Below are 56,236 nucleotides of genomic sequence, written 5' to 3' on the forward strand. Positions count from 1 at the left end.
CAGGGAGGTTGGTCAACCTGGTGATGGGCGGTTTGCCGCCGGTGGCGGTGTGGGGTCGGTGGTGATTGTAGTGATGGAGCCAGGCGGGTAGGGCTACGCGGCGGGCGTGCTCCGAGCTGTAGAAGCGTCGTAGTGCCCAGCCGTTGGTCATGGTGCGGTGAAACCGTTCCACCTTGCCGTTGGTCTGGGGCCGGTAGGGGCGGGTCTTCTTCGGCTTGATGCCAAGTTGGTGGCACGCGTCGCGCCAGGCGTGTGACTTGTAGGCCGAGCCGTTGTCGCTTAGGACGCGTTCGATGGTGACGCCGCGCTCGGTGAACCAGGCCACGGCGTTGCGTAGCACGTCGATCGCCGTGGCGGCGGTCTCGTTGTCGCGAATCTCGGCGTAGGCGACGCGGGAGTGATCGTCGACGACGGTGTGCACGAACGCCGTGCCGATGTTCGGTGCGTGGCGGGTGTTACGGACGCCGGTGCGCCGGGCGGTGGCTTGGCGGTGGCGCTCGCCCTGGGCGCGGCCGACGTATCGCCAGCCACCACCGTCGGGGACGTTGCCGTACTTCTTGACGTCGACGTGCAGCATCGCGCCGGGCCGGTCGTGTTCGTAGCGGCGGATCGGCTCGCCGGTGGCGCGGTCGATGTGTGACAGGCGGTTGATCCGGCAGCGGGTCAGCACGGCGTGCACGGTCGAGGCCGGCATCGCCAACTGGCCGGCGATCTGCACTGGTCCAAGCCGCTGTTTCCATCGCAGGTGCACGATCTTGCGCACCACCGGCTGGGCCGTCTTGGTCGGGCTGCGCTGAGGGCGTGAGGACCGATCCGTCATTGCGGCCGCACCATGCTCGGCATACCGCACGGCCCAGCGTTTCGCAGTCGGCCAGGACACGTCATAGCGTTCCGCGGCACGGGCGACCGACCAGCCCTCGTCCACGATCAGACGCGCCAGGCGAAGACGTGCGCGGGGAGTCAGAGCGGCGTTAGCGTGGGACACGAAGGCCTCCTGTTGGCGGAGCGGTTCCTAGACAGCTCCACTCCACAACCGGAGGCCTTCGTCATCACGTCTATCTACGTCGTGTCGTCACACAACCTCGACCAACGTGCCTGGTCAGTACAGCTAGCTAGCGCGCAGGCCGGCGACGTCGCGCGGCAGCGCGGGTCAGGCCCGCTCGGCGCCGAAACCGAGTGCCCGGTTGGTCGGGGTGCTCACCAGCAGGGCGCAGACCAGCAGACCGAGCGCCATCAGCGGCGCGCCCAGCCAGCCGAGCCCGCCCTGGATCATGTAGTAACCGACCGGCAGCAGCATGAGCTGCAACACCATCGCCGGGGCCCGGGCGGCGGCCCGACGGCGGTCGAGCGCCACCGCGAGCGCCCCGAGCGCGGCGGCTCCGGCCAGCGCGAACCCCGTGACGAAGACCCCGCCGAGCAGCCCGTCGTCGGCCGTCACGGTCTCGTAGACCAGGAAGACCGTCAACAGAGCCAGCGCCACGGCCTCGGCACGCAGCAACCACACCGCCCAGCGGAGCGGGCCGGGCCGGGGTTCCGGGTGGTTCGTCACGGCCGCCACGATACCTCGGCAGCTCGCGGTACAGTGCCGCCCATGCGGGCCATCCTGGTGGTCAACCCGAAGGCCACCACCACCACCGGTCGGAGCCGGGACGTGCTCGTCCGCGCGCTGCGCAGTGAGGTCGACCTCACCGTCGAGTACACCCGACGCCGCGGTCACGCCGTCGCGCTGGCCCGTACGGCCGCCCGCGAGGGGGTCGACGTGGTCGTCACGCTCGGCGGCGACGGCACGGTCAACGAGGTGGTCAACGGGTTGATGACCGCCGACCCGGCGGGCCCGGGCGCCGCCCGCACCCCGGCGGACCGGCTGCCGGCGCTCGCCACCGTGCCGGGTGGGTCGACCAACGTCTTCGCCCGTGCCGTGGGCCTGCCGAGCCAGTGGCCGGAGGCGGCCGGGGTGATCCTCGAAGGACTGCGCCTGCGGCGGTTCCGGACCATCGGGCTCGGGCTGGCCGACGACCGCTACTTCACCTTCTGCGCCGGCTTCGGCCTGGACGCGGCGGTCATCAACCGGGTCGAGCGGGCCCGGCGCAAGGGCCGGGTCTCCACCCCCGGTCTCTACCTGCGGTCGCTGATGAACGAGTACTTCCTCGCCACCGACCGCCGGCACCCGGCGATCAGCCTGGAACGGCCGGGCGAGACGGCCATACCCGAGCTGGGGACGGTGGTCATCCAGAACACGGCGCCCTGGACCTACCTCGGCGACCGGGAGATCAATCCCAACCCGAACGCCTCCTTCGACCTGGGCCTGGACGTCATGGCCCTGCGTCGGATGCGCGTGCCCGGGACGGTACGCGCCGTGACGCAGATCCTGTCCCGCCGGTCGTACCCGCACGGCAAGCAGGTGCTCCGGCTGCACGACATGCCCGAGTTCACGCTCGTCTCCCAGCACCCGGAGGCGTTCCAGTTGGACGGGGACTATCTCGGCGAGCGAAACAAGGTGCGATTCACATCCGTAACGGCCGCACTGAGAGTAATCTGCTGAGGCTGGGGTACAGCGCCGGTAGAGACCCCCGGACGACGGATGAGGGGCGGTGCCGGAAATGCCTGCAATGTCGGGCGGACTGTACTATATTGATTCACGGCTGTGGCGCACCGGGTGCCGACGAGGGCGGAAACCGGACAAACAGGTCGTGAGCCGGCTCACCCGCTCAGAGTTTTTCCGGGCGTTACCCTTGACATCGTGATGGTTCGTGAAAGTATTCACAAGCGAACTTGAGTTACCGGGACATTGCGTGGACACGCTCGCCGGAAGCGGCCGGTCCACCGCGCGTCCCACGAGCACAAAGCCTGCTCTCGCGCTGCCGGACCGACGGGGCGACAACCGTCGCGACCGGCACTGCGGACGCATATAGGAAAGATCGACGAAAGCACTGCCGCCCACCCAGAATGAGGAGTGTTGCCGCCATGGACTGGCGCCACCATGCTGCCTGCCGCGACGAAGACCCGGAGCTGTTCTTTCCGATCGGGACATCCGGTCCGGCAGTTCTGCAGGTCGAGCAGGCCAAGGCCGTCTGCCGGCGTTGCTCCGTGACCGACGAGTGCCTGCAGTGGGCTCTCGAGTCAGGTCAGGACGCCGGCGTCTGGGGCGGGATGAGCGAAGAAGAGCGGCGCGCCGTCAAGCGCCGTGGCGGCCTGCGGGTCCTCCGCGCTCACTCTGCCTGACCGACCGCAACATCACGGTAACGCCCCGGGGAACGGGTTCCCCGGGGCGTTCCGCTTTTTCGTGAAGCCGATCACCTGCTGCCTCGCCGGGACGGCCCCTCGGGGTTTCCGAGGGCGCCGCCCGCTGCCGTGCGCCGCCGCCCCACCCCATTACCGCGTCCCCGATTCGCCACTTCGCGGAGCCGGTTCACCTTTTCCGTCCCCCTCTTCCGACACCCTCGGCGAAACAGTCGGAACGCTGCGCTAAACAACGGATCGCGACCCGATCAACACAGTCGGTGTCGAGAGGCATCAATTCTCTACTCGGGATGACGATGCGTCTGCGGACGGTTGACACCACTGCGGCACCTAATGGCGCAGCGGGAACGATTCGGCGCCATCCGGCGCCGGCCTCCGGCCCGCACCGGGGGCCCGGCCGGTCCGCAGGGGGCCGGTCAGGGTGTTGGAACGCCGGTCAGGGCATCGTCCAGCCGGGCGAGGACCAGGCCGGCCAACTCCGCAGAGTCACCGAGCGGAGCGGCCAGCGCCACCGCACCGGCCTCCCGGGCGGACCTCATCGCGGTCTCGCAGAGCCGCCCCGGGGCCAGGAAGTAGGTCGCCACCGCGACCCGGCGAGCACCAGCCACCCGCAGCCGGGTGACCGCCTCCCCGGCGGTCGGCGGCGCCGCCGAGGCGTACCCGACCAGGGCCGGCACGTCCAGGGCGGCACCGAGCGCCTCGGCGGCCTCCTCGACGGTACGGCGCGCCGCGGCGTCCCGGGTCCCGGCCGCGGCCAGTACGACCGCGTCGACCTCGCCGTCACCGGCACCGCGCGAAGCCGCCTCGGCGAGCCGTCGACGGAGCCCGGCGAGAAGCAGCGGATGCACCTCGCCCCGGGCCGGCCCGAGCACCTCGGCCACCCGTACCGGCATGCGGAGCCCGGCCGCCTGAGCCGCGGCGATCGCCCCGGGGATGTCCACCCGGCCGTGATAGGCGGCGGTGAGCAGCAACGGCACCACGACCGCGTACGGGTGGCCCGCCGCAGCCAGCTCCGTCAGCACCTCGCCCGGCCGGGGCCCCCGGTGGTCGAGGTAGCTGGCCCGTACCGGCAGGCCGGGGCGGGCCGCCGCGACCGCCCGGCTCAGCGCCTCGGTCTCGACGGCGGCCCGGGGGTCCCGGCTGCCGTGGGCCACCAGGACCACCGGCGCCGGTCCAGCGGTCACACGTGCAGGCCGCACTCGGTCTTCTCGAACATCGCCCACCGGCCGGCCCTCGAATCCTCGCCCGCCTTCGTACGCCGGGTGCAGGGCCAGCAGCCGATCGAGGTGTAGCCCTGCCGGAACAGCTCGTTGACCGGGATGTTCCAGCGGGCGATGTACGCGTCCACGTCGGCCTGGCTCCAGGCCGCGATCGGGTTGACCTTGACCTTGCCCCGGCGCGGGTCGAAGCTCACGACCGGGGTGTTCGCCCGGGTCGGCGACTCGTCCCGGCGCAGCCCGGCCGCCCAGGCGTCGTAGTCGGCGAGCGCCCGCTCCAACGGCTCCACCTTGCGCAGCGCGCAGCACTCGTCCGGCGCGCGGGAGAAGAGCCGTGGCCCGTACTCGCCGTCCTGCTGGCCCACCGTCTGGCGCGGCCGGATGGACCGCACGTTCACCGGCATGGTGCGGGCCACCGTGTCGCGGACCCGGAGCGTCTCCGGGAAGTGCAGCCCGGTGTCGAGGAAGACGACGTCGACGCCGGGCGCCACCCGGGACACCACGTGCGCGAGTACGGCGTCCGCCATGGAGCTGGTGACGCAGAAGCGCCCGCCGAACTCCTGTGCCGCCCAGCGGGCGATCTCCTGGGCCGGCGCGCCCTCCAACTCCCGGCCGGCCGCCTCGGCCAGCGCCCGCAGCTCCGCCGGGTCCCGCCGGCCCGGCTCCGGCGACAGCTGCGGACCGAGCTTGACCAACCCCAGGCCGGCCCCGGCCACCGGACTCACCGGTGCCCCCCTTCGTTCGCGACTGCGGGGCTCGCAAGCTCACTCCTCGCGCTCACCGGGACACCGCCGAGGTGAGCAGTCCGGTGAACTTCACCGTGAAGACGCGGGCGCAGCTGTGGCACTCCCAGGCCCCGTGTGACTCGGCGTGCGGACGCAGGTCCTCGTCGCCGCAGTAGGGGCAGTACATGGGCGCGGCTCGGGTGTCCCCACTCATCGCAGTTCCTCCTCGTCGACTCGCACGACCCAGTTGGCGAAGCTCTCCTGCGCGGCCCGGCCGGCGAGGTAGCGGCGGGCCAGCCGCTCGACGTACTCCGGAAGCTCCTCCGCCGTCGTCTTGAGGCCCCGCAGCTTGCGGCCGAAACCGGCGCTCTGCCCCTCCGCCATGCCGAGGCCGCCGCCGAGGTGCACCTGGAAGCCCTCGACCTGGCGACCGTCGGGCCCGACCACGAGCTGGCCCTTCAGCCCGATGTCCGCGGTCTGGGTCCGGGCACAGGCGTTGGGGCAGCCGTTGATGTGGATGCTCAACCCCGCCTCGCCGAAGTCGGCGCCGCCGAGCCGCTGCTCCAGCCGGGCCACCAGCTCCTCGCCGCGCGCCTTGGTCTCGACGATGGCGAGCTTGCAGTATTCGAGGCCGGTGCAGGCCATCGTGCCGCGCCGCCACGCCGACGGGTGCGGCTCCAGGCCGATCCCACGCAGGGCCGTGACCAGCGATTCGGTCCGCTCCGGCGGGACGTCCAGGACCAGCAACTTCTGGTACGGCGTGAGCCGGACCCGGTCGCTGCCGTGCTCGGCCACCACATCGGCCAGTGCGCTGAGCTGGCTGCCGGAGACCCGGCCCACCACCGGCGCGGCCCCGACGAAGTTGCGCCCGTCCCGCTGCCGGTGCACCCCGATGTGGTCCACCGGCTTCTCCGGCAGCACCGGGGGCGGTCCGTCCAGCAGGCTCCGGCCGAGGTATTCCTTCTCCAGCACCTCGCGGAACTTCTCCAGGCCCCAGTCGGCGACCAGGAACTTGAGCCGGGCCCGGTGCCGCAGCCGGCGGTAGCCGTAGTCGCGGAAGATCCCCACCACTCCGGCCCAGACGTCGGGCACCTCGTCCAGCGGCACCCAGACGCCGAGCCGCTGGGCGAGCATCGGGTTGGTGCTCAGCCCGCCGCCGACCCATAGGTCGAAGCCGGGGCCGTAGTCCGGGTGTTCGACGCCGAGGAAGGAGATGTCGTTGACCTCGTACGGCGTGTCGACCAGCCAGGAGATCGAGGTCTTGAACTTGCGGGGCAGGTTGGAGTAGGCCGGGTCGCCGACGTAGCGGCGGACGATCTCGTCGATCGCCGGGCTGGGGTCGAGCTGCTCCGCCTCGGCCACCCCGGCGACCGGGCTGCCCAGCACCACCCGGGGGCAGTCGCCGCACGCCTCGGTGGTCTCCAGGCCGACCGCCTCCAGCCGGCGCCAGATCTCCGGCATGTCCTCGACCCGGATCCAGTGCAGCTGGATGTTCTGCCGGTCGGTGATGTCGGCGGTGTCCCGGGCGAACTCTCGGGAGATGTCGGCGACGACGCGCAGCTGCGCCAGGCTGAGCTGGCCGCCGTCGATCCGCACCCGCAGCATGAAGTATTCGTCTTCGAGCTCGTGCGGCTCCAGCACCGCGGTGCGACCGCCGTCGATCCCGGCCTTGCGCTGTGTGTAGAGCCCCCACCAGCGGAACCGGCCGCGCAGGTCGGCGGGGTCGATCGAGGCGAAGCCGCCGTGCGCGTAGATGTTCTCGATCCGGGCGCGTACGTTGAGCGGGTTGTCGTCCTTCTTGGTCCGCTCGTTGGCGTTGAGCGGCTCGCGGTGACCGAGCGCCCACTGCCCTTCGCCCCGGGGCCTGCGGGCCGACCGGACCGGCCGTACGGTGCCGCCCGCCGGGTCGCTCGTGGCGCCGGGTCGGGGGGTACTGCTGACGGCCATCGCGGCGTCCTCCGTTGTCTGGTGGCGGGGTGGACGCGCGGACGACGGCGCCCCGTCAGTGGGGCCGCAGACGACTGGGTCGGCTGAGCCGGCGCGGTGCGCGCCCGGGACGGACTGGTCCAGGCGGCGTCAGTGGGCCGGACAGATCGCGCTGCGCACGCGGCCGTAGTCGACGTGGCGACGGGAGGTGAGTCCCGGCCTCGCGAACTGGCGCACGGCGGCGGTCATACCCGTCATGCTGCCACATCGGGTTGACCGGGACCACCGCCGCGAGTGCGGGATCCCGCCTGGCGGACCCGCTGTGGCCGGCTTCACGTTACGATTCCGCCCATCGGGGCGAATGCGACAGATCGCAATTCAGCCGCTGTACCGGAGCGGCTGCGCCGGGCGGCGGGTCCGCTCCGGCGGGCGGTCTGGCTCTGGCCCGCCCTGTCGACGCTGCTGGTCACCGCCGTCCAGCTCGGCCGCGCCCCGCTCTGGCGCGACGAGCTGGCGACCTGGAGCGCCGCCACCCGCCCGGTCGGGGAGCTGCTGCGGCTGGTCGGCACCATCGACGCGGTCAGCGGCCCCTACTACCTGCTCATGCACGGCTGGATCGCGGTGTTCGGCGACTCCGCCCGCGCCCTGCGGCTGCCCTCCGCGCTCTGCATGGCCGGGGCCGCCGGGCTCACCGCCGTGCTCGGTGCGCGGCTGTTCGGGTGCCGGGCCGGCCTGCTCGCCGGCCTGCTCCTCGCCGTACTGCCCAGCACCTCCCGGTACGGCCAGGAGGCCCGGCCGTACGCCGGGGTCACCCTGCTCGCGGTGCTGGCCACCCTGCTGCTGGTCCGGGCGCTGGACCGGCCCGGGGTCGCCCGCTGGGCCGGGTACGCGGCGGCGCTCGTCGGGCTGGGCCTGGCCAACCTCTTCGCGGTCACCCTGGTCGCCGGGCACGCGGCGGCGGTCCTGCTGGCCCGCAACGGCCGGCGGGGGCGCCCGCCGGCCGGCTGGTTGGTGGCGGTCGGTACGGCGGCGCTCCTCCTCGCCCCGCTGGCCGTGCTCGGCCGCGGCCAGCAGGGCCGGCAGCTCGACTGGGTGGGCCGGCCCGGCCTGGGCCAGCTGGTCGGCCTGCCGGGCAGCCTGGCGCAGGCCAGCATGGTGGGCGGGTTGCTGTTCGGCCTGGCCGCGGTGGGTCTCGCCCGGTCCGGTCGGTGGGGTACGGCGTTCGGGCTGACCGGGCTGCTGCCGGTACTGCTGCTCTTCGTCGGTGGCCAGTTCACGCCGCTCTGGGTGCCCCGCTACGTGCTCTTCGTACTGCCGTTCGGCTGCCTGCTGGCCGCCACCGTGCTCGCTCCGCTCCGGCTGCCCGCCGGGCTGGCGATCGTACTGGCCACCGGGGTGCTCGGCGCGCCGGAGCAGGCCGGCATCCGGCGTACCCACGAGACGCCGCGCAGCGCGGAGGTCGACTATCCGGCGGCGGTCCGGATCATCGCGGCCCGGCAGCGGCCGGGGGACGCCATCGTCTACTCGCCGCGCTCCGGCTGGGCCTTCCTGGACCTGGCGGTCGCCTACCACCTGCGCGGGGCCCGGCCCCGGGACGTGCTGCTGCGGCAGGACCCGGCGGCCCGGGCCAACCTCTGGGCCAGCGAGTGTGCCGAACCGGCCCGCTGCCTGGCTCCGGTGGACCGGGTCTGGCTGCTGGTCTGGGGCGAGCGGCCGGACCCGCTGCACGGCGCGGCGGCGGCGAAGGCCGCCCCGCTGCGCACCGAGTTCCGCCTCGACGGGCACTGGACCGTCCCCGGGCTCACCGTCGCGCTCCTCGTCCGCGACCGCCCGGCCGGCTGACGCCGCCGCCGGAGCCGCCCCGGCCGGTACGGCCGGCGGGCGGTCACCTCAGCGGACCAGCGGCACCACGAGCAGCGCCTCGGTGCCGTTGCTGGCCCGGTTCCGCAGCTCGATCGTGCCGCGCAGCTCACCGGTGGCGAGCGCCCGGACGATCTGCAGGCCGAGTGTGCCGCCCTGGTCGGCGTCGAAGTCCGGCGGCAGCCCGCGACCGTTGTCCGCCACCGTGACGTGCAACTGCTTGCGGAACCGGTGGGCCGAGACGATCACCTCGGCCGGCTCCGCGGACGGCGGCCGGCCCGCGTCCCCGCCCGCGCGCGCCCCACCCTCCCCGGCCCGCGCCTCGAAGACGTCGGCCGGCGGCGGGTTGGCGGCACCGCCCTCGGCCGGCGGCGGGTTGACGGCACCGTCTCCGGCCGGCGACGGGCCGGCGGCACCCTCGGGCAGCGCCCGGCCGGCCGTGCCCTCGGCCGGCGGCGGGAACGCGTGTTCGACCGCGTTGAGCAGCAGCTCGTTCAGCACGATCACCAGCGAGGTGGCGATCTCCGCCGGCAGAACGCCGAAGCTGCCCTGCCGGCGCATCCGTACGCTCACCTCGGTCGTGGCGACCTCGGCCGCGGCGGCGGCCACCCGGTCCACGATGCCGTCGAACTCGACCGCCTCGTCGCTGGACATCGAGAGGGTCTCGTGCACGAGCGCGATCGAGGCGACCCGGCGTACCGACTCCTCCAGCGCGGCCCGCGCGGCCGGGATGCCGACCCGCCGGGCCTGGAGGCGCAGCAGCGCGGCCACGGTCTGGAGGTTGTTCTTCACCCGGTGGTGGATCTCCCGGATGGTCGCGTCCTTGGTGATCAGCGCGCGGTCCCGGCGGCGTACCTCGGTCATGTCCCGGACCAGCACCAGGGCGCCGATCGGCACCCCGGCCGGCATCAGCGGCAGCGCCCGGGTCAGCACCGTGGCGCCGCGCGCCTCGATCTCCCGCCGGGGCGGCGCCTCGCCCCGCAGCGCGGCGAGCACCCGGTTGGCCGCCTCGGTACCCTCCAGCGGATCGGCGGCCAGCCGGCCGTTCAGCGCGGCCAGGTCCTCCCCCACCAGGTGTGAGGGGAACCCGAGCCGGCGGTACGCCGACTGCGCGTTCGGGCTGGCATAGGTGACCTTGCCGTTGGCGTCGAGCCGGATCAGCCCGTCACCGACCCGGGGTGCCGTGGTCGTCTCCCCGGGGTGCCGGACCGGCGGGAAGGTGCCGTCGGCCAGCATCTGCGCCAGGTCGTCGGCGGTGGTGAGGTAGTTCAGCTCCAGCTGGCTCGGCGTCCGGGCGGTGGAGAGATTGGTGTCCCGGCCCACCACGGCGATCACCTCGTCGGACTCGCCGTCCCCGGCCCGCAGCCGGACCGGGATCGCCTCGTGCCGGGCGGGGGTGTCGCCGTACCAGACCGGGTCGCCCTCGCGCCAGATCCGGCCCTGGCCGTACGCGACCGCCAGGTGGGCCACCTCGGGACCGCCGACGATCCGGCCCACCTGGTCGTCCTGGTACGCGGTGGGCGCGGTCGTCGGGCGTACCTGGGCCACGCAGACGAACCCGTCGGTGCCGTTGACCGGCACCCAGAGCAGCAGGTCGGCGAAGGAGAGGTCGGAGAGCAGCTGCCAGTCACCGGCCACCCGGTGCAGGTGGTCGATGTCGATGGGGCGCAGGCCGGTGTGCTCCTCGGCGAGGTCGCGCAGCGTGGACACGGGGCAAGCCTGCCACGTCCCCGGGGCCGGGGCGTAACCCTGCCATGTCCCCCGGGGCCGGGGCGTAGCTGGGAAGACGGGTCAGAGCGTCGCGGTGACCTTGTTCAGTCCGCGCGGCGCGTCCGGGTTCTCGCCCCGGGCCAGCGCCAGGGCGAGCGCGAGGCGCTGCACCGGCAGGATGTCGAGCATCGGGGCGTACCGCTCGTCCACCTCCGGCACCGGCAGCCGGGCCGTCGCGCCGTCGACCTCGGACGGGCCGATCGCGACCAGGTCGGCGCCGCGGGCGCCGATCTTCGCGACGACCTCGCGCATCGCGGTGCCGCCGGGCCCGGCACCGACCACGGCCAGCACCGGCACGTCCGGGTCGGTCATCGCCAGCGGGCCGTGCAGCAGGTCGGCGCCGGAGAAGGCGAGGGCCGGCAGGTACGAGGTCTCCATCAGCTTGAGGGCCGCCTCCCGGGCGGTCGGATAGGCGTAGCCCCGGCCGGTGGTGAGGATCTGGGCGGCGAACCGGTAGCGGGACGCCAACTGCGGCGGCGCGGGGTCGGCGAGAGTCCGGGCGGCCAGCTCGGGCAGCGCGTCCAGCGCGGCCCGTTCGTCGGCCGGCAGCACGCCGTCGCCCGCGCGGATCCCCTCGACCAGCAGGAGCAGGGCGAGCAGTTCGGCGGTGTAGGTCTTGGTGGCGGCGACGGCCCGCTCGTGCCCGGCCGTGACGTCGACGGAGAGCTCGGCCACCTCGGTCAGCGGTGAGGACGGTGCGTTGGTCACCGCCAGGGTCAACGCGCCGGTGGCGCGGGCCTGCCGCAGTACCTCGGCCAGGTCCGGCGAGCCGCCGCTCTGGCTGACCCCGATCACCAGGGCCTCGGAGAGGTCGGGCCGGGCGCCGAAGACGGTGACCGCGCTCGGCGAGGCCAGCCCGGCCGGCAGGCCCAGCCGGATCTCGGTCAGGTAGGCGGCGTAGAGCGCCGCGTGGTCGGAGGTCCCGCGCGCGGTGAAGACCACATGCCTCGGTCGACGCTCGGCGATCACGGCCGCCACCTGCGCTATCGCGGCCAGGGACGCCGGCTCCAGCAGTCGCGCCCAGCTCTCCGGCTGCTCCGCGACGTCCGCCGCCATGCCTGCTCCCGGTTGCGCCACGATGACCTCCTCCTGCGCGATAGCCGCGCGTTCCATGCTCAGTGTTGCACGATTGGGAGCTGAGGAGCAATCAAGCAATCAGCTTTGCGCAGTAGATCACCCACCTCCGGTGCCATGCCCTAGGCTCCCCAACCCAGGGAAGAAACCACCTCCGGCGAAGGGTCGAGTCGGGTGCCCGAGGGAACGGACGACCCCCGGCTGTCGGCCGAGGGCGAACTGGCGCTGGCCCGGCTGGCGCTGGACGAGGGCGACCTGGAGCACGCCGCCGGTCACCTCGCCGGAGCCATCGCGTACGCCCCGACCATGCCCGAGGTGCACGAGGTGCTCGCCCAGCTCGCCGCCCGTACCGGCGGCGGGGTCGACCTCTTCCCCCTCGACCAGCACCCCTTCATCGGCACCGTGGTCGCCCGCGCCCACCTGCTGGCCGCCGCCGGACGGCCCGGCGACGGCCTGGAACTGCTCGCCGCGGCCACCGGACACGCCCCGCTGGCCGACTGGGCCGGCGTGCCCTGGGTCAGCGCCCCGGAACTGCCCGGCCAGCTCGATCCGGACCAGATCGCGCGGATCCTGATGCAGGTCTGCGCCGGTATCCCCGATCCGGTGCCCGAACCGGCCCGCGAACCACTCTGGCCGTACCTGCGGTTGGCCCGGCACGCCGTCGCGGCGCACCCCCGGCACGGCCTGCTGCTCGGCGCCTCCTCGGCGCTGGCCCGCCGGGTCGGCGCGCTCACCCTGGCCATGGAGTGGGCCGGTCAGGGCGCCCGGGAACTGCCCTCGAAGCTCTCCGAGGTGTGGCTGGGCTACGCGTACCGCAGCGCCGGCCGGACCGAGGACGCCCTCGCGGCGCTGCGCCGGGCCGTCACCCACGACCCCGACGACCTGTCGGTGTACGCGGACATCGCCGGCACCCTCGCCGACCATGGGGAACTCGACGAGGCGCTGGAGTGGATCGACCGGGCGCTGACCCGGGACCCGGGCTTCGACTGCGCGGTGCACACCGGGCACCGGCTGCGCTACCGCCGGGACGGCTCGCTCGACCATCTCGTCGCGCTCGCCGATTTCCAGCGCGACCACCCGGACGACTCGCACGAGCACAGCGACCTCGCCGAGTGCTGCCACGGCCAGCCCTGGCTGGGCCGGGTGCCGGCCGCGACCGAGGCGGTGGTGGCGGCCATCCGGCAGGTGCTCGCCGACGGCGACCAGGTCACCGGCGGCGAGCTCCGGCTGGGCGGGCTGGAGCCGCCGAGCGCGATGCGGTCGTTGCTCGGCGAGGTACCCGGGCTCGCGGTCACCGTCGCCGCCGTACCGGAACCGGATCTGCGCGAGCCGCGCCGTCCGGTGACCCACCACCTGTGGCGGTACGACGGCACGACCGCGCAGCCGGCCCTGTCCCCGCCGTCCGCCTCGGCGGTGGACCGGATCCGGCACCTCGCCCATCCGGCCTGGCCGCATCCGCCGGCGGCGTACGACGCCGCGGTCGGGCTCGCCACCGTCGAGCTCGACGACCTGCTCGGACTCCTGGTCCACCCGCCGGCTCCGCCCGCCACCGACCTCGGCCGCACGCTGGCCGAACACGACCCGACGCTGTGGACGCGCTGCGTACAGGTCTGGGTCTGCCTCGGGCTGCTGCACCACCGTACGGACGAGCCCTGGCCGGACTCGACCCGGCGCCGGGTCCTGCTCGACCTGGTCTGGGGCGTCGAGGACTGGGCCACCGAGGCGGCCCTGTTCGCCCTGGTGACGGCGGCCTGGATGGACCCGTCGGTGCGGGCCGAGGTGGCCCGGCTGACCGCCGAGCGGCTGGCCGACGCGATCGTGGTGGGGCGGCGGCGTCCGGTCTCCATCCAGCGGTCGCTGGCGCACCTGGTGCTGGCCACCCCGCAGGCGGAGTCGTCCGCCGCCGAGGTCGCGCGGCACCTGCTGGCCCAGCCGGCGGGCGGGCGGCAGACCCCCCGGCCCCGCCGGTTCGGTCAGTTCTGGCACCGGATGTGGAGCCGGCTCCACCGCTGACCCGCCCCCGGTTCCGCCGTCGATCCCACCCGGTTCCGCCGCTGGTCCCGCCCCGGGCGCCCGGACGACCGCGCCCGGAGGTCCCCGCGGGGACCTCCGGGCGCGATCCGGGTCGACGCCCGCCGGTCAGCGCAGCGGCGGGCTGGCCAGCGCCGTCTCGGCCTGCTCCTCCGGGGTCCCGACCGCGGCCGGCGGCTCGCCCAGACCGCGCAGCGGGATCTCCTTGATGAACCAGGCCAGCACCGCCACGGCGACCGCGAAGGGCACCGCCCAGATGAAGACCCCGCCGATCGCGTCGGCCAGCGCGGCGAGCATCGGCAGCCGCTGCGCCGGCGGCAGCCCCTGGAGCGCGGCCGGGTCCACCCCGGACCCGCCGCCCTCACCCAGCTGCGCGCCGATCGCCGAGTCGGCCAGCCGGTTGGCGAAAATCGCCCCGAACAGCGAGATGCCGAACGAGCCGCCGATCGACCGGAAGAAGGTGGCGGCGCCGCTGGCGGCACCGAGGTCCTTCTGCTCCACGCTGTTCTGCGCGATCAGCATCGAGGTCTGCATCAGGAAGCCCATGCCGACGCCGAGCACCACCATGTAGAGCGACGACTCCACCTTGCTCGTCTCGACGTCGAGCAGGGTCAGCAGCGCCATCCCGGCGGTCATCACGATCCCGCCGATGATCGGGAAGGCCCGGTACCGTCCGGTCTTGGTGATGGTCCGGCCGACCACGATCGACACCACCAGCATGCCGAACATCAGCGGCAGGAGCAGCAGCCCGCTGTTGGTCGCCGAGGCGCCCTGGACGCTCTGCTGGAACAGCGGCAGGAAGTTCATCGCGCCGAACATGGCGAAGCCGAGCAGGAAGCCGATCACCGAGATCACCGCGAAGTTGCGGTTGGCGAAGAGGCTGAGCGGCAGGATCGGCTCCGCCACCCGACGCTCGACGAGCGCGAAGGCGACCAGCGAGACCACGGCGAGCGCGGCGAGGCCGAGGATCGGCGTGGAAGCCCACGCGTACTCGTTGCCGCCCCACGTGGTGACCAGGACGATCGCGGTGATGCCGATCGAGAGCAGCGCGGCACCGACCCAGTCGATGCGGTGCTCGGTGCGGTACTTCGGCAGGTGCATCCGGGTGGCGAGCAGCAGCAGCGCGACACCGCCCAGCGGCAGGTTGACGTAGAACGCCCAGCGCCACGAGAGGTGGTCGGTGATGAAGCCGCCGGCCAGCGGGCCGGCCACCATGGCGATCGCCATGATGCCCGCGATCATGCCCTGGTAGCGGCCCCGCTCGCGGGGCGGCACCAGGTCGCCGATGATCGCCATCACACCGACCATCAGGCCCCCGGCACCCAGGCCCTGGACCGCCCGGAAGGCGATCAGCTCCATCATGCCGTCGCTCGGCCCGCCGAGCATGTCCGAGCCGGACATGCCGCAGAGCGCGGAGCCGACCAGGAAGATCGCGATCGAGATCAGGAACACCGTCTTGCGGCCGTACAGGTCGCCGAGCTTCCCCCAGATCGGCGTGGAGACCGTGGAGCCGAGCACGTACGCCGTGACCACCCAGGTGAAGTGGTTCAGCCCGCCGAACTCACCCACGATCCGCGGCAGCGCCGTACTCACGATCATGTTGTCGAGCATCGCGAGCATCATCGCGATCATCAGTCCACCGAGCACCACCCTGATGTTCGGTTTCACGGCCGCCGCGTCTGCGGTAACGGTCATCGGTAAGCTCCCCCCTGGGTTGTGACCTACTTACTTGCCGACCGGCTAGTTAAGCTTACTTGCCGTACGGTAAGTTGGCGCCGGGCGCTCGTCAAGCGGATTGGACAGGTGGTTGAGGTGACCGGCAGCACAGGTGACACCCGATCGCGGATCCAGGCCGTGGCACTGGAGCTCTTCACCGAGCACGGCTACGAGAAGACGTCGCTGCGGGAGATCGCCGAGCGGCTCGGCGTGACCAAGGCCGCCCTCTACTACCACTTCAAGAGCAAGGACGACATCGTCAACAGCTTCGTGTCCGACCGGATCGACCGGTTGGACCAGCTGATCGCCTGGGCCCGCGAGCAGCCGGCCGACGCCACCGGCCGGCGGGCGATGATTCGCCGCTACGCCGCCGAGTTCTTCGGCGACGACGGGCAGTCCGTGCTGCGGTTCTTCGAGCAGAACCAGACCGTGCTACGCAACCTGCCGTCCGGGAAGTTGATGCGGGAGCGGCTGCTGCGGATGGCCGAGGCACTGGCCGGACCCGGCACGTCCCCCGCCGACCAGCTCCGGGCGACACTCGGTCTCTTCGCCATCCACAGCAGCTGGTTCGCGATCCGCGGCCCGGGGATCGACGACGAGCAGCGCCAGCGGCTCGCGCTGGAGATCGCCTACGAACTGCTCGACCGGATCGACGGCACCGCTGCGGCCGGGGACGCCCCGGTGGCGGGCGCCGGAAGCGGCCCGGCCGACGAGGGCTCCGCCGCAGACTGACCGCGGCGGGCCGCCGGCACCGCGCCGGGCGCGGCGGCCAGGTCGAGCCGCAGGGCGTGCAACTCCACCCCGGGCCCGGGCGACCAGTCCCGCTCCGGGGTACGCGCGAAGCCGAACCGCGCGTAGAGCCGGTGTGCCGCGGTGGCGAAGCTCCTGGTGCAGATCACCACCCGGTGGCAGCCCAGCTCGGTCGCGCGGGCCAGGCAGGCCCGGACGAGGGCGTCCCCGACACCCCGGCCCTGCGCCCCCGGGTCCACCGCCAGCATCCGGAACTCGGCCTCGCCCGCACCGGCCAACTGCGCGTACGCGCTGCCGGGCAGCACGAAAAGGACCGCACCGAGCGGCTCCCCGGTCGCCTCGTCGACGGCCACCAGCAGCTCGCCGGAGCCGGCCCGGGCCGCCACGTCAACGAGGGTAGGCACGTAGTCGTCGTCGTCCCGCAGCTGCCCGTCCGCCCGGTACGCGGCCACGGTCAGCCGGGCGATCGCCTCATGGTCCGCCGGCTCGGCGCGCCGTACGACGGGGCCGCCGGACCGAGAACCGGGGTTCACTCGATGACGGCGATCAGGTCGCCGTCCTGTACGACGTCACCCTCGTTCACGGCGAGCTCGCGCACCACCCCGTCCGACTCGGCCACAACCGGGATCTCCATCTTCATGGACTCGAGGATCACCAGCGTGTCGCCCTCGGACACGGAGTCGCCCGTCGCGGCGACGACCTTCCACACGTTCGCCACCATCTCGGCGCGGATCTCCTCGGCCATGGGCCCTCCCTCGTCGGCGGTCTGCCTGCGAACGGTATCCAATCATGCGGCGGCGCACGGCGGGTCCACGGCGCTGATGAGCGCGCCCCGGTACCGGGGCCGAACCGCCCGGCAGACCGGCCCGGCGGGGCCGGCGGAGCGCCATGGGAGGATTGCCCGGCGCGCGGCGCGGGCGGGCACCGACCGCGACCGCCGCGGTTCGCGTGGAGAGACAGGAGGTCAGCATGGCGAAGAAGTCACGCAAGAAGAAGGCACGGAAGAAGAGCGCCGCCAACCACGGCAAGCGCCCCAACTCCTGAGTTCGGCTCGGCCGACACCGGGACCGCCCGGGCGGGGCAGGGGGATCATCCGCGGATCGCGATGACCCCGGCCCCGGCCCGGCGGGCCGTCACCGGCCGGTCCCGCGCCACCGGCGTACGGGGGGCGAGGAGCGGGGGCCCGGACGGGTCAGTCCGGCAGGTACTGCGAGTCGTTCTCGAAGACCAGCCCGGCGAGGCGGGTACGGAGCCGCTCGCGCAGCTCCATCGGCGCGGTCTCGTTACCGCAGCAGCGGGCGACCAGAGCCTTGACCTCCTGCTCGATGCCGTACTCCCGCAGGCAGGGCGAGCATTCGTCGAGGTGGTGGCGGATCAGGTTACGTCGGTCGTCGGCGCACTCGAGGTCGAGGTAGAGGTAGACCTCGGCGAGCACCTCACGGCAGTCGGTCTCGTGGGGTTCACCGCAGCTCATGCTGGCTCACACCTCCCGGCCGGCGGCGGCGGACCTGGTCGACGGGGCGGCTGAGAAGCCCCGCTCGGCAGCGTAGCGCTCAAGCAGCTTGCGCAGGTTGCGCCGGCCCCGGTGCAACCGGGACATCACGGTGCCGATCGGCGTTCCCATGATGTCGGCGACCTCCTTGTAGGAAAACCCCTCGACATCGGTCAGGTAGACCGCCAGCCGGAACTCCTCCGGAAGCTGCTGCAACGCCTCTTTGACGTCGCTGTCCGGGAGCCGGTCCAGCGCCTCCGTCTCGGCGGACCGCAGCCCGCTCGACGTGTGCGACTCGGCCTCGGCGAGCTGCCAGTCCGTGATCTCCTCCGTGGGCGCCTGTACGGGCTGCCGCTGCCGGCGACGGTAGGAGTTGATGTAGGTGTTGGTCAGGATCCGGTAGAGCCAGGCCTTGAGGTTGGTGCCCTCTTCGAACTGGTGGAACGCGGCGAACGCCTTCAGGTAGGTCTCCTGGACCAGGTCCTCCGCGTCGGCGGGGTTCCGCGTCATCCGCAGCCCGGCGGCGTACAACTGGTCGACGAAGGGCAGCGCGTCACGTTCGAACCGGGCCCTGCGCTCGTCCGTCTTCTCCGCTGTCAACCGCACGTCTCCCTCGCCTCGATGCCGGACCGGCGCCGTGGGCCTCACCGCCGTCGCGGCGCGAGTCGGCTGTCCCGCCGAGGATACGCGGTAAGAGCGCCCGCGCGATTCGGTTCCGGCCGTGCCGGTGCTCACCGGAGGTCGTTCGCCGGGCGGTCCGGACGCCAGGCGTCCTGGTCCGCGCCGGTCGAGCCGCCGCGTGTCGCGGTCGTGCTCCAGACTCCGTTTCTCGGTCGGCACCGGTCAACCCCCTCGCGCTGGACAGCTTCCGGGAGTTGTAACGCCGTACGGACGGCGGGGCATTCCGGGTGACCACCCGTCCCTGGCCCCGGCGGTGGTGATCCGCCCGGATCTCGCCACCGCTGGGACCAGGAAGGGCCTGGGAGGATGAAACCGGGCGCCGGGGCGGATCGGTGACCCGCCGGTCGGCGGCCGGCATCATCCGGAACAACGATCACCCCGGTACGCCGGAAACGGCTCCGTGCGGCGCTTCACCCCGCCCAGCCGTGCTCCCGCAGCCAGCGCAGCACCACCGCGGCGGTACCCGTCGGGTCACCGCGCAGGTCGTGCCGTTCCCCCGGCCGCACCTCGACCCGGAGCCCCGGTCCCGCCGGCGGGACCCCGAACGGATCCCGGTCGCCGTTCACCACCAGCGTCGGCAGCCCGGTCTCCAACTCCGCCGCCCGGGACCGTTCGGGCCTGCCGGGCGGGTGCAGCGGGAAGGCGAGTCCCACCACGCCGACCGCACCGAGCCCACGGGCGGTACGGCAGGCCACCCGGGCACCGCTGGAACGCCCGCCGACCACCAGGTGCCGGGTCGGCGCGTACCGGTCCAGCAGGGCCCGGACGACCGCGGTCCACGCCTCGTCCAGGTGTCCGGCGGGCGCCGGCGCCCGGCGTCCGGCCACCCGGTAGGGCTGGGTGACCCGCGCCACCGCGATCCCGGCGCCGAGCGCCGCGTCGCGGAGCGCGACCAGGTCCGGCGCGTCCACGTCGCCGCCCGCGCCGTGCCCCAGCACCAGCAGGGTCGCCGGCCTGGGCCCCCCGGCCCCGGGCGACTCGACGTCGACCCTGGCCGGGCCGCGTGGTGTGGCGATCTCTTCGCTGCGGCGACGCACCGCGTCACTGTATGCGGGTGCCCCGCCGCGAGAGCCGGGTCAGCGGATCCCGTGGCCCGGTGCGGCGGCTCAGCGTCGGCTGGTGCTCAGCGGCAACAGGGTGAGCAGGCGGTCCCGGACCGGCGGACCGTCGCCGGCCGCCTCCGGATCACCCTCCACCTGGTCCCGCCAGGCGACCAGCATCGCCCGACGTTCCCGTGGGGTGGTGGCACCCCATACGCCGTGACAGTCGCCCACCTCCAGTGCCCAGGCCAGGCATGGTCCCTGTACGTCGCAGGTCCGGCAGAGCGCCACCGCGGAGTCCGCCGGTTCGCTCGGGGCCGGAAAGAACGTCTCCGGGTCCACGCTCTGACAGACCCCCCGGGTCCGCCAGGCTTCGTCCAGTTTCCGCTCGCTGAGTGCCCGGAGCAATCTCGGGTCCCGTCGTGCCGCGGCAACCTCGTGCGGGCGTGGCATCCGCGCCCGTGTCATCCACCCACCTCCCCCGTGGGGCCGGCCAAGATCGATAAGCGTTGTTCGCCCGGTGCGAACCAACACCCACTGCCGGCGCTGTGTTCTATCGCACGAACACGATGGGTGACAAGGGGCTGCGGCAAAGGTCGGAAAAAGTCCACGCGACGATCCACCGCGAAAACGAACAAATTGGTGCAGGCGAATGCGCCGATCCGACACCCGGCGTACGACCGGACCGGCTCCGGGCAGAGCAGCGGTCCCGGCCGGAGGACGGGCCGCCGCGCCGGCTCAGAACAGCGTCTGCGTGACCGGCTCCGCGGAGCCCGACCCGAGCGGTTGCGCCGGCACCCGGGACACCAGCTCCGGCCCGTCGTTGCGGACGTCGCCGACGCTCCCGCCGACGGGACGCAGCTCGATGCCGGCCAACGACTCCGCCGTCGGCGGGGCGAGCAGTTCGCCCGGGTCGCCACCGCCGCCGAGCCATCCGGCCCAGCGCTGCCGGGGCAGCAGCAGCGGCATCCGGTCGTGCACGAGCGCCAGGTCACCGACGGCCGCGGTGGTGACGACGCTGCAGGTCAGCACCGGCGTGCCGGCATCGCGCCAGACCGACCAGATACCGGCGAAGGCCAGCACCCCGCCGTCGGACCGGGTCATGAAGTACGGCTGCTTGACGCCGTCGGACCGCAGCCACTCGTACCAGCCGTCGGCCGGGACCAGGCAGCGCCGCCGGGCGAACGGCTGGGCGTACGCCCGGGTGGTGGCGACCGTCTCGGCACGCGCGTTGATCATGCGGGCGCCGCCCCGCGCGTCCTTCGCCCACGGCGGGAGCAGCCCCCAGCGGGCCACCGAGAGCACCCGACCGCCCAGCCGCTCCGAGATCCGCACGATCGGCACCGGATCGGTCGGCGCCACGTTGTAGTCGGGGCCGAGCCCGTCGCCCGTGTCGTCGTACGACTCGAACAGGGCGCTCAGGTCGGCCGCGGACCGGGTCGTCGCGTACCTGCCGCACATGGCGCACACGCTAGCGCGTCCCGGGCCGCCCGGCCGTCCCGCCAGACGGGAGTGGCCGGGACGGCGATCACCCGCCGCCGCGCGGGCACGGCAGACTGTAGGGGTGTCGAACCTGACCGCGACCCGCCCGTTGCAGCCCTGGACCGCGCCGACCGCCACCGAGCCGGTGGCCGAGACGCTGCGCCTGCCCGGCTCCAAGTCGCTGACCGCCCGCGCCCTGGTGCTCAGCGCCGTCGCCGACGGGCCCTCCACGCTGCGCCGTCCGCTGCGCGCCCGGGACACCGAGCTGATGGCCGGCGGGCTGCGCGCGATGGGCGCGCACGTCTCGACCGTCGACGACGAACGCTGGCTGCTGCGTCCCCGCCCGCTACAGGGCCCCGCCCGGATCGACGTCGGGCTCTCCGGCACGGTGATGCGGTTCGTCCCGCCCGTGGCCGGGCTGGCCGACGGGGCGATCCGGTTCGACGGCGACCCCTACGCCCGGGTCCGCCCGCTCGGCCCCCTGGTCGAGGCGCTCCGCTCGATCGGGATGCGGATCGACGCCGCCGACGGCGGCCGGCTCCCGCTGACCGTGCACGGCGCCGGCCGGGTGGCCGGCGGCGAGGTGGTGATCGACGCCTCCGGCTCCAGCCAGTTCGTCTCCGGCCTGCTGCTCGGCGCCGCGCGGTTCGACCGCGGCATCGTGGTCCGGCACGTGGGACCGCCGGTGCCGTCCGCGCCGCACCTGCGGATGACGGTGCAGATGCTGCGGGCCGCCGGGGCAGCGGTCGACGACAGCACCCCGGACGTCTGGGTGGTGGAGCCGGGGCGGCTCTCCGGGCGCGGCTGGGACATCGAGCCGGACCTCTCCGGCGCGGTCCCGTTCTTCGCCGCCGCGCTGGTCACCGGAGGTGCGGTGACCCTGCACGGCTGGCCGCACAGCAGCCTGCAACCGGTCGACACGCTGCGTACGCTGCTCCAGCGGATGGGTGCCGAGGTGAGCGTCGGCACCGACGGGCTGACCGTACGCGGCACCGGCTCGATCCACGGGCTGGAGGCGGACGTCTCCGAGGTCGCCGAGCTGACCCCGGTGCTGGCCGCGCTCGCCACCCTGGCCGACTCGCCGTCCCGGCTGTCCGGCGTGGCGCACATCCGCCACCACGAGACCGACCGGCTGGCCGCGCTCGCCCGCGAGCTGGGCGGGCTCGGCGCCGACGTCACCGAGGCCGCCGACGGCCTGACCATCCGCCCCCGCCCGTTGCGGGGCGGGGTCTTCGAGACCTACGCCGACCACCGGATGGCGCACGCCGCCGCGGTGATCGGGCTGACGGTGCCGGGCGTCGAACTCAGCGACGTGGCGTGTACCTCCAAGACCATGCCCGAGTTCCCGGCACTATGGTCGACGATGGTGGCCGGCGGCGCCATCGGCCGGTAACCGGGACCCGACGGCGTCCCGCGCCGGTTGTCGGGGCGGACGAGGCTGGGGGACGAGCTGGCGGGCAAGCGCGAGTACGACGAGGACGACGTCCGGGTCCGGCCCGGTCGCCCGTCGCGCCCGCGTACCCGGACCCGACCGCGCCACTCCGACGCCGTCGACGGGTTCGTCATCGCCGTCGACCGGGGCCGCTACACCTGCGTGACCGGGGACGATCCGGGGGCGGGCGGCACCGGGGAGCCGGACGCCGGCATGGTGACCGCGATGCGGGCCCGGGAGCTGGGCCGCCGGTCGGTCGTGGTCGGTGACCGGGTCTCGCTGGTCGGCGACACGTCGGGGGCGGCCGGCGCGCTGGCCCGGATCGTCCGGATCGCGGAGCGGACCTCGGTGCTGCGCCGCACCGCCGACGACGACGACACCACCCCGGAGGGGCGGCTGGAGCGGGTGGTGGTGGCCAACGCCGACCAGCTCGTGATCGTCAGCTCGCTGGCCGATCCGCCGCCCCGGACCGGCTTCATCGACCGCTGCCTGGTCGCCGCGTACGACGCGGGCATCGAACCGCTGCTCTGCCTGACCAAGGCGGACCTGGCCCCGCCGGACGGGGTCGTCGGCTACTACACCGAGCTGGACCTGCGGTACGTGCTCGTCGGGCCGGGCTCCGACCTCGACGAGGTGCGCCGGCTGCTCAGCGGGCGGATCTCGGTGCTGGTCGGCCACTCCGGAGTGGGAAAGTCGACCCTGGTCAACCGGCTGGTACCGGCGGCGGACCGGGCGGTCGGGGTGGTCAGCACGATCGGCCGGGGCCGGCACACCTCGACCAGCGCCGTGGCCCTGCGCCTGCCGCCGGTGCTCGACGACCGGGACCACCCCGGCTGGATCATCGACACGCCCGGGATCCGCAGCTTCGGGCTGGCCCACGTCTCGGCGGACAGCCTGCTGCACGGCTTCCCCGACCTGGTGGAGGCGACCGCCGAGTGCCCGCCCAACTGCGAGCACACCCCGGACGAGACGGACTGCGCGCTGGACGCCTGGGTGGCCGCCGGGCACGCCGACCCGCGCCGGCTGGCCTCGTACCGCCGGCTGCTGGCCTCCCGGGCGGGCGACGTCGAATAACTGCCGCCGGCCGGCGGGGCCGGGTGGCCGGGCTCAGTCCTCGACGTCGACCGGGCCGCCACTGCGCCAGTAGACGCCGTCTGAGCGGGTGAGCAGGGCCTCGTCGACCAGGTAGCGGCGCAGGCTGACGTAGTCGTCGTGCCAGGCCCGCAGGAACGCGTCGACCTCCCGCTCCGGATAGCGCACTCCCGGTTCGAAGACCGTCACGATGTGCTCCAGCACCAGCCGGCGCTTGCCGCGGGCCGCCGGCAGCTGGCTGATCCGGCCGTCCCGCAGGAACCGGCGCAGCACCGCCGAGCGGGCCTCGTCCGGATCCGGGTCGGCGCCGCCGCTCGACGGCCGCTGCCGGGCCGCCTCCTTGAAGACCTCGACCCGGGCGACCGGCCGGCCGTCCACCGTCGCCACCAGGCCGCCGGACGCCAGCCGGCGCAGCGCGGCGAGCACCGTACGGGTGTCGAGTCCCGTCCGCGCCACGATCTCGGCCGGATCGGTCGCGCCGAGCACCACGGCGGCGAACGTGGCCAGCCGGTCGGGCTCGGCGAGCAGGCCGGTCAACGTCTCGGCGTTCACTTCGGCGGTCACGGCGGGGGATGCTAACGCACGTGGCGCAGCGGCATCGACTAGGTTTCCGCCATGGCCCGGTACGCGGATGACCTGTCCCTGGCGCACATGCTCGCCGACACCGCCGACTCGATCTCGATGGCCCGGTTCCGGGCCCTCGACCTGCACGTGGAAGCCAAGCCCGACCTCACCCCGGTCAGCGACGCGGACACCGCGGTGGAGCGGGCCATCCGCGCCACCCTGGCCCGCACCCGCCCCCGGGACGGGGTGCTCGGCGAGGAGTACGGCGCCTCCGCCGCCCCGGCCGGCACCGGCAGCCGGCAGTGGGTGGTCGACCCGATCGACGGCACCAAGAACTTCGTCCGGGGCGTACCGATCTGGGCCACGCTGATCTCCCTGATGGACGGCGACCGGCCGGTCGTCGGGCTGGTCTCCGCGCCGGCGCTCGGCCGCCGCTGGTGGGCGGCGCTCGGCCACGGGGCGTACGCCGGCAAGCACCCGGCCTCCGCCACCCCGATCAGGGTCTCCGGGGTGGGACGGCTGGCCGACGCCAGCTTCTGCTACTCCTCGCTCAACGGCTGGGAGGAGAACGGCCGGCTCGACGCGATCCTCGATCTCATGCGGTCGAGTTGGCGCAACCGGGCGTACGGCGACTTCTACGGCTACATGCTGGTCGCCGAGGGGGCGGTGGACGTCATGGTCGAGCCGGAACTGTCGCTGTGGGACCTGGCCGCGCTGGTGCCCATCGTCACCGAGGCGGGCGGCACCTTCACCGATCTCGCCGGCCGCCCGGGGCCGGGCGGCGGCAGCGCCGTGGCCAGCAACGGCAAGCTCCACCAGGACCTGCTGGACCGGCTCGGCTAGGCCGCCGGACACGGCACGAGTCCACCGCGCGCAGCCGCCGACCAACCTCTATCCTCGCCAGGTGATATCCACGGGTTGGTGCTTCCTGGCGGCGATGATCGTCGCCTACGGCATTGCCAACCTGCTCCAGTCGGTGGCCGCGACCCGGACCACCCTGCACCACACCTTCGATCCCGCGCTGCTGTTCCGGCTGGTCGGGCACCGCACCTACCTGGTGGGGCTCGGCTGCCAGGTGCTCGGCTTCAGCCTCGCCTTCCTGGCCCGCCGCGACCTGCCGCTGTTCCTGGTACAGGCGAGCGTGGCGGCCGGGCTGGGGGTGACCGCGCTGCTCGGGGTGCTGGTGCTCAAGTGGCGGCTGCCGGCCGCCGAGGTCGCCCTGCTGGTACTGCTGCTGGTCGGGATCACCGCCCTGGTGCTGGCCGCCAAACCGGCGCCGTCGCGGCAGCTCGGCACCGCCGGGGTGGTCGGGCTGGTCGTCGCGCTCGGCGTGATCGGTGGGCTCGGTTCGCTGGCCGTACGCCTGCGCGGGGCGCCGGGCTCGGTCGCGCTGGGCGCGCTGGCGGGGTTGGCGTTCTCCGCCGCCGCCGTCGCGGCCCGGCCACTGGCCTCGGCGTACTCCTTCGACGCCTTCCTCCGCGACCCGCTGCTCTACCTGCTGATCACCCATTCGATCGTGGGTCAGCTGCTGCTCGGCATGGCCATGCAGCGCGGCTCCACCACCGCGGCGGTGGCCGCGATGGACGCCGCCGGGGCGCTCCCGGCGGCGATCGTCGGCCTGCTGCTGCTCGGCGACAAGATCTGGCCCGGCCGGGAGTGGCTGGCCGCGACCGGCTTCGCGATCACGCTCGCCTCGGTCCTCGCCCTCACCCGGTACGCCGAGCCGCAACACCAGCACGCCGGCCGGCCGGTGCCGTCCGGACGGGTGGTGCCACGGCCGGCGGAACGTGGCCTGCCCGGCGGTGCGCCGGTGGCACCGATCCCCCGCCGCTGAACCGGCCCCGTCAGGCGGTCACCGGGCGGCGTTTGCCCACCACCCGCTCGTAGAGCCGCTCCAGCGCGCCGGCGGTACGGTCCCAGGTGTAACTGCAGCGCACCCGGTCCACCGCCGCGTGCCCGTACGCGAACCGCTCCGCGTCCGCGGCGAGCAGCCGGCGCAGGGTGATGCCCAGTCCGCGTACGTCGCCGGGCTGCACCAGCCGGCCGGTCACCTCGTCGACCACGGTGTCCGCGATGCCGCCCATCGCGTAGCCGACCACGGGCACGCCGCAGGCCATCGCCTCCAGCGGGACCCGGCCGGCGGAGGCGTACCGGGGGGTGCAGGCGACCACGTCGGCGGAGCGGTACCAGGCGGCCATCTGGTCGTGCGGCACCCCTCCGACCAGTCGCAGCTGGTCGGCCACCCCGGTCTGGGCGGCCAGGTCCCGCAACCGGCGGGCCTCGGCGTGGCTGGCGAGGGTGTCCCCGGGCGGGCCGCCCGCGATGACCAGCTCGACGTCGCCGACCAGGCGCAGGGCCCGGACCAGGTCCTCCTGCCCGTGCCCGGGGGCCAGGCCCCCCACGGACAGGATCCGGGGGCGCTGTTCCCGGGACACCGCCTCCCCCTCCGGGGCGAAGAGGTCGACGTCCACCCCGGCCGGCACCACGGCGACCGAGGCGCGTTGCAGGCCCATCCGGGTCAGCTCGTCGACCTCGTCGGTGCACTGCGCCACCGCCATGTCCACGGCGCGGGTCAGCGCGAGCTCCAGCCGGATGCGCTCGCCCGGACCGGTGTACGCCTCCCCGAGGTGGCGCAGCTGCTCCGCGCCGAGCGAGTGGAAGGTCTGCACGACCGGAATGCTGGTCTCCCGTACGGCGCTCGCCGCCGCCAGGCCGCCGATCCAGAAGTGCCCGTGCACCACCTCCGGCGCCCACTCCGCCGCCCACCGGTCGGTCAGCCACCGGCCGAGTTCCGGCACGTGCGGCACGAGCTTCGCCGTCGGGGTACGCGTCGACGGGCCCACCGGGACCCGTTCCACCCGGTACCCGGCGATCTCGCTCGTCGGCGGCGCGTCCGGGTCGTCCAACCGCTCGTAGACCCGTACGTCGTGGCCCCGGCTGCTCAGCTCGGCCGCCACCCGGGCCACGTGCTGGTGCGTACCGGCTGACTGGTTTCGGACCTTGTGCGGTGGGCCAGCGTGTGCGCAGACGAGGCCAACGCGCATTGGGTCACCTCCAGCGAGGGCAAACGAGCAGGGCCGTTCGATCAGAGGCTCCCATTAACCGGCTGGCGCCGAGCGGAAACGTGCCAACTCGCGCCGGGCGGCCCGCCGACGGCCTCCGGTCGCCCCCGGGGCACCGTCGCCGGCCCCCCGTCCGGACCGCACCGGCGCCGTCCTTCCCGTTCCGGACGCCGCTAATCCTCCCCGCCGCCCCGCTCACCCGGTTACGGGCGAGGCGGCAGCGGGTAGTGACCCGGCATGCGCGACAACGACTTTCCGACACCATTGTCCGACCCCGAGGCCGACGGGCTGCCCCAGACCGCCGACGACGACTCCACGGCCCGCGACGACGTCCTCACCGGCCGGGAGGCGGACGGCCCGGACCCCGCCCAGCTTCCGGCGGACCGGGAGCCGATGGCGGTGGACCGCTTCGGCACCACCGCCGAGGAGCAGTTGGACGGCGAGTCCCTCGACTACAAGATCGCGCGTGAGCGGTTGGAGCGTCCGGTCGACGACCCGCTCGCCGGTCCCGTCGACCCGGCGATCGCCGCCGAGGCGGACAGCGAGGAGGCCGCCGCCCAGGCCCAGCTCGACGCGGACGTGATGGATCCCGGACCGACCTCGGACCCCCACTCGGCGGTATCCATCTACGACCACGGCAATCTCGGCGACGGCTCCGGCGGCCGCCCGGTGGGCCGGTTGGTGGAACCGGACGAGGGCACCCACACCGACGACGAGACCGACTCCATCGCGCACGACCTGGGTGCCGCCGGCGGCGGAGCCACCGCCGAGGAGCTGGCAATCAACGAGACACAGCCCCCGGCCTGACCGCGCCGCTCGCGGCTCCGGGGCGGCCGGTGCTCCCCGGAGCCGGGCCGGTCAGTCGTCGAGCCCCTGTTCGATGGCGTAGCGGGTGAGTTCGACCCGGTTGTGCAGGTGCAGCTTGCCGAGCGTGTTCTGTACGTGGTTCTGCACCGTCCGGTGCGACAGGCCGAGCCGGGCCGCGATCTGCTTGTAGGACATCCCCTTGGCGACCAGCCGCAGCACCTCGGTCTCCCGTTCGGTGAGCCGGGGCAGGTCGCCGGCGCCGGGTGGCTCCGGCTCGTGGGCCAGCCGCCGGTACTCGCCGAGAACCAGGCCGGCCAGCCCGGGGGTGAAGACCGCGTCCCCGGCGGCGGTGCGGCGTACCGCGTCGAGGAACTCCGCCGGACCGGCCGACTTGACCAGGTAGCCGGTCGCCCCCGCCTTCACCGCGTCGAGCACGCTCTGCTGCTCGCCGCTGGCCGAGAGCATCAGCACCCGGACCTGCGGCAGTTCCGTACGCAGGCCGCGGATCACCTCGACACCGGAGATGTCCGGCAGTCGCAGGTCCAGTACGACGACGTCGGGCCGGGCGGCCGGGGCGATCCGGACCGCCTGGCGACCCTCCCCACTGGTGGCGACCACGAGGTAACCGGCCTCGGCGAGGTCCCGGGCCACCCCTTCCCTCCACATCGGATGGTCGTCGACCACCATCACCCGGATCGCCGTCTCCTCGCCCACGCGCCGAGCCTAGTTCCCCGGCGGCGCGGCGGTCACCCGTCGGACCGGTGGTCCCGTCGCGCTTCCGGGCCGGCGCCGGCGGGCGGCCTGGTACGCGGGATGCGCAGCTCGACCTCCGTGCCCTGCCCCCCGGCGGAGACGATCCGGACGGTACCGCCGAGTTCGGCGATCCGCCCCCGGATCGACTGGGCGACGCCGAGCCGCCCCTGGCCGGCCGCCTCGGCGAGCCGCCCCTCCGGGATGCCCGGCCCGTCGTCGCGTACCGAGACGGTCACGGTGCCGGCGTCGTCCTCGACCAGCAGCCATCCCCGCTCGCCGCCGTGCCGGGCGACGTTGTCCAGGGCCGCACCCACCGCCGCGCCGACCTCCCGGGCCACGTGCGCGGCCAGTGGCACCGGGGTCGCCGGGGCGGCGATCGACACCGTCGGCGAGGCGTACCGGCCGAGGACCGCGCGCAGGTCGACCTCGGCGCGGTCCAGGTCGGGCAGGGGGCGGGTGGCGACCAGTGAACGAAGCGCGGCCTCCTGTTCGCCCGCCAGCCGGGCCAGCTCGCCGGCCTCACCGTCGAGGTCGGCGCCGCGCCGCTGGACCAGCGCGAGCACCTGGAGGACGGAGTCGTGGATGTCCCGGGCCAGCCGTTCCCGCTCCCGGGTCGCGGCCTCCAGCTCGACGGCCCGCTGCAACCGCTCCTCCGTGATCACCGCGAGCCGGGCGACGTGCCCGACCGCGATCCCCGCCAGCAGCATCAGCGCCGGGCCGGTGAACGAGGACTGGGTGAACGTCTCCCGTACCGCCAGGTCCGCGGTGCCGAGGACCAGGGCCGCGGCGACGCCGCGCCGCCGGCCGCCGGAGACCGCCCAGGCCAGCACCGGGCCGCCCAGCCAGGCGACGCTCAGCGTGGGCACCCCGGCGGCCAGCATGGTCCGGCCGACCACCCACGGCGCGACCAGCAGCACCGCCAGCGCCACCGCCAGGTCGGCCAGGAGCAGCGGCCAGCGGCGCCGCGCCGGATCGGCGTACGCGTAGGCGGTCAGGACGCTCCAGCCGGCCATCAGCAGCAGCACCGCCACCGCGGCGACGGGGTGGGCGTACTCGTTCAGGTTGCGCAGCGTCAGCACCGCGACGTACGCCAGGGCGGCGAACCGGTAGACGGCGATGGACCGCCACAGCGGCGCCTGCAGGCTCGGGGCCGGGGCGGCGGATCCCGGGCCACGGGCGGCGATGGACGGCTCCGGCACGCCCAGACCCTCCCACAGCATCGACGCGCCGGACGGCCCCGCCGCGCCGGCCCCCGCCGTGACCAGCCGGAAAGCCCCGGTGGCGGTCCGGGCGGACCACCCGGATGCGCCCACACATACCCTCACGTAGTGTGGGAAAGCTACTAAAACACCTGATCGACGGCGGCGGGACGGGGCAATGAGCGACGGAGATCCCCACGCACCGCCCGCCACCCTCCCCGTCGGATCCACGCTGCTCTTCGTCGCGACCTTCGAACGCGACGAGGTGACGGCCATCCGGCACAGCGTCGCCGCTCACGCCGAAGCCAACGGGCTGCACGGCAGCCGGTTGGACGACTTCGTGCTGGCCGCCAACGAACTGATCACGAACGCCATCCGGCACGGTGGCGGCCGGGGTTTCCTGCGGCTCTGGCACGTCGACGGCGTCGTGCACTGCACCGTCTCGGACACCGGCGCGGGCATGGATTCCGGACATCTCGACGACCGGCGGCCCGGGCCGGACGCGGCCGGCGGATGGGGGCTGTGGCTGGCCCGGCAGCTCAGCGACAGCATGCTGGTCGAGACCGGGCCCGCCGGCACCACGGTCCGGATCACCGCCCGGCTGCGGGAGGGCTGAGGTCCGCCGCCGACGCGGCCGGGCGGATGACGCCGGCGGTCCCGACGGGTACCGTGCCGCCATGGCCGATCAGTACGCCGCTCGCCACGTCGCCGCGATCGATCAGGGCACCACCTCCTCCCGGTGCATCGTCTTCGACACCGCCGGCACCATCGTCTCGGTGGCCCAGCGGGAACACCGGCAGATCTTCCCCCGCCCCGGCTGGGTCGAGCACGACGCCGAGGAGATCTGGACCAACGTGGAACAGGTGGTCCGGGAGGCACTGGCCGGCGCCTCGATCTCGGCCGACCGGCTCGCCGCGATCGGGATCACCAACCAGCGGGAGACCACCGTGGTGTGGGACCGGGCGACCGGTCGGCCGGTGCACAACGCGATCGTCTGGCAGGACACCCGGACGGGGCCGCTGCTGCGCCGCCTCGACGCCGGGTACGGCGAGCAACGGTTCCGCGAGCGCACCGGGCTGCCCCTCGCCACCTACTTCGCCGGGCCGAAGCTGGCCTGGCTGCTGGAGAACGTGGACGGCCTGCGGGATCGCGCCGAACGCGGACAGGTCCTCTTCGGCACCATGGACAGCTGGCTGATCTGGAAACTGACCGGCCGGCACGTCACCGACGTCACCAACGCCAGCCGTACCCTCCTGATGGACCTGCGCACCCTGGACTGGGACCCCGAGCTGCTGGACGCGCTCGGCGTGCCGGCGGCGATGCTGCCGGAGATCCGCTCGTCCGCCGAGGTGTACGGCACGGCCACCGGGGCGCTCGCCGGGGTGCCGGTGGCCAGCGCGCTCGGCGACCAGCAGGCGGCGCTGTTCGGGCAGACCTGCTTCCAGCCCGGCGAGGCCAAGTGCACCTACGGCACCGGCAGCTTCCTGCTGCTCAACACCGGCGAGAGCCCGGTCTCCTCCCGCCACGGCCTGCTCACCACCGTCGGCTACCGGATCGGGGACCGGCCGGCGACGTACGCCCTGGAGGGGGCGATCGCGGTCACCGGCTCGCTGGTGCAGTGGCTGCGGGACAACCTCGGGCTGATCTCCACCGCCCCGGAGGTCGAGGAGCTGGCCCGCACCGTCGAGGACAACGGCGGCTGCTACGTCGTACCGGCGTTCTCCGGGCTCTTCGCCCCGCACTGGCGTGCCGACGCCCGCGGGGTGATCGCCGGCCTGACCGGGTACGTGCACAAGGGTCACCTGGCCCGGGCCGTGCTGGAGGCGACCGCCTGGCAGACCCGGGAGGTCGTCGACGCGATGAACGCCGACTCGGACGTGGCGCTGCGCCGGCTCCGGGTGGACGGCGGGATGACCGCCAACAACCTGCTGATGCAGTTCCTCGCCGACGTGCTCGACGTGCCGGTGGTACGCCCCGCGGTCAGCGAGACCACCTGCCTCGGCGCGGCGTACGCGGCCGGCCTGGCGGTCGGCTTCTGGCCGGACCTGGAGACGCTGCGCGGGCAGTGGCGCCAGGACGCCCGCTGGGAGCCGGCGATGGACCCCGCGCACCGCGACCGCGAGCTGCGCAACTGGCGCAAGGCCGTGCAGCGCACCCTCGACTGGGCCGAGGAGTGAGGAGGGGCCCCTTCCTATACAAAAAACGATAGGAAGGGGCCCCTCCTCACCTGCGCAGCTTCCTCCTCGGCACGCAACGCCCGGAGCGTGACCGCCGCTGACCGGCCGGCGACGCAGGCGACATCGACGGCCGGCGTCTCGCTTCGTCGCTGACAGTTCGTCGGCCGGTCACGATGTCGTGGCCTGGACGGCGACGACCGGCGCGATCGTGAGCCCATGCGGATCACGATCGTCACGGAGTCGTTCCCGCCGGACGTGAACGGGGTGGCGCACTCGGTCGTCCGGGTCGCCGAGCATCTGCTCCGGCGCGGGCACCAGCCGATGGTGATCGCCCCGCAGCCGCCCCCCGGTACCCGGGACGGCACGGCGGCGCTGCCGTACCCGGTGGTGCGGCTGCCGTCGGTGCCGATGCCCGGCTACCCGCAGTTCCGGCTCGGCCTGCCCAACCGGGAACTGGCGGGGGCGCTGCGCGCGCACGGCACCGAGGTGGTGCACCTGGCCAGCCCGTTCGTGCTCGGTGCCCGGGGCGCGGCGGTGGCCCGGGCGATGGGGCTGCCGGCGGTCGCCGTCTACCAGACGGACATCGCCGCGTACGCCCGGGCGTACCGGGTGCGGATGACGGAGGCGGCGGCGTGGCGCTGGCTGCGCTGGGTGCACAACTCGGCGGCCCGCACCCTGGCCCCGTCCACCCCGACCATGGCGGCGCTGCGCGAGCACGGCATCGAACGCGTCTGGCGGTGGCAGCGGGGCGTGGACAGCGAACGGTTCGACCCGGCCAACCGCAGCCCGGCGCTGCGCCGGCTGCTGGCCCCGAACGGCGAGCTGCTGGTCGGCTACGTGGGCCGGCTGGCGGTGGAGAAGCGGGTGGACCTGCTGGCGGAGGCGAGCGTCCTGCCCGGGGTACGGGTCGTGGTGGTCGGGGACGGTCCGGCCGCCGTACCGCTGCGGCGTGCCCTGCCCGACGCGCTCTTCCTCGGTCCCCGGCACGGCCGGCAACTCGCCCGGATCTACGCCAGCCTCGACGTCTTCGCGCACACCGGCCCCTACGAGACGTTCGGTCAGACGGTGCAGGAGGCGATGGCGAGCGGGCTGCCGGTGGTGGCCCCGGCGGCGGGCGGACCGCTGGACCTCGTCGAGCCCGGCCGCACCGGCACGCTGGTCCCGCCGGAGGACAGCACCGCGCTCACCGCCGCGGTCGCCCGGCTCGCCGGTGACCCGGCGCTGCGGGTGGCGTACGGCCGGGCGGGCCGGGCCGCGGTGCGCGGGCGGACCTGGACGGCGATCGGGGACGAACTGGTCGGGCACTACACGGCGGTGCTCGCCGGGAACCCCCCGATCGCGGCGCCGCGCCAGAGCCGGCTGTTCCGGGCCCGACCGGTGGCGCTGGAAGGCAGTGCGGCCTGATGCCGGCGTCGAACCGGATGCGGATCGTCCGGCTCGCCAACTTCGTCACCGAGAGCTCCGGCGGCCTGCGCACCGCGCTGCGCCAGCTCGGTGCCGGGTACGCCGCCGCCGGGCACGAGCCGGTGCTCGTGGTGCCCGGCCGGCGGGACGGCGACCAGATCACCGAGCAGGGCCGGGTGATCACGGTGGCCAGCCCGGCCGTACCGGGGATGGGCGGTTACCGGGTGCTGCTCGACCGGCCCCGGCTGGCCCGGTTGCTGACCCGACTGCGGCCGGACCGGCTGGAGATCTCCGACCGTACGACGCTGCGCTGGACGGCCGGCTGGGCCCGCCGGCACGGCGTACCGACGGTGATGGTCTCGCACGAGAGTCTCGACGGGCTGCTGCGGCTGCTGACCGGCGGGCGGCTGCGGCCGGCGCGGCTGGCCGACCTGCTCAACGCCCGCACCGCCGCCGCGCACGACCGGGTGGTCTGCACCACGGGCTGGGCGGCGGCGGAGTTCCACCGCATCGGCGCGCCGAACCTGCTGCGGGTGCCGCTCGGCGTCGACCTGGCGCACTTCCGGCCCGACCGGTACGACCCGGCGCTGCGGGCCGGGCATGCCGCGCCGGAGGAGGCGCTGCTGCTGCACTGCGGTCGGCTCTCCCCGGAGAAGCGGCCGGAGCGCTCCCTCGCCGCCCTGACCGAGCTGCGTGCCCGGGGCGTACCGGCGGTCCTGCTGGTGGTCGGGGACGGGCCGCGCCGGGACCGGCTGCGGGCCGCGGCCGCCGAGGCCGGTCAGCCGGTCCGGTTCCTGCGGTACGTCGCCGACCGCGACCTGCTGGCCCGGCTGCTCGCCACCGCGGACGTGGTGCTCGCGCCCGGGCCGGTGGAGACGTTCGGCCTGGCCGCCCTGGAGGCGCTCGCCAGCGGTACGCCGGTGGTGGCGAGCGCGCAGAGCGCGCTGCCGGAGGTGGTCGGCGACGCCGGGCTGGCGGCCCCGGGCGAGGGTCCGGGGTACGCGGACGCGGTGCTGGAGCTGCTGGGCCGGCCCGGGGCGGAGCGCCGGCGGGCCGCCCGCCGGCAGGCGGAACGCTTCCCCTGGTCGGCGGCGGTGGCGGGCTTCCTCGCCGCGCACGACCTGCACCCGGCGGACCCGCCGGCCGTCCCGGTGGACCCGCGGGTCCACCCGGCGGACGCGCCGGCCGTCCCGGTCACCAGCGGCGGCCGGTGAGCCGTTCGTAGACCTCGACGTAGCGGGTCCGGGCCGTGTCGACGACCTCCGGCGGCATCTCGGGAGCCGGCCCCTGCCGGTCCCAGCCGGTGCCGACCGCCCAGTCCCGGACGTACTGCTTGCTCAGCGCGTACTGCGGGCGGCCGGGCTGGTAGGACTCGGCCCACCAGAACCGCGACGAGTCGGAGGTCAGCACCTCGTCGGCGAGCGTCAGGGTGCCGTCCGGCGCCCAGCCCAGCTCGAACTTGGTGTCGGCGACGATGATGCCGCGTTCGGCGGCCATCTCGGCGCCGCGGAGGTAGAGCGCCATGGTGATCTCGCGCAGTCGCTCGGCGGTGTCCGCGCCGACCTTCGCGACCACGTCGGGATAGGTGATCGCCTCGTCGTGCTCGCCCTGCGGCGCCTTGGTCGTCGGGGTGAAGATCGGCTCGGGCAGGATCGACGACTCGCCGAGGCCGGGCGGCAGCGGGATGCCGCAGACCGAGCCGGTCTTCTCGTACTCCTTGAGGCCGGAACCGGTGAGGTAGCCCCGGGCGACGCACTCCACGGGGACCATCTCCAGGCGCCGGCACCGGATCGCCCGGCCGGCGAACTCGGCCGGTACGTCGTCGGCCGAGATGACGTGGTGGGGCACCAGGTCGGCGAGTTGTTCGAACCACCAGAGCGACAGCGCGGTGAGCAGCCTGCCCTTGTCCGGGATCGGGGTCGGCAGCGCCACGTCGTACACGGAGACCCGGTCCGAGGCGACCAGGATCAGGTCGTCGCCGTCGAGGTACACGTCCCGGACCTTGCCCGAGTGCAGCAGCTTCACCCGGTAAGTACATCACGGCCCGCTCGGGGGTCGCGGTGGCCGGCGGGCGGCGTGACGGGGATCAACCGGGCCGGTTCCCGCCCGGATACCGCCCGGATGGGCGTTGACACCCGGCGAGGCGGGCTGTGTAAATGGTCCGGTCCCCGCCGCGATGCCCGGTCCCGTCAGGAGCTGTCGTGCCTCTTCCCTCCCCCACCCCGCCCGTGCGCGCGGACCGGCCCCGGACGGGCCCGCTCCGCCGCCGTCTCGGCGCCGCCGCGCTGGCCGTCGTCGCGGTGTTGGCCTCCGCCGGTTGCACGGCGGACCAGGCCGCCACGCCCGACCGGCGGGTCGAGCTCTCAATCTTCTGGTGGGGCGGCGAGCGGCGGGCGGAGCTGACCGAGCAGGCCCTGCGGCTCTACAGCCAGCGGTACCCGTGGGTGACGTTCAAGTTCACCTGGCAGGGCAACAGCGGCTACTACGACCGGCTCGCGAACGAGGCGGCCGCCGGCAACGCCCCCGACGTGTTCCAGATCGACGACAACTACCTGACCGAGTACGCCCAGCGGGAGATCCTGCTGGACCTGACCGACCACGTACTCGCCGAACGGATCGACCTGCGCCGGCTGCCCACCGGCCTCGTCCAGTACGGCCAGGTGGCCGGGCGTACGGTGGCCGCGGCGGCCGGGCAGAACACCCCGGGGCTGGTCTACAACCGGTCCCTGCTCGACCGGCTCGACCTGCCGGCGCCGCACATCGGGATGACGTATCCGCAGTTCATGCAGTGGGCGGAGCGGGTGACCGAGCGCACCGACGGGGACGTCGCGGGGACGATGGACCCGTCGGACGACTACAAGGCGCTCTGGATGTGGCTGCGCTCCCAGGGCAAGGAGCTCTACCGGGGTCGCCAGGTCGGCTTCACCGAGGACGACGCGACCCGCTGGTTCGAGCTGTGGCGGGACGCCCGCCGCAACGGGGCGACCCCGTCGCAGCGGGTCATCGAGGCGGCCAGCGGCGACGACATCAACAGTGACCTGGTGGCTGCCGGGAAGGTGGCCGCCACCTTCGCCTGGTCCAACCAGCTCCCCGAGTTGCAGAAGCAGGCCAAGGACCGGCTGGGTGTCGTCGCCTATCCGGGGCGGCCGGACGCGCAGTGGGCCCGCGCCTCGCTCTACTGGGCCGGTTTCCGGGGCACCCGGCACGCGGACACCGTGGTCGACGTGATCGACTTCCTGGTCAACGACGAGGAGGCCAACCGGATCCTCGGCACGGAGCGCGGACTCAGCGCCAACCTCGACGTACGCAAGGCGGTGCAGGAGACGCTCACCGACCAGAGCATGAAGCTCACCGCCGCCTTCGAGGAGAACATGGCGGACCGCTTCGGGTCGGCTCCGGTGCCCCCGCCCAAGGGCCACGCCACGGTCCGGACCCTGCTGGGTGATGCCGCCGAGAGCGTACGGTCCGGCGCGGCGACCCCCCGGCAGGCGGCGGCGACCCTGATTCCGCAGGCGAACGCGGCCCTTACCGGCTGAGCCGAGCGGCTCGACGATCCGCGCCGGTCGCAGTACCGCGGCCGGTCGGGTGCCCGGTACGGGCGGCCGGCGGGCCGCCCGTACCGACGTCGCTCAGCGCCGGCCGCGCCGGTTGCGCATCACGAGCAGCACGACGACCACGATGACGCCGGCGACAGCCAGACAGCAGACCAGGCCGAACAGTCCACCGATCCCGCTGCCGCGCCGTCGCCGGGCCGCCTCCAACACCAGTTCTCCCGGGCCGGACGAGGCCCAGGCCACCGCCGGCACGAACACGGCCAGCGCCACCGTACCGAGCACCGCGCCGAGGCGGGTCCACCAGTTCTTCAGATACTCCATGACCCCATCCTCGGTCGTCGGAGCAACCCGCGCTCGTTGACGTGGCCGCTTGGGTCGCCCTCGGTCGCGAATACGGCCTGTCTGCCGAATCATAAGCAGCTTCTATAAGCTCATGATGTAAAAAGGTGCGGTGACGACTGGATCTCCCGGCGCCGGAACCGGGCCGGCGGCGGACGGCGACCAGGCCGGCGGCGTCGACCTGGCCCGCACCGTCGCCAGCTTCGACCGCCTGCTGCGACTGCTCCGCCGGCTCACCACGCCGGAGGGGCTCAGCCTCACCGCGGCCTCGACGCTGTACCGGCTGGACGAACTCGGCCCGCACCGCCTCTCCGAACTCGCCACCGCCGAGGGGGTGACCCAGCCCGGGATGACCCAGTTGGTCTCCCGGCTGGAGCGGGACGGACTGGCCGAGCGGCAGCGGGATCCGGCCGACGGGCGGGTCGTCCTGGTCGCGATCACCCGGGCCGGGCGGGACCTGGTACGGGACCGGCGCCAGGCCCGGGCCGAGATGCTGTCCCGGCTGCTCGCCGGGCTGCCCACCGGGGAACGGGCGGCGATCGTGACGTCGCTTGAGGTGCTGGACCGGCTCGCCCGGGAGGCGGCGCCGGATTCGTCGGGTCAGGGAGGTGGAGCATGACGGTGTCCCCGGGTACCGGAAGCCGGAACGGACGCGTCGGCGGTACGGCGCGCGGAGTGGTCGACGGCGGAACCGACCATCCCCGCTACAAGTGGGTGGCGCTCTCCAACACCACCCTCGGCACCCTGCTCGCGACGATCAACTCGTCCATCGTGCTGATCTCGCTGCCGGCGATCTTCAACGGTGTACACCTCAACCCGCTCGAACCGGGCAACGTCAGCTACCTGCTCTGGATGCTGATGGGCTACATGCTGGTCACCGCCGTGCTGGTGGTGACGCTGGGCCGCCTCGGCGACATGTACGGCCGGGTCCGCATCTACAACGCCGGCTTCGCCCTCTTCACCGTCACCTCGGTCGTGCTCTCCGTGGATCCGTTCGACGGCGGCGGCGGAGCCCTCTGGCTGATCGGCTGGCGGGTGCTCCAGGCGGTCGGCGGGGCGATGCTGATGGCGAACTCGGCGGCGATCATCACCGACGTCTTCCCGGCGAGGCAGCGGGGCACCGCGCTGGGCATCAACATCGTCGCGGGCATCGCCGGCTCCTTCCTCGGCCTGGTCCTCGGCGGGGTGCTCGCGGAGTGGAACTGGCGCTCGGTCTTCTGGGTCAACGTGCCGATCGGCCTCCTCGGCACCGTCTGGGCCTACCGGTCGCTGCGGGACACCGGGATGCGGGTCCGCGCCCGGATCGACTGGTGGGGCAACCTCACCTTCGCCGTCGGGCTCACCGCGCTGCTGGCCGGCATCACCTACGGCATCCAGCCGTACGGCGGGCACACCATGGGCTGGACCAACCCGTGGGTGCTGGCCGGGCTGCTCGGCGGGATCGCCGTACTGGCGTTGTTCTGCCTGATCGAGAGCCGGGCATCGGAGCCGATGTTCCCGCTGCGGCTGTTCCGGATCACCGCGTTCGCCAGCGGCAACGCCGCCAGCCTGCTCGGCTCGATCGCCCGGGGCGGGCTGCAGTTCATGCTGATCATCTGGTTGCAGGGCATCTGGCTGCCGCTGCACGGCTACAACTACGAGCAGACCCCCCTCTGGGCCGGCATCTACCTGCTCCCGCTCACCGTCGGCTTCCTGGCTGCCGGACCGCTCGCCGGCGCGCTCTCGGACCGGTTCGGCGCCCGGCTCTTCGCCGCCGGAGGGCTGCTGGTGATGGCGGCGTCCTTCGCCGGGCTGTTGCTGATCCCGAGCGACTTCAACTACCTGGTCTTCGCGGCGCTGGTCTTCGTCAACGGGCTCGGCGGCGGCCTGTTCGCGGCCCCGAACACCGCACTGATCATGTCGAGCGTGCCGGCCCGGCTGCGCGGCGCCGCCTCCGGGATGCGGGCGACCTTCCAGAACGCCGGCATGGTGCTCTCGATCGGCGTCTTCTTCTCGCTGATGGTGGCCGGCCTGGCCCGGTCGCTGCCGCAGACCCTGGAGACCGGGCTGACCGCGCAGGGCGTACCGGACGCCGCCGCGCACTCGATCGCCCAGCTTCCCCCGGTGGGGACGCTCTTCGCCGCCTTCCTCGGCTACAACCCGATCGAGCAGCTCCTCGGCCCGCAGGTGCTGTCCGCGCTGCCGGCCGCGAACGCGCACACCCTGGTCGGCCGGGAGTTCTTCCCCCACCTGATCTCCCTGCCGTTCCACGACGGGCTCATGATCGTGTTCTGGCTCGCCATCGCGATGGCGGTGGTCGGCGCGGCGGCCTCGCTGCTGGCCCCGCGAACCCGGCCCGCCGCCGCCGTCGACGGGGCGGCGGTGGACGGGGCGGCGGTGGACGGGGCCGACGCCACCGACCGGGCCGGGCCCGCCTGAGGTCAGCGGCGCCGACCAGCAGCATCAGGAGTGGCTGGCCGCGCAGGCGCCAGGGTCGAGCGGCGGATGAGCGCTCGGCCGGGCAGGTGGGAGATCAGCTACGCCGGAGCGGATGCTCTTCGCCGTCTGGAACCGCCAGCTAGACACGGATGCGAAACGGCCCGCCGATGATCTCCGGCGGGCCGTTCCCTGTTGTAGCGGGGACAGGATTTGAACCTGCGACCTCTGGGTTATGAGCCCAGCGAGCTACCGAGCTGCTCCACCCCGCGTCGCCGGATGAACCATAGCCCAACGGGCACTGAAGTCCAACTTCATATCGAACGCCCGGCGATGGCCACCCTCTCGTCTCCCCGTGCTGCTCGACCGGCCCCGGGTACCGCGGGGGGAGGCCGGCGGTCCGGCCTGGTTCATCCGAACCGGGTGAGGTGGGATCGCCCCGTCCGCGGCAAGGCTCGTTCCTGCTTGCGGCGCTCTGTCGTGGGTGTCGGCGCGGGGATGTGTATGGCGGACCTGGTGGATGATTTCTTGACCGGACCGGCGAAACAGCGGGTCGGGTGGTTGCCGCGTGGCTTCTCCGGAACCCTTCGGATCGACCTGCGACGCAACGGCCGATCGGAGCACTGGTTCATCGAATTCCGGGAAGGCACAATGTCGGTCTCCCGGGACGGTGAGCGGGAGGCCGACTGCGTGGTCTGCGCCGACGGCCCGGCGTTCGACCAGTTCGTCACCGGGGGGAACGCGCCCGCGGCGGGCCTGCGCAACGAGGTGTCCTACCGGGGCTCGCCGGAGGTCCTCATCTATTTCCAGCGGCTCCTGCCCGGCCCACACCGGCGCTGGGCGGGCCGGGTGGAAACGACGACGGAGGCCGGGAGCGCTGCGCACGGCGACGTCGTCAGCATCATGGAGGGACTCACGTTCCTGGTCAGCGACGAGAACGGGGACATCGACTCCGCCACCGGCGACGCGACCGGGTTGTACTTCCTCGACACCCGTTTCCTGTCCACCTGGACCCTCAGCGTCAACAGCGCACGACTGACCCCGCTTTCCATCGATGATCTCCAGTATTACGAGGCGCGTTTCTTTCTGGTTCCCGGCGAACCGACGCACTACGTCAACGCCACCGTCTCGGTGATCCGGCACCGTTCCACCGTCGCCGGGATCGAGGAGCAGATCACGGTCCTGAACCACTGCGCGGATCCGGTCGAGCTGACCATCCGGTTGGACATCGGTGCCGACTTCGCCGACATCGCCGAGCGGCGCCGGCCACCGAGCCACCGGAAGGGCCGATACCAGCACGCCATCGGCGAACGGACGCTGCGTCTGCGCTACGAGCGCGCGGCCTACAACAGGGAAACCGTCATCACGACCACGGAGCCGGCCCGGATCGACAGCTCCGGGATGACGTTCGCCGTCCCGCTCGACGCGCAGGGATGCTGGTCGACGCAGCTGCGGGTGACAACCGAGGTACGGACGCCGGCCGGCGTCGACCTGGCCGGTGGCGCGCTCCGTACGGTCCGAGAGGTCAGAGCCGGGATGGCGGAGGAACTCGACCGCTGGCTGGCGCACGCGCCTCGGCTGAACTGCGACAGTGAGGCACTGTCCACCGCATATCGGCGCAGTCTGATCGACCTCGCCGCCCTGCGGCTCCCGTCGCTGTGGCCGGGAGAGAAGATCCCGGCCGCCGGGCTGCCCTGGCTGGTTACCCTCGTCGGCCGGCAGAGCATCCTCACCAGCCTCCAGGTCCTGCCTTTCCTGCCGGAACTCGCCGCGGCCACGCTGCGGTTCCTGGCCCTCTACCAGGGGACGAAGGTCAACGACTTCCTTGAGGAGGAACCGGGGAAGATTGCCCATCTGCTCCGGCGGGGCGAGCTGGCGGCGTTCGAGGAACTGCCGCACTCCCAGTACTACGGCTCGGCCGACGCCACCCCGCTGTTCGTGATCCTGCTCGACGAGTACGAGCGCTGGACCGGTGACACCGAGCTGGTATGCCGGTTGGAACTGGAGGCGCGGGCCGCACTCGACTGGCTCGACCGGTGCGGCGACCTGACCGGTGACGGCTACCTCTGGTACCAGCGGCCGCACGCCGGAAGCGAGCCCGACAACCAGTGCTGGAAGGAATCGACGTACGCCGTCGCGTACGCCGACGGTCGGCTTCCCGGATGGCCCCGGGCCACGTGCGAGCTCCAGGGCTACGCGTACGACGCGAAGATGCGCGGCGCCCGGCTGGCCCGGACCGTCTGGGGCGATCCGGTCTACGCCGACCGCCTCGAACGCCAGGCCACGGATTTGCGGAAGCGGTTCAACCGGGACTTCTGGCTCCCCGACCGGGGTTACTACGCGCTGGCGCGCGAGCCCGACGGCGCCCTGGTTGACGCACTCGCCTCGAACCTGGGGCACCTGCTGTGGAGCGGCATCGTCGATCCGGACCGGGCCGGGTCGCTGGTTGATCACCTGATGGGCCCGGAACTCTTCTCCGGCTGGGGAATCCGGACCCTGGCGGCCGGACAGAGCCGGTTCAATCCGCTGGGGGAGCACGTCGGGGCGGTCTGGCCACATGACAACGCGATCACCGCCGAGGGGATGCGCCGGTACGGTTTCACGAACGAGGCGGGCACGGTGGTGCGGTCGATCTTCGACACCCTGCCCTACCTGGAGGGCCGGCTACCCGAAGCGTTCGCCGGACACGACCGGAAACTGACCAGGTACCCGGTCCGGTTCGGCACCTCCGGCGGCCCGCAGGGCTGGTCGTCCGGAGCCCTCATGCTGCTGCTACGGACACTCCTCGGCCTCCAGCCACACGACGACCACCTGGTGGTCAAGGCGGCGATCCCGGCCGGGCTGGGCAACGTCGCGCTACTGGACGTCACGGGCAGGTGGGGCACCGCCGATGCCATCGGGCGTCCCACCTGAGGTCTGGTCGACCTGGCGGTGAGGAACCGGGAGACGCTGGAGCCCAGTGCATGGTGGCGTACGGCCGTTCGGTTACCCGCCTATTGCCCACCAACAAGCGAGAGCCCGCCTCCCTGACATGCAGGAGACAGGCCCTGACCTGGTATTTCTCTGGTAGCGGGGACAGGATTTGAACCTGCGACCTCTGGGTTATGAGCCCAGCGAGCTACCGAGCTGCTCCACCCCGCGCTGACTCGTTAACACTAGCGCACCCCGCCCCGTGCCCGCAAAACGGGGGTGGCCCACCGGCGGCCGTCCAGTGGACGGCCGCCGGTCCGGCCTTGACCAGGGGATCAGCCGCTCGGCGACCGAGCCGGTGGGCTGGGCGTCGCGCCGCCGCCCGGTCCCCCGCCCGCCACCGGGGAACCACTCGGTGCCGGGGACGCCCCCGTTCCCGCCGCCCGCTGGGCCGCCTGGAACTCGGTCATCGCGTCGTCCAGCGCCTTGAGCGCCCGGCCGTACCGCTCGAAGTCACCGGAGGCCTGCGCGGCCTTGACCTCGCCGATGGCCGTCTGCACCTTCGCCGCCGCCTCGGCCAGCGCGCCGGTGAGCGGCGGGGCCTCGGCGGACGGTGGCGGCGGGTTCGCGCCCTCGGCCGGCGGCGGCGCCGGCGGAGCACTGGGATCCACCCGCTTGCCCTGCTCGACGAGCTGCTTGATCCCCTCCTGCAGGCTGTTCGCCAGCACCACGTACTGGGCGCCGTCGCCGTAGGAGAGCAGCACCCGCTGCAACAGCGGATAGGCGTTCTGCTGGTTGCTCTTCACGTACACCGGCTCGACGTAGAGCATCCCGTTGCCGAAGGGCAGCGACAGCAGGTTGCCGTACTGCACCTGGGCCTGGTTGGAGGTCAGCAGGTTGAGCTGCTGCCGGATGGTGGCGTTGTTGGTCATGTTCTGGTGCACCTGCACCGGCCCGGAGACCGCCGTCTGGTCGGGCAGCTCCAGGACCTGCAACCGGGGCTTCCCGTCGACGTACGACCCGCTGATCAGCGCGGCGAGGTTCTGCCGGCCGGCCGGGGTGACCGCCGAGGTGAGCTGGAAGCGTGGCCCCTCCTGCTCCGGGAACTGGGTGTAGAGGTAGTACGGCGGCTGCTTCTTCCCGCTGTCCGGTGCGTCCGGGGCGGTCGGCACCTCCCAGAAGTCCTGCCCGGAGAAGAACTCCGACGGGTCCGTGACGTGGAACTTCGCCAGCAGGTTCCGCTGCACCTTGAACAGGTCGGCGGGGTAGCGGAAGTGGGCCGCGAGGTCGGCCGGGATCTGCGCCTTGGGGACCACCAGGTCGCCCCCGAACGCCTTGTTCCAGGCCTTCAGCACCGGGTCGGCCTCGTCGAACTCGTAGAGCTTCACCGTGCCGTCGTACGCGTCGACGGTGGCCTTGACCGAGTTCCGGATGTAGTTGATGTTCTCGCGGGCGAGTTCGAACGTGCCCAGCCCGGTCAGCTCGTCGGCCGTCTCCTCCTGCAGGTTCACCTGCTCGGCGTACGGGTAGGTGGCCGCCGTGGTGTAGCCGTCGACGATCCACTGGATCCGTCCCCCGATCACCGCCGGGTACGGGTCCCCGTCGAGGGTCAGGAACGGCGCGACCTTCTCCACCCGCTCCCGTGGGTTACGCACGTAGAGCAGCTTGGAGGAGTCGTTGACCGCCTCGGAGAGGACGAAGTTCGGTTCCTGCTCCTTGATCGCGTAGAGCAGCCGGCGGCCGAAGGAGCCGATCTCCACCCCGCCGGAGCCGGTGTACGTGTAGGACTGCTCGCCGCTCTCCCGGCCCGTCGGCCGGTCGAACTCGACGTGCCGGTCCGGATCGGACTGGCCGACGATCGCGTAGTCGCTGCCGTCCAACTGCTCGCCGTAGTAGATCCTCGGCTGCTCGGCCACGATCTGCTCGGTGGCGGAGGAACAACCCTCCTGGCGCTGGTCGCCGAGGAACCCGGAGACGAAGTACGGCTGGCCGCCGCAGACCACCTGGTTGGCGGGGGCGCTGACCAGCCCGTAGCCGTGGGTGAAGACGGTGTGCCGGTTGATCCAGTTGTTCTGCTGCTGGGTCAGCTTCAGATAGTTGATCTCGCGCATGCCGACGACGTAGTCCTGGGTCTTCCCACCGACCTCGTAGCGGTCGATGTCCAGCTTCGGGCCGAAGTCGTAGAAGCTTCGCACCTGCTGGGCCAGGGTGTACGTCTCGGAGACGAGCTGCGGGTCCAGCAGCCGGATGTTGGGCACCACGGAGGTGTCGGTGGCCAGGGACGCCGGCGGCTTGAGGTTGGCGATGCCGTACGGCGTCATCATGGTGTCCTTGAGCCCGAAGGAGTCCCGGGTGGCCTGGATGCTGCGCTCGATGTAGAGCGCCTCCTTGTCCTTCACGCTCGGCCGGACCTCGAAGGTCTGCACCGCCCAGGGGTAGATCCCGCCGATCGCCACCGCGGAGATGCCCAGCAGGGCCAGCGAGATGCCGGGCCAGACCAGGTTCCGCATCACCGCGTTGGAGAAGATGATGATCGCGACCGCGACCACGATCGAGATGTACGCCAGGATCTCCTTCGCCGGCAGCAGCGCGTTGATGTCGGCGTAGCCGGCGCCGTAGAGGTTGACGCCCTCGTTGAACTCCAGCAGCATGGCCCGGCGGTCGAGCACGTACGCGACCGCCTTCAGCAGCACGAAGACCGCGACCAGCGTGGTCAGGTGGGCCCGGGCGGCGTTGGTCATCCGGTCCCCGGCGCCCTGCAACCGCACCCCGCCGAAGACGTAGTGCATCGCCAGCGCGCCGATGACCGCCAGCACCACGGCGGTGAACCCGACGCCGAGCAGATAGCGCAGGAACGGGAACTGGAATACGTAGAAGCCAATGTCGATCTTGAATTCCGGGTCGTCCACCCCGAAGTCCTGCGCGTTGCGGAACAGCATCCACTGACCCCACCGGGTCTGCGCGGAAAGGCCGGCGAACAGACCGACGACCACGCCGATCGCGGCGAGCCAGATCCCGAGCCGGGGGCCGAGCACCGAGCGGTAGCGCTCCAGCGTGGCCTGCTCCGGGGAATTCGGCCGCAGCAGCGGTCGCAGCCGGTGGGCCAGCCACATGTTGCCGGTGACCAGCAGCGCCATGGCGAGCCCGACCGCGACGAAGAGCAGGATCCGGGTGACCAGCACCCCGGTGAAGACCCCGGTGTAGTCGACCTCCCGGAACCACAACCAGTCGGTCCAGGCCTGCACGCCCCAGCCGAGCAGGGTTAGCAGCAGGAACACCCCGAGGAGTACGCCAATCGTGACGCGACCGCGTCGGCTCATTCTCGGAAGGGGACTACTACGCATGACCACTGTTGGCTCCGCACGCTGTCTGGGTGACCGGCTCTGATCCGGCACCTAGACTACGGGGTATTCCTGAGTCCCATCGGTCCCGGTCAGCCCCAACCGCGAGCGGCGGGTCAGCAGCGCGGCGGCTGCCCCCCGGCGCGGATCGTCGCCAGGGCGCTCAGCGCCTCGTCGAGGGTGCCGACCCGGGCCATCGGCAGCCCCCGCTGCGCGTTCGCCACCGCCTCCTCGCAGTTGCCCGCCGGTACGAGAAAGAACTTCGCACCCGCCTTGCGCGCCCCCACGAGTTTCTGCGGGATGCCGCCGATCGGGCCGACCTCGCCCTCGTCGTTGATCGTGCCGGTGCCCGCGATGACCTTCCCGCCGGTGAGGTCGTCGGGGTCGAGCTTGTCGATGATGCCGAGCGCGAACATCAGCCCGGCGCTCGGGCCGCCGATGTCACCGAGGTCGATATTGAGTTCGAACGGATGCGGCTGCCGCTGCTCGATCTCCACCCCGATCCGCGGCGGTCCGTTGTCGGTGGACCGGCTGGTGACGGTGGCGGTGGCCGGCTTCCCGTCGCGGGTGTAGCCGACCGCGAGGCGGCTGCCCGCCGGTCGCGCCTTCACCAGCTCGGTGAGGGTGGTCGCGGTCGGCACCGGCTTCCCGTCGACCGAGGTGATCACGTCGCCGACCTTCAGCACGCCCTCCGCCGGGGCGCCCGCGGTCACGTTGCGGACCACGACCTGCACGTCGAAGCCCAGCTCGCGCAGGGCGGCGGTCTCGGCGGAGGTCTGCGAGGCGGCGAAGTCCTCCGCGTTGCGCTCCTCCACCTGCTGCTGGGTCTGCCCCGGCGGGTAGATGAGCTCGTACGGCACCACGGCCTCGTCGGAGGAGAACCAGCCGGCGATCGCGGAGAGCAGCTTGACCTCGGGCTGCACCCCCACGGTGGTCAGCCGCAACTGGCCGGCGGAGGTGGAGGTCTCCCGGCCGGAAACCTGGATCACCTCCTTGTTGTCGTGCCGGCCCAGCGTGTCCACCGTGGGACCGGGACCGAGCACCACGTACGGGATGGGGGCGGCGAGCACACCGATACTGAGCAGGGCGGTTATCACCGCACCGAGCAGAACCGTGACCCCGCGTCGTCTCATGACCCAGAGCGTACCGAGCGCCCGGGGGCACCCCGCCGGGCCGACCCCGGGTTCCCCCTGAACTTCTCTCTCGGCGCAACACCAGGGCGGGCAGCCGGGTGCGCGGCGCGCGTACCGTGGACGGGTGCCTGATATTCCGTTCGGCTTCGCCCTGCCGGGTGGTCAGCCGCCCGACCCCAACAACCCGCAGCAGATGCAGCAGTTCATGGCCCAGCTGCAGCAACTGCTCGCCGCACCGGGCAGCGGCCCGGTCAACTGGGACCTGGCCCGCCAGGTCGCGGCCAGCCAACTGGCCCAGGCCGGCGACCCGGCCGTGAATCCGTACGAGCGGAACGCCGTCGAGGAGGCGCTGCGCCTGGCCGACCTCTGGCTGGAGCCGACCTCCGCCCACCCCTCCGGCATCCGTACCTCGGTGGCCTGGAACCGGAACGAGTGGATCTTCCGGACCCTCGACGTCTGGCGGAAGCTCTGCGACCCGGTCGCCGGACGCATGGTCAACGCCATGGGCGACCTGGTCCCGCCGGAGGCGCGGGCGCAGCTCGGCCCCATGCAGTCGATGCTCACCACTCTCGGCGGTGCCCTCTTCGGCGGTCAGCTCGGCCAGGCGCTCGGCTCGCTCGCCGCGGAGGTGCTCTCCGCCGGCGACATCGGGCTGCCGCTCGGCCCGGCCGGCACGGCCGCGCTGGTGCCGGCCAACATCCGGGAGTACGGCAACGGCCTGGAGCTGCCCGAGGAGGAGGTACGCCTCTACGTCGCACTGCGCGAGGCGGCCCACCAACGGCTCTTCCAGCACGTGTCCTGGCTGCGTGGCCACGTCCTCACCACCGTGGAGATGTACGCCGCGGGCATCACCGTCAACCGGGACGCGATCGAGGAGGCGATGGGCCGGATCGACCCGATGAACCCGGAGTCGATGCAGGCGCTCGCCCTGGAGGGCATCTTCACCCCGGAGGACACCCCGGCACAGAAGGCCTCGCTGGCCCGGCTGGAGACCGCGCTCGCCCTGGTCGAGGGCTGGGTGTGCCACGTCGTCGACACCGCCGCCGCCGACCGGCTGCCGAACGCGAACCGGCTGTCGGAGGCGTTCCGGCGGCGGCGGGCGGCGGGCGGTCCGGCGGAGCAGACCTTCGCCGCCCTGGTCGGGCTGGAGCTGCGTCCGCGCCGCCTGCGCGAGGCGGCGGCGCTCTGGGCGGCGCTGACCGAGCACCGGGGCATCACCGGCCGGGACGCGCTCTGGGGACACCCGGACCTGCTCCCCGCCGAGGAGGACTTCGCCGATCCGGAGACCTTCGCCCGCTCCCAGCTCGACCTGGGCGACCTGGACGACTTCGACTTCGGCGGGCCGGACGAGTCGACCGGCCCGGACGAGCCGGGCGAGCCGGAGACGCCGACGGAACGCTGAGTCCCGGCGCCGCCGAGTCCCGGGTACCCGGCGGCGCCGCGCGGGAACGGGTGACGCCGCGCGGAAACGGCCGCGCCGCCGGCAGGTCAGCCGCCGAGCAGCGCCCGGGTGGTGTCCCAGCCCTCGACCGCCGGGTCCAGGGTCGCCAGGTCGGCGGGTCCGCGAATGCGGCGCCAGGCGGGCGTCACGGCCACCTCCGCCGGGCGCGGCGCCGCGCCGCGTACCAGCTCGACGGTGCCGGACTCCAGGTCGGTTCCGGGCAGCCAGGGCGGCGCCGGTAGCCGGGCGGCCAGCCCGAGCAGTCCGGCGCCGGCCGCGCCCGCCGGAGCGACCGCGACGTCGCGGCTGGTCAGGGGACGCAGCAGCTTGCCCAGGACCAGGCCGGGCACGTCGGGCGCGTCGGCGGCGATGACGGCCGCCTGGTCGTACCCGTCCGCGGCGGCCGCGGCGAACACGGCACCCACCCCACGGTCCGGCAGGTCGTACACCGGCATGCCGGGCCAGGCGACCGCGTCGGCCAGGGCCCGGTCACCGGCGACGGCGCCGATCGCCGGTTCCACCTCGCTGAGGGTGGCGACGAGGTCCACCACGTCCTCGGCGAGAGCCGACCGCCAGCGGTCCGGGTCGATGCCCGGCGGCGCCCACCGCACCGGGCCGAGCAGCACCACGATCACACGGCGAGTCACCCGCCGACCCTAGCCGGCTCAGTCGGCCAGCACGATTCCGGCCGCCGCCGCGACCCCCTCCAGGTAGCCCCGGGCCCGCTCCGCCTTCGGATAGCGCCCGACCAGCTCCCAGAAACGCGCGTTGTGACTGGGCACGACGAGATGCGCCAACTCGTGCAGGAGCACATAGTCGATCACCCAGTCCGGCATTTCCTGGATGCGATGCGAGATCCGGATGGTGCGATCGGCGGGGGTGCAGGATCCCCATCTGCCGTTCTGGTTGGTGACCCACCGCACGCTCGCCGGCACCGCCGCGCGGCCGTGCTCGCCGAGGTAGCGGGTGATCAGCCGACGGGCCCGGAGCAGCAGCTCGTCGTCGGAGCGGCCGAGCCGTTCCTCCCGGGCGGCCAGCCGGGCGAGCATCCGGTCGACCCATTCGCTCTCCTCGGCCCGGGAGAACTGATCGGGAATGAGGACCACGACCCGCTCGCCGTCCCGGTACGCGGACACCGTCCGGCGCCGGCGCTGACTGCGCCGTACCTCGACGACGGGCTTGCGCACCCCAGCCATTACCGGCCCGCGCTGCCCCGGGTTTGGTTCACGATGGAAAAAGTAATGCTTACCAACCAGGTGACCGCAAGGGTCAACGCGCAGATAGGCGTCGGAAAAATCCCGGTTGACGGCGAAGTGCCCGGAAAAAATTCATTGCACGATCTTTCCGGGGTCGACCGCGCGCCCGTCGGCGCCGGTGGGACGCCCTTCCCGGGTGCCGCCGCCGGCAACGGTAAAGGATCATGCCCGACCCCGCCAGCGGGGCCCGGAACAGCGATCTGGCGTGGTTCATCCGGCGTGTCCCTGCGAAACTGACTTATCCGACCTATTCCGGCATGCACACTCTGGTCGTCGGCTTCCTCACAGTGTCGACGCATTGCTGACATGGAACCGCCCAGACCTGGGTAGGGTCCGCGGACCGGCGGTCACAGCGGTGACCGCGGAGAAAACCCAGCGCTGGCCCCTACGAGGCCCGCCGCCGGGCGCACGTCGGGCGGAGAAGACCCGACGGATGAGACGAGGAGGGGCATCGTGGCCGAAAAGGCCCAGACCTACAACGGGTACTGCGTGAAGTGCAAGGAGAAGCGGGACTTCGAGGGGAACGTCGAGGTCTCCAAGACGGGCATGAACATGGCCAAGGGCAAGTGTCCGGTCTGCGGGACGACCGTGAACCGGATCCTGGGCAAGGCCAAGGTCTGAGCGCCGTCGCACACGCGAACCGCGGGGAAGGGGTGGCGTTCAGCCACCCCTTCCCGCTGTTCCGGCCCCTCCCCGCGGGGCGGCTGTCGCGGTACGGACACCGCCGGTGATGTCCGCGCCGCGACAGAACTACCGGCCGGTTGTGGAAAACCCCGGCCATCCTGTGGATAAAGCAGTGCACAGCCCCTGATCGCTGTGGACAACCGTGGGTGTTCCGGTCCGGCACGGTGACAGCGTGTCGCCCCATGACCCGAACCGTGCTCCCCCGCCCCACCCTGCTGCCCGGCCTCGCCCGAGTCTGGCGTGACCGGCACACCCTGCAACTCGGCCTGGATCCCGCCCGCGCGGTCCTGCTCGAGGTGGCGAATCCGGCCGCCGCCCGCCTGCTGGACCTGCTCGACGGCAGCCGCAGCGAGCGCGTCGTGCTCGACCAGGCGGTGACCCTCAACGTCAGCCGGGACGACGCCCGTACCCTCATCGACACCCTGCGGGCGGCGGGCCTGGTGGTCGCCGCGCACACCCTGCTCCCCCACGACCTGCCCGAGCCGGCGCGGCAGCGGCTCTCCGCCGAGGCCACCGCGCTCGCCCTGCGCGGACCCGACCTCCCCGGCACCCCCGCCCAGCTGCTCCGGCGCCGGGCCGGCGCGCGAATCCTGGTGACCGGGCACGGCCGGCTCGCCGCCCCGGTCGCGGTGGCCCTCGCCCAGGCCGGGGTGGGACACGTCAGCCCGGACCTGCCCGGCCGGGTCACCCCGGTGGACGCGGCCGGGGGCGGGCTGCTCGCCGGCGACGTGCGGCGGCCCCGGGCGGAAGCCGTCGCGGACGCCATCGCCCGGTCCGCGCCGGGCACCGTGACCCGACCGGTCCAGCGCGGCCGGGCCGACCTGGTGGTACAGGCCGGCGCCGACCGCCCCGCCGGCCTGCTCGCCGCCGGGTACGCCCAGCGCCGCCAGGCGCACCTGCTGCTCGGGGTACGCGACGGCACGCCCGTGATCGGCCCGCTGGTCCGGGCCACCGCCGGGCCCTGCCTGAACTGCCTCGACCTGCACCGGCGGGACCGCGATCCGGGCTGGCCCCAGGTGGCCGCCCAGCTGGCCGTCGGTGACCCGGCCGAGCCCTGCACCACGCCGACCCTGCTCGCCGCCGTCGGGTACGCGGTGCACGAGGTGCTGGCCTTCCTCGACGGCGCCCAGCCGGAGACGCTCGGCGGCACGGTGGAGATCGACGGGCCGGGTCGGGTCCGCCGGCGAAGCTGGTCGCCGCACCCGGGCTGCGACTGCGGACGCCGCCAGCGGGCCCGGCGCCGGTGATCCCCCGGGCCGGCGAGGGTCGGAGCGGGCCGACCGGCCGCCGGTCGCCCGTCCCGGCCGGTCCGGGTGGCCGTCGGCACCGCAGCGAATCGGCGGGACGAAAACCCCCATCCGCCGGGTCGACGGGGCAAACGTGCCCCACCAGCGCCGTCACGTGGTCCGGGCCACCCGGTGACGGCGGCGGTGACCGCCCCGCGTCGGTAACAATGATCTGGTGACCGACATCCCGCGCTGGGCCGTGTCCCGGACCGCCAAGCTCGCCGCCCTGCCGCTCGGCTTCGCTGGGCGGACCGTCCTCGGCGTCGGCAAACGGGTCACCGGGCTGGCCTCCGACGTGATCTCGAACGAGATCCAGCAACGCACCGCCGAGCAGCTCTTCAGCGTGCTGGGGCAGCTCAAGGGCGGTGCGATGAAGTTCGGGCAGGCGCTGTCCGTCTTCGAGGCGGCCCTGCCGGACGAGATAGCCGCGCCGTACCGGCAGGCGCTCACCAAACTCCAGGAGTCGGCTCCGCCGCTGCCGGTGGCGAGCGTGCACAAGGTGCTCGCCGAGCAGCTCGGACCGGACTGGCGGTCGTACTTCCTCGAATTCGACGACAAACCGGCCGCGGCGGCGAGCATCGGACAGGTGCACCGGGCGATCTGGAAGGTCGAACCCGAGGCCCCGACCGGACGGCGACGCACCGGCCGGACGGCGGCGGCCCGCGGCGGCCGGGCGGGCACCGCCGTGGCGGCGGCCCCGACCGGGCGGCCGGTCGCGGTCAAGGTGCAGTACCCGGGCGCCGGTCCGGCCCTGCTCTCCGACCTGAAACAGCTCTCCCGGCTCGGGGCCATGTTCCGGGCCATCCAGCCGGGCCTCGACATCAAACCGCTGCTCGCCGAGCTCCGCGACCGGATCAGCGAGGAGCTGGACTACGAGCTGGAGGCGGAGTCGCAGCGGGTGTTCGCCGCCGCGTACGCCGACGACCCGGAGATCTTCGTGCCGGGCGTGGTCGCCGCCGCCCCCCGGGTCCTGGTCACCGACTGGGTCGAGGGCATCCCGATGTCCCAGATCATCGAGTCCGGTACCGAGAGCGAGCGCGACCAGGCCGGCCGGCTGATGGCCACCCTGCACTTCTCGGCCCCGATGCGCGCCGGGCTGTTGCACGCCGACCCGCACCCGGGCAACTTCCGACTGCTGCCGGACGGGCGGCTCGGGGTGATCGACTTCGGGGCGGTGGCCCGGCTGCCCGGCGGGCACCCGGAACCGATCGGCCGGCTCGTCCGGCTGGCCCTGGCCGGGGACGCCGACGCGGTGGTCGCCGGCCTGCGGGAGGAGGGCTTCATCCGGGCCGACGAACCGATCGACGCCCAGGCGGTCCTCGACTTCCTGATGCCGATCCTGCAGCCGCTCTCGGTCGAGGAGTTCCGGTTCACCCGGGCGTGGCTGCGGGTCGAGGCGGCCCGACTGGCCAACCCGAGATCCCCGGCGTACCAGCTCAGCCGGCAGCTCAACCTGCCGCCGTCGTACCTGCTGATCCACCGGGTGACCCTCGGCTCGATCGGTGTGCTCTGCCAGCTGGAGGCAAAGGCGCCGTACCGGGGCATCGTGCAGCGCTGGCTGCCCGGCTTCGCGCCGGTCTCCTGAGTTCAGGGGTTAGGAAGGGCCCCTTCCTATGCAAAAAGCGATAAGAAGGGGCCCTTCCTTACCGGTGGGTTACAGGGTGCCCAGTTCGCGCGCGGCCCGACGGTGGGCCTCCAGCGCGATCATGCGGGCGGATCGGGTTGCCTCAGTGCTCGTGGTGCTACGACCGGCCTGAGGCAGTCGCATTCGAGCCCTTGACAACGCTTCGTGGATGAGTTGCATCTTGATAACTCCGTTCGGGGCGGGCATCGCGGTGGTCGCTCTGGTCACGGCGAACGCCGTGGTCTTCGGTGCCGGCAACAGACCGGCGGACGGACGGATCGGGTTCATGTCAGGCCGCCAACCGGACCGCGCTGCGCGACTCGGCGAGCCCATTGGCCGCCAACCGCGCCTGCGCCTCGACCCGCAGCGCCGCGTCCCGGGCGACGTCCTCCTTGCGCGGGCGGCCACGGGGCCGCTTGCGCGGAACCACCGCGCCACGCTCGAAGATCTCGCCGCCCCAGACGCCCCACGGCTCGGCCCGCTCCACCGCACCGGCGAGGCACTCGACGCGCAGCGGGCAGTCCCCGCAGAGCGACTTGGCCAGCTCCAGCTCGGCAGGCGAGTCGGCGAACCACAGGTCGGGGTCGAACTTCCGGCAGGGCAGGTTCGCCTCGAACTCGACGTTGATGTCGAGCGGGGCCAACGCCAGACTCATCGCCCGGTCACCTCTCTCTCGCGCTTCGATCTCGTAGATCGCGTTCCGACGTGCTACGGCAGTGCGGAAAAAACTAAGGCCGCGGATCCCGGTATGCGGGTTCCGCGGCCTCGAGGTGAGCCGGCTGGTCTGTTTTAGACCGGTCTACCTCGAGGTGGAACACCGCTGACATCCATCCGCTTAGCAGCGAAGAGGACGCCATTGCCCGTGGATCCATTGGTCCCTTGACGCTCGACGGACGCCGGGGCCTGAACCAGTTCGGCCTGGGTCAGGACCTGGTGCACCCGCGCACGCTGCGGGGTGTGGAGGGCCAGGATGCAACGGACCTCCGACATCGGAGCGAGGGCAGCAGGCAGCGCCCACGGTCGCTGGATCACATAGGTCTCCACGGGGGTCACCTCCTGACTCTCACTCGTCACCAACATGGTCTCAACACCCCCTCCGAACAGCCTGAAGAGCGCCGCTCGCGAGGTGTGCCATGAGGCTATTCCTCACGAAGGGGCGGGGGCAAACGATTTATCGCCCCTGTCACCAAAGTTTTTTTCGCGGCCGCTCCGCCGGTCGTTCGACCCTCCGCCGGCGGGCCCGCCGGGGACTACGCCGCGTCTCCGGCCGGGACCACCTCGTCGACGCCGGTGCCATTGACCAGCGCGAGCACGGCGTCGCCGTACAGGCCGAGTTTGCGGGGGCCGATCCCGGCGATGGCCAGCAGTTCCGCGGTGCTGGCCGGCCTCCGCTCAGCCAGCGCCACCAGGGTCGCGTCGGTGAAGACCACGTACGCGGGGACCTTCTGCACCCCCGCGACCCGGGCCCGCCAGTCCCGCAGCCGGCCCAGAAGTTCCTCGTCGAGGTCGGACGGGCAGTCGGCGCAGCGCCCCAGCTTCCGATCCGCGCCGGCCAGCAGGGTCGCCCCGCAGATCCGGCAGGAGACCACCTGGGAGCGCCGACGGTCGGATTTCCGACCGCCGGCCGGAGCGTCCGCCGACCGTCCGCCGCCGGAGCGGTCGAACTGCGGCAGGAACCGGCACGGCCGCCGGGGCCGGCCGCCGGGCGAACGGGCCGAGGCGTACGACAGCCAGAGCCACTCCCGGGCCCGGGTCACCCCGACGTAGAGCAGTCGGCGCTCCTCCTCGACCTGCTCGGTGGTCTTCGCGTAGCCGGTCGGCAGGGTCCCGTCGGAGAGCCCGACCAGGAACACGGCGTCCCACTCCAGCCCCTTGGCCGAGTGCAGCGAGGCGAGCGTCACCCCGTCGACCGTCGGTACGTGCTGTGCGGCCGCCCGCCGGACCAGTTCGGCGCAGAAGTCCGCCAGCGAGGCGGGGCGCTCCACGCTGGCCGCCTCGCCGATGGGCAGCACAGTCGGCGTCGCGGCGTACTCCTCGGCGAGCTGGACCAGCGCGGCGAGGGCCTCCCACCGCTCCCGGGCGGCACCACCGGGCGGGGGCTGGTCCGGGGCCCAGCCGACCGCGGTCAGCGCCTCGACCACGGCCGGGACCAGCGGGGTCTCCCCCGGCGTCGAGCGGGTCGCGGCCCGCAGCGCCACCACCGCCTGCCGGACCTCGGTCCGCTCGAAGAACCGGTCCGCGCCCTGGACCTGGTACGGCACCTCCGCCTCCGCGAGCGCCTTCTCGTACGCCTCGGACTGCGCGTTGGTCCGGAACAGGACCGCGATCTCCCGGGCCGGCGTACCGGCGGCGATCAGCTGCCGGCAGCGGGCCGCCACCGCGGCGGCCTCGGCCGGCTCGTCGGCGAAGATCCGCAGATCCGGTTCGGGCCCCGGGGGACGCTGCCCGACCAGTTCCAGGCGCAGCCGCGCCTCGGTGCCGCGCGCCTGCTGGATCACGGCGTTGGCCAGGCCGACCACCTGGGGGGTGGAGCGGTAGTCGCGGACCAGCCGCACCACCACCGCCCCCCGGCGCTGCCGGGGAAAGTCGACCAGGTGGGCCGAGCTCGCCCCGGTGAACGAGTAGATCGTCTGACTGGCGTCGCCGACCACGGTCAGGTCGTCCCGCCCGCCCAGCCAGGTGTCGAGCAACCGCTGCTGGAGCGGGTTGACGTCCTGGTACTCGTCGACGACGAAGTGCCGGTACTGGGCGCGTACCTG

Annotated in this window: 50 protein-coding genes, 2 tRNA genes and 1 pseudogene (2 of these 53 only partly in view); 23 read left to right on the forward strand and 30 right to left on the reverse strand. The window is 73.1% G+C overall.

All coding sequences use genetic code 11. The features are described from left to right. Positions 1-985: the 5' portion of an IS481 family transposase gene (locus ACQEUR_RS16745; RefSeq protein WP_433031545.1), read on the reverse strand. 14 nt of this gene lie to the left of the window's left edge; 985 of the gene's 999 nt are visible here — the first part of the coding sequence; the start codon lies at positions 983-985; its stop codon lies beyond the left edge, outside the window. A gap of 165 nt (positions 986-1,150) precedes the next feature. Continuing rightward, positions 1,151-1,549: a hypothetical protein gene (locus ACQEUR_RS16750; RefSeq protein ID WP_433031548.1), complete on the reverse strand. Its 399-nt coding sequence runs from the start codon at positions 1,547-1,549 to the stop codon at positions 1,151-1,153. A gap of 42 nt (positions 1,550-1,591) precedes the next feature. Here ACQEUR_RS16750 and ACQEUR_RS16755 point away from each other — a divergent pair, with 42 nt between their 5' ends. Together ACQEUR_RS16755 and ACQEUR_RS16760 are read left to right on the forward strand one after the other, a co-directional pair. Continuing rightward, positions 1,592-2,542, forward strand: a complete 951-nt coding sequence (locus ACQEUR_RS16755) for a diacylglycerol/lipid kinase family protein (protein ID WP_433031550.1) — start codon at positions 1,592-1,594, stop codon at positions 2,540-2,542. A gap of 422 nt (positions 2,543-2,964) precedes the next feature. Next, positions 2,965-3,222, forward strand: coding sequence for a WhiB family transcriptional regulator (locus tag ACQEUR_RS16760; RefSeq protein ID WP_130464821.1), 258 nt, complete (start codon positions 2,965-2,967; stop codon positions 3,220-3,222). Positions 3,223-3,656: 434 nt separating this feature from the next. Here ACQEUR_RS16760 and ACQEUR_RS16765 read toward each other — a convergent pair whose 3' ends face one another. Genes ACQEUR_RS16765 through ACQEUR_RS16780 form a run of 4 tightly spaced genes read right to left on the reverse strand, consistent with a single transcriptional unit; the run spans position 3,657 to position 7,129 of the window. Further along, positions 3,657-4,439, reverse strand: coding sequence for a sirohydrochlorin chelatase (locus tag ACQEUR_RS16765; RefSeq protein ID WP_433031553.1), 783 nt, complete (start codon positions 4,437-4,439; stop codon positions 3,657-3,659). Further along, positions 4,421-5,182: a phosphoadenylyl-sulfate reductase gene (locus tag ACQEUR_RS16770; RefSeq protein ID WP_433031556.1), complete on the reverse strand. Its 762-nt coding sequence runs from the start codon at positions 5,180-5,182 to the stop codon at positions 4,421-4,423. Before ACQEUR_RS16770 ends, ACQEUR_RS16765 begins: the two co-directional genes overlap by 19 nt. A gap of 52 nt (positions 5,183-5,234) precedes the next feature. After that, on the reverse strand, positions 5,235-5,396 hold the full coding sequence (locus tag ACQEUR_RS16775) for a hypothetical protein (protein WP_433031558.1): 162 nt from the start codon (positions 5,394-5,396) through the stop codon (positions 5,235-5,237). After that, positions 5,393-7,129: a nitrite/sulfite reductase gene (locus ACQEUR_RS16780; RefSeq protein WP_433031561.1), complete on the reverse strand. Its 1,737-nt coding sequence runs from the start codon at positions 7,127-7,129 to the stop codon at positions 5,393-5,395. Before ACQEUR_RS16780 ends, ACQEUR_RS16775 begins: the two co-directional genes overlap by 4 nt. A gap of 378 nt (positions 7,130-7,507) precedes the next feature. Here ACQEUR_RS16780 and ACQEUR_RS16785 point away from each other — a divergent pair, with 378 nt between their 5' ends. Next, positions 7,508-8,950, forward strand: coding sequence for a glycosyltransferase family 39 protein (locus tag ACQEUR_RS16785; RefSeq protein WP_433031719.1), 1,443 nt, complete (start codon positions 7,508-7,510; stop codon positions 8,948-8,950). A gap of 48 nt (positions 8,951-8,998) precedes the next feature. On the opposite strand, the gene ACQEUR_RS16790 is transcribed toward ACQEUR_RS16785, so the two are convergent. Continuing rightward, the gene (locus tag ACQEUR_RS16790) at positions 8,999-10,678 is read right to left on the reverse strand and encodes a histidine kinase N-terminal domain-containing protein (RefSeq protein WP_433031563.1); all 1,680 of its coding nucleotides are present in this window, start codon (positions 10,676-10,678) and stop codon (positions 8,999-9,001) included. Between the two features lie 81 nt (positions 10,679-10,759). Beyond that, on the reverse strand, positions 10,760-11,794 hold the full coding sequence (locus ACQEUR_RS16795) for an SIS domain-containing protein (RefSeq protein ID WP_433031722.1): 1,035 nt from the start codon (positions 11,792-11,794) through the stop codon (positions 10,760-10,762). Between the two features lie 192 nt (positions 11,795-11,986). Here ACQEUR_RS16795 and ACQEUR_RS16800 point away from each other — a divergent pair, with 192 nt between their 5' ends. Next, entirely contained in the window at positions 11,987-13,825 is a 1,839-nt protein-coding gene (locus tag ACQEUR_RS16800; protein WP_433031566.1) for a tetratricopeptide repeat protein, read from the forward strand. Between the two features lie 126 nt (positions 13,826-13,951). Here the strand turns inward: ACQEUR_RS16800 and ACQEUR_RS16805 are convergent, their stop codons facing one another. Continuing rightward, on the reverse strand, positions 13,952-15,538 hold the full coding sequence (locus ACQEUR_RS16805) for an MDR family MFS transporter (RefSeq protein WP_433031569.1): 1,587 nt from the start codon (positions 15,536-15,538) through the stop codon (positions 13,952-13,954). 117 nt (positions 15,539-15,655) lie between these two features. Here ACQEUR_RS16805 and ACQEUR_RS16810 point away from each other — a divergent pair, with 117 nt between their 5' ends. Next, positions 15,656-16,291: a TetR/AcrR family transcriptional regulator gene (locus tag ACQEUR_RS16810; RefSeq protein ID WP_433031572.1), complete on the forward strand. Its 636-nt coding sequence runs from the start codon at positions 15,656-15,658 to the stop codon at positions 16,289-16,291. Positions 16,292-16,323: 32 nt separating this feature from the next. On the opposite strand, the pseudogene ACQEUR_RS16815 reads toward ACQEUR_RS16810, so the two are convergent. Next, positions 16,324-16,842 (reverse strand): annotated as a pseudogene (locus ACQEUR_RS16815) (GNAT family N-acetyltransferase); the annotation flags it as partial. Continuing rightward, positions 16,839-17,054, reverse strand: a complete 216-nt coding sequence (locus ACQEUR_RS16820) for a biotin/lipoyl-binding carrier protein (RefSeq protein ID WP_433031575.1) — start codon at positions 17,052-17,054, stop codon at positions 16,839-16,841. The pseudogene ACQEUR_RS16815 and the gene ACQEUR_RS16820, both read right to left, overlap by 4 nt. Positions 17,055-17,278: 224 nt before the next feature. Between ACQEUR_RS16820 and ACQEUR_RS16825 the strand changes: the two genes are divergently transcribed. Continuing rightward, complete coding sequence (locus ACQEUR_RS16825) at positions 17,279-17,353, forward strand: 50S ribosomal protein bL37 (RefSeq protein ID WP_369814844.1); 75 nt, start codon at positions 17,279-17,281, stop codon at positions 17,351-17,353. A 148-nt stretch (positions 17,354-17,501) separates the two neighbouring features. On the opposite strand, the gene rsrA is transcribed toward ACQEUR_RS16825, so the two are convergent. The 5 genes from rsrA to ACQEUR_RS16850 form a co-directional block, all read right to left on the reverse strand. Beyond that, a complete protein-coding gene (gene rsrA / locus ACQEUR_RS16830; RefSeq protein ID WP_433031578.1) occupies positions 17,502-17,783 on the reverse strand; it encodes a mycothiol system anti-sigma-R factor in 282 nt (93 codons plus the stop codon). Positions 17,784-17,789: 6 nt separating this feature from the next. Further along, positions 17,790-18,641 (reverse strand): sigma-70 family RNA polymerase sigma factor, encoded by an 852-nt coding sequence (locus ACQEUR_RS16835; protein ID WP_433031581.1) that lies wholly within the window; start codon positions 18,639-18,641, stop codon positions 17,790-17,792. A 251-nt stretch (positions 18,642-18,892) separates the two neighbouring features. Beyond that, positions 18,893-19,519, reverse strand: a complete 627-nt coding sequence (locus ACQEUR_RS16840; protein ID WP_433031584.1) for an alpha/beta hydrolase family protein — start codon at positions 19,517-19,519, stop codon at positions 18,893-18,895. A 69-nt stretch (positions 19,520-19,588) separates the two neighbouring features. Next, positions 19,589-19,990, reverse strand: coding sequence for a WhiB family transcriptional regulator (locus tag ACQEUR_RS16845; RefSeq protein ID WP_433031587.1), 402 nt, complete (start codon positions 19,988-19,990; stop codon positions 19,589-19,591). A gap of 270 nt (positions 19,991-20,260) precedes the next feature. After that, positions 20,261-20,983 carry an SOS response-associated peptidase gene (locus tag ACQEUR_RS16850; protein ID WP_433031590.1) on the reverse strand — a complete coding sequence of 241 codons (723 nt, stop codon included), beginning with the start codon at positions 20,981-20,983 and terminating at the stop codon, positions 20,261-20,263. A 103-nt stretch (positions 20,984-21,086) separates the two neighbouring features. Here ACQEUR_RS16850 and aroA point away from each other — a divergent pair, with 103 nt between their 5' ends. Both aroA and rsgA read left to right on the forward strand, forming a co-directional pair. Further along, positions 21,087-22,397: a 3-phosphoshikimate 1-carboxyvinyltransferase gene (aroA, locus tag ACQEUR_RS16855; RefSeq protein WP_433031593.1), complete on the forward strand. Its 1,311-nt coding sequence runs from the start codon at positions 21,087-21,089 to the stop codon at positions 22,395-22,397. 171 nt (positions 22,398-22,568) lie between these two features. Continuing rightward, on the forward strand, positions 22,569-23,510 hold the full coding sequence (gene rsgA, locus ACQEUR_RS16860; RefSeq protein WP_433031727.1) for a ribosome small subunit-dependent GTPase A: 942 nt from the start codon (positions 22,569-22,571) through the stop codon (positions 23,508-23,510). Between the two features lie 33 nt (positions 23,511-23,543). Here the strand turns inward: rsgA and ACQEUR_RS16865 are convergent, their stop codons facing one another. Continuing rightward, positions 23,544-24,092 (reverse strand): DUF2087 domain-containing protein, encoded by a 549-nt coding sequence (locus tag ACQEUR_RS16865; protein WP_433031596.1) that lies wholly within the window; start codon positions 24,090-24,092, stop codon positions 23,544-23,546. Between the two features lie 51 nt (positions 24,093-24,143). Here ACQEUR_RS16865 and hisN point away from each other — a divergent pair, with 51 nt between their 5' ends. Next, the gene (hisN, locus tag ACQEUR_RS16870) at positions 24,144-24,935 is read left to right on the forward strand and encodes a histidinol-phosphatase (protein ID WP_433031599.1); all 792 of its coding nucleotides are present in this window, start codon (positions 24,144-24,146) and stop codon (positions 24,933-24,935) included. Positions 24,936-25,029: 94 nt separating this feature from the next. Then, the gene (locus ACQEUR_RS16875) at positions 25,030-25,926 is read left to right on the forward strand and encodes a hypothetical protein (protein WP_433031730.1); all 897 of its coding nucleotides are present in this window, start codon (positions 25,030-25,032) and stop codon (positions 25,924-25,926) included. Positions 25,927-25,936: 10 nt separating this feature from the next. Here ACQEUR_RS16875 and ACQEUR_RS16880 read toward each other — a convergent pair whose 3' ends face one another. After that, on the reverse strand, positions 25,937-27,136 hold the full coding sequence (locus ACQEUR_RS16880) for a glycosyltransferase (RefSeq protein WP_433031602.1): 1,200 nt from the start codon (positions 27,134-27,136) through the stop codon (positions 25,937-25,939). A 255-nt stretch (positions 27,137-27,391) separates the two neighbouring features. On the opposite strand from ACQEUR_RS16880, the gene ACQEUR_RS16885 reads away from it, so the two are divergent. After that, positions 27,392-27,961 (forward strand): DUF5709 domain-containing protein, encoded by a 570-nt coding sequence (locus ACQEUR_RS16885; RefSeq protein ID WP_433031604.1) that lies wholly within the window; start codon positions 27,392-27,394, stop codon positions 27,959-27,961. A 51-nt stretch (positions 27,962-28,012) separates the two neighbouring features. Here the strand turns inward: ACQEUR_RS16885 and ACQEUR_RS16890 are convergent, their stop codons facing one another. Both ACQEUR_RS16890 and macS read right to left on the reverse strand, forming a co-directional pair. Next, a complete protein-coding gene (locus tag ACQEUR_RS16890) occupies positions 28,013-28,648 on the reverse strand; it encodes a response regulator (protein WP_433031733.1) in 636 nt (211 codons plus the stop codon). 59 nt (positions 28,649-28,707) lie between these two features. Beyond that, entirely contained in the window at positions 28,708-30,027 is a 1,320-nt protein-coding gene (macS, locus tag ACQEUR_RS16895) for a MacS family sensor histidine kinase (protein WP_433031607.1), read from the reverse strand. Positions 30,028-30,091: 64 nt separating this feature from the next. On the opposite strand from macS, the gene ACQEUR_RS16900 reads away from it, so the two are divergent. The 4 genes from ACQEUR_RS16900 to ACQEUR_RS16915 all read left to right on the forward strand — a co-directional run bounded on the left by ACQEUR_RS16900 (position 30,092) and on the right by ACQEUR_RS16915 (position 34,708). Continuing rightward, positions 30,092-30,529 carry an ATP-binding protein gene (locus ACQEUR_RS16900; protein WP_433031610.1) on the forward strand — a complete coding sequence of 146 codons (438 nt, stop codon included), beginning with the start codon at positions 30,092-30,094 and terminating at the stop codon, positions 30,527-30,529. Positions 30,530-30,590: 61 nt separating this feature from the next. Continuing rightward, complete coding sequence (gene glpK, locus ACQEUR_RS16905) at positions 30,591-32,090, forward strand: glycerol kinase GlpK (RefSeq protein WP_433031613.1); 1,500 nt, start codon at positions 30,591-30,593, stop codon at positions 32,088-32,090. A gap of 216 nt (positions 32,091-32,306) precedes the next feature. Further along, the gene (locus ACQEUR_RS16910) at positions 32,307-33,494 is read left to right on the forward strand and encodes a glycosyltransferase family 4 protein (protein WP_433031616.1); all 1,188 of its coding nucleotides are present in this window, start codon (positions 32,307-32,309) and stop codon (positions 33,492-33,494) included. Next, positions 33,494-34,708: a glycosyltransferase gene (locus ACQEUR_RS16915; RefSeq protein ID WP_433031619.1), complete on the forward strand. Its 1,215-nt coding sequence runs from the start codon at positions 33,494-33,496 to the stop codon at positions 34,706-34,708. Before ACQEUR_RS16910 ends, ACQEUR_RS16915 begins: the two co-directional genes overlap by 1 nt. Here the strand turns inward: ACQEUR_RS16915 and ACQEUR_RS16920 are convergent. Then, positions 34,689-35,519 (reverse strand): phosphoribosylaminoimidazolesuccinocarboxamide synthase, encoded by an 831-nt coding sequence (locus ACQEUR_RS16920; protein ID WP_433031622.1) that lies wholly within the window; start codon positions 35,517-35,519, stop codon positions 34,689-34,691. The genes ACQEUR_RS16915 and ACQEUR_RS16920 overlap by 20 nt on opposite strands. Positions 35,520-35,695: 176 nt before the next feature. On the opposite strand from ACQEUR_RS16920, the gene ACQEUR_RS16925 reads away from it, so the two are divergent. Beyond that, positions 35,696-37,030, forward strand: a complete 1,335-nt coding sequence (locus ACQEUR_RS16925) for an ABC transporter substrate-binding protein (protein ID WP_433031625.1) — start codon at positions 35,696-35,698, stop codon at positions 37,028-37,030. A 93-nt stretch (positions 37,031-37,123) separates the two neighbouring features. Here ACQEUR_RS16925 and ACQEUR_RS16930 read toward each other — a convergent pair whose 3' ends face one another. Beyond that, the gene (locus ACQEUR_RS16930; protein ID WP_433031628.1) at positions 37,124-37,369 is read right to left on the reverse strand and encodes a hypothetical protein; all 246 of its coding nucleotides are present in this window, start codon (positions 37,367-37,369) and stop codon (positions 37,124-37,126) included. 130 nt (positions 37,370-37,499) lie between these two features. On the opposite strand from ACQEUR_RS16930, the gene ACQEUR_RS16935 reads away from it, so the two are divergent. Together ACQEUR_RS16935 and ACQEUR_RS16940 are read left to right on the forward strand one after the other, a co-directional pair. After that, a complete protein-coding gene (locus ACQEUR_RS16935; RefSeq protein ID WP_433031631.1) occupies positions 37,500-38,006 on the forward strand; it encodes a MarR family winged helix-turn-helix transcriptional regulator in 507 nt (168 codons plus the stop codon). Beyond that, positions 38,003-39,805, forward strand: a complete 1,803-nt coding sequence (locus tag ACQEUR_RS16940) for an MFS transporter (RefSeq protein WP_433031634.1) — start codon at positions 38,003-38,005, stop codon at positions 39,803-39,805. Before ACQEUR_RS16935 ends, ACQEUR_RS16940 begins: the two co-directional genes overlap by 4 nt. Positions 39,806-40,000: 195 nt before the next feature. Here the strand turns inward: ACQEUR_RS16940 and ACQEUR_RS16945 are convergent. Continuing rightward, positions 40,001-40,074: transfer RNA gene (locus ACQEUR_RS16945), tRNA-Met, on the reverse strand. A gap of 232 nt (positions 40,075-40,306) precedes the next feature. Here ACQEUR_RS16945 and ACQEUR_RS16950 point away from each other — a divergent pair. Further along, on the forward strand, positions 40,307-42,715 hold the full coding sequence (locus ACQEUR_RS16950) for a glycogen debranching N-terminal domain-containing protein (protein WP_433031637.1): 2,409 nt from the start codon (positions 40,307-40,309) through the stop codon (positions 42,713-42,715). Between the two features lie 151 nt (positions 42,716-42,866). On the opposite strand, the gene ACQEUR_RS16955 is transcribed toward ACQEUR_RS16950, so the two are convergent. The 3 genes from ACQEUR_RS16955 to ACQEUR_RS16965 form a co-directional block, all read right to left on the reverse strand. Further along, positions 42,867-42,943: transfer RNA gene (locus ACQEUR_RS16955), tRNA-Met, on the reverse strand. A gap of 104 nt (positions 42,944-43,047) precedes the next feature. Next, entirely contained in the window at positions 43,048-46,056 is a 3,009-nt protein-coding gene (locus ACQEUR_RS16960; protein ID WP_433031640.1) for a UPF0182 family membrane protein, read from the reverse strand. 113 nt (positions 46,057-46,169) lie between these two features. Then, the gene (locus ACQEUR_RS16965; protein ID WP_433031643.1) at positions 46,170-47,186 is read right to left on the reverse strand and encodes a YlbL family protein; all 1,017 of its coding nucleotides are present in this window, start codon (positions 47,184-47,186) and stop codon (positions 46,170-46,172) included. A 193-nt stretch (positions 47,187-47,379) separates the two neighbouring features. Here ACQEUR_RS16965 and ACQEUR_RS16970 point away from each other — a divergent pair, with 193 nt between their 5' ends. Further along, positions 47,380-48,588, forward strand: a complete 1,209-nt coding sequence (locus tag ACQEUR_RS16970) for a zinc-dependent metalloprotease (RefSeq protein WP_433031736.1) — start codon at positions 47,380-47,382, stop codon at positions 48,586-48,588. 86 nt (positions 48,589-48,674) lie between these two features. Here the strand turns inward: ACQEUR_RS16970 and ACQEUR_RS16975 are convergent, their stop codons facing one another. Beyond that, complete coding sequence (locus ACQEUR_RS16975; RefSeq protein ID WP_433031646.1) at positions 48,675-49,274, reverse strand: hypothetical protein; 600 nt, start codon at positions 49,272-49,274, stop codon at positions 48,675-48,677. An 18-nt stretch (positions 49,275-49,292) separates the two neighbouring features. Then, positions 49,293-49,823, reverse strand: coding sequence for a M48 metallopeptidase family protein (locus tag ACQEUR_RS16980; protein WP_433031649.1), 531 nt, complete (start codon positions 49,821-49,823; stop codon positions 49,293-49,295). 513 nt (positions 49,824-50,336) lie between these two features. Between ACQEUR_RS16980 and ACQEUR_RS16985 the strand changes: the two genes are divergently transcribed. The 3 genes from ACQEUR_RS16985 (at position 50,337) to ACQEUR_RS16995 (ending at position 53,438) form a co-directional block, all read left to right on the forward strand. Then, the gene (locus tag ACQEUR_RS16985; protein ID WP_165436864.1) at positions 50,337-50,504 is read left to right on the forward strand and encodes a DUF5679 domain-containing protein; all 168 of its coding nucleotides are present in this window, start codon (positions 50,337-50,339) and stop codon (positions 50,502-50,504) included. A 245-nt stretch (positions 50,505-50,749) separates the two neighbouring features. Next, the gene (locus ACQEUR_RS16990; RefSeq protein WP_433031652.1) at positions 50,750-51,814 is read left to right on the forward strand and encodes a TOMM precursor leader peptide-binding protein; all 1,065 of its coding nucleotides are present in this window, start codon (positions 50,750-50,752) and stop codon (positions 51,812-51,814) included. 214 nt (positions 51,815-52,028) lie between these two features. Then, complete coding sequence (locus ACQEUR_RS16995) at positions 52,029-53,438, forward strand: ABC1 kinase family protein (protein WP_433031655.1); 1,410 nt, start codon at positions 52,029-52,031, stop codon at positions 53,436-53,438. A 328-nt stretch (positions 53,439-53,766) separates the two neighbouring features. Here the strand turns inward: ACQEUR_RS16995 and ACQEUR_RS17000 are convergent, their stop codons facing one another. Further along, the gene (locus ACQEUR_RS17000; RefSeq protein WP_433031658.1) at positions 53,767-54,132 is read right to left on the reverse strand and encodes a WhiB family transcriptional regulator; all 366 of its coding nucleotides are present in this window, start codon (positions 54,130-54,132) and stop codon (positions 53,767-53,769) included. Positions 54,133-54,727: 595 nt separating this feature from the next. Continuing rightward, positions 54,728-56,236, reverse strand: partial view of an ATP-dependent DNA helicase UvrD2 gene (locus tag ACQEUR_RS17005; protein WP_433031661.1) — the 3' portion only. Its footprint extends 645 nt past the window's final position; the window shows 1,509 of its 2,154 coding nt (coding positions 646-2,154); its start codon lies off the right edge, out of view; the stop codon is at positions 54,728-54,730.

The sequence above is a fragment of the Plantactinospora sp. CA-290183 genome, from assembly GCF_050936375.1.
GTDB lineage: Bacteria > Actinomycetota > Actinomycetes > Mycobacteriales > Micromonosporaceae > Plantactinospora.

What these genes read in the sequence shown, in the direction of transcription:
- ACQEUR_RS16755 (WP_433031550.1), top strand. Translation starts at nt 1,592, where the DNA reads ATGCGGGCCATCCTGGTGGTCAACCCGAAGGCCACCACCACCACCGGT.
- ACQEUR_RS16760 (WP_130464821.1), top strand. Translation starts at nt 2,965, where the DNA reads ATGGACTGGCGCCACCATGCTGCCTGCCGCGACGAAGACCCGGAGCTG.
- ACQEUR_RS16775 (WP_433031558.1), bottom strand. Translation starts at nt 5,396, where the DNA reads ATGAGTGGGGACACCCGAGCCGCGCCCATGTACTGCCCCTACTGCGGC.
- ACQEUR_RS16780 (WP_433031561.1), bottom strand. Translation starts at nt 7,129, where the DNA reads ATGGCCGTCAGCAGTACCCCCCGACCCGGCGCCACGAGCGACCCGGCG.
- ACQEUR_RS16795 (WP_433031722.1), bottom strand. Translation starts at nt 11,794, where the DNA reads ATGGCGGCGGACGTCGCGGAGCAGCCGGAGAGCTGGGCGCGACTGCTG.
- ACQEUR_RS16805 (WP_433031569.1), bottom strand. Translation starts at nt 15,538, where the DNA reads ATGACCGTTACCGCAGACGCGGCGGCCGTGAAACCGAACATCAGGGTG.
- ACQEUR_RS16820 (WP_433031575.1), bottom strand. Translation starts at nt 17,054, where the DNA reads ATGGCCGAGGAGATCCGCGCCGAGATGGTGGCGAACGTGTGGAAGGTC.
- rsrA (WP_433031578.1), bottom strand. Translation starts at nt 17,783, where the DNA reads ATGAGCTGCGGTGAACCCCACGAGACCGACTGCCGTGAGGTGCTCGCC.
- ACQEUR_RS16845 (WP_433031587.1), bottom strand. Translation starts at nt 19,990, where the DNA reads ATGACACGGGCGCGGATGCCACGCCCGCACGAGGTTGCCGCGGCACGA.
- ACQEUR_RS16850 (WP_433031590.1), bottom strand. Translation starts at nt 20,983, where the DNA reads ATGTGCGGCAGGTACGCGACGACCCGGTCCGCGGCCGACCTGAGCGCC.
- hisN (WP_433031599.1), top strand. Translation starts at nt 24,144, where the DNA reads ATGGCCCGGTACGCGGATGACCTGTCCCTGGCGCACATGCTCGCCGAC.
- ACQEUR_RS16875 (WP_433031730.1), top strand. Translation starts at nt 25,030, where the DNA reads ATGATCGTCGCCTACGGCATTGCCAACCTGCTCCAGTCGGTGGCCGCG.
- ACQEUR_RS16880 (WP_433031602.1), bottom strand. Translation starts at nt 27,136, where the DNA reads ATGCGCGTTGGCCTCGTCTGCGCACACGCTGGCCCACCGCACAAGGTC.
- ACQEUR_RS16885 (WP_433031604.1), top strand. Translation starts at nt 27,392, where the DNA reads ATGCGCGACAACGACTTTCCGACACCATTGTCCGACCCCGAGGCCGAC.
- ACQEUR_RS16890 (WP_433031733.1), bottom strand. Translation starts at nt 28,648, where the DNA reads ATGGTGGTCGACGACCATCCGATGTGGAGGGAAGGGGTGGCCCGGGAC.
- ACQEUR_RS16900 (WP_433031610.1), top strand. Translation starts at nt 30,092, where the DNA reads ATGAGCGACGGAGATCCCCACGCACCGCCCGCCACCCTCCCCGTCGGA.
- glpK (WP_433031613.1), top strand. Translation starts at nt 30,591, where the DNA reads ATGGCCGATCAGTACGCCGCTCGCCACGTCGCCGCGATCGATCAGGGC.
- ACQEUR_RS16910 (WP_433031616.1), top strand. Translation starts at nt 32,307, where the DNA reads ATGCGGATCACGATCGTCACGGAGTCGTTCCCGCCGGACGTGAACGGG.
- ACQEUR_RS16915 (WP_433031619.1), top strand. Translation starts at nt 33,494, where the DNA reads ATGCCGGCGTCGAACCGGATGCGGATCGTCCGGCTCGCCAACTTCGTC.
- ACQEUR_RS16930 (WP_433031628.1), bottom strand. Translation starts at nt 37,369, where the DNA reads ATGGAGTATCTGAAGAACTGGTGGACCCGCCTCGGCGCGGTGCTCGGT.
- ACQEUR_RS16940 (WP_433031634.1), top strand. Translation starts at nt 38,003, where the DNA reads ATGACGGTGTCCCCGGGTACCGGAAGCCGGAACGGACGCGTCGGCGGT.
- ACQEUR_RS16950 (WP_433031637.1), top strand. Translation starts at nt 40,307, where the DNA reads ATGGCGGACCTGGTGGATGATTTCTTGACCGGACCGGCGAAACAGCGG.
- ACQEUR_RS16960 (WP_433031640.1), bottom strand. Translation starts at nt 46,056, where the DNA reads ATGCGTAGTAGTCCCCTTCCGAGAATGAGCCGACGCGGTCGCGTCACG.
- ACQEUR_RS16965 (WP_433031643.1), bottom strand. Translation starts at nt 47,186, where the DNA reads ATGAGACGACGCGGGGTCACGGTTCTGCTCGGTGCGGTGATAACCGCC.
- ACQEUR_RS16970 (WP_433031736.1), top strand. Translation starts at nt 47,380, where the DNA reads ATGCAGCAGTTCATGGCCCAGCTGCAGCAACTGCTCGCCGCACCGGGC.
- ACQEUR_RS16980 (WP_433031649.1), bottom strand. Translation starts at nt 49,823, where the DNA reads ATGGCTGGGGTGCGCAAGCCCGTCGTCGAGGTACGGCGCAGTCAGCGC.
- ACQEUR_RS16990 (WP_433031652.1), top strand. Translation starts at nt 50,750, where the DNA reads ATGACCCGAACCGTGCTCCCCCGCCCCACCCTGCTGCCCGGCCTCGCC.
- ACQEUR_RS17000 (WP_433031658.1), bottom strand. Translation starts at nt 54,132, where the DNA reads ATGAGTCTGGCGTTGGCCCCGCTCGACATCAACGTCGAGTTCGAGGCG.